Source organism: Rhodocaloribacter sp., assembly GCF_056451265.1.
In genome coordinates, this window is the sequence record NZ_JBWOPL010000038.1 from 1 (window position 1) to 57,671 (window position 57,671).

Consider the following 57,671-nt stretch of genomic DNA (forward strand, 5'->3'; position numbering starts at 1 on the left):
GGGAGTATTCATCGTCTCTCTGTGGGAAGTGCGCCGTTCCGACGCGGGTTGGGCCATGGGCTGAAGACCAACGGCGTGCCGGAGGCCCTCCTTCTTTCAAACGACAAACGCTCCGGGATCGGATCAGAGCTGCATGGAGTCTATCGCGTATGAAGATAGGCGGCGCTTCCTGAAAACGCACCGATTCTCACAAAAACTGATGCGGCCGGGAACGTCCACGAACTCAAATCGGCTTACGTGACACGCCAATTTCTGAACCTCTCATCAACGTCGGAGCGTGGCAGGCGCGCGCCGTGGTCAAGCAATCCAAACGAAAAAACGCCCGCTCTCCGAAGAGTGCGAGCGTTTCGTAGGGTTGCCCTACCAGGATTCGAACCTGGAACCTCCTGATCCAGAGTCAGGCGCTCTGCCAATTGAGCTATAGGGCAAGCGTCGTATCGGGTTCAAATTACGGCCCGTTATAGCGTTTCGCAAACCGGTGGTTCCACCGCGCGCCTTCCGACCAGCGTATTAATCGAGTCTTAAACGTCTTCGAGTTCGGCCAGGGCATCGACCGTCTCGGGGGGAACGCCGCGCCACCGGGCAATCTGCTCGACGATCAGGCCGCGCACCCGGTCGCGCAGCGCTTCGGTGTCCTGCTCGGTCAGGCCCGCCGTCTCCACCGGGGGCAAGACCTTCAGCCGAATCGTCGTAGGCTCGCCGAAACGCCACGTATGCTTCGGGAGGGCGTCGAACGTGCCCTCGACGGCCAGCGGCAGCACGGGCACGCCCGCCTTGATGGCCAGGCGGAAAGCGCCGTCGTTGAAGCGATGCACCCGCCCGTCGCGCGAACGGGTGCCCTCGGGGAAGAACATCACCGAGCACTGGTTCTCGAGCACCTGCCGGGCCTTCACCAGCACCCGCGCCCGGCTCGTCTTCGAGCGTCGGTCCACGGGGATGTCGTCCGCCATGCGCATCATCCATCCCACCAGCGGCACCTTGAACAGCTCCGCCTTCGCCACCCACTTCATGTCCCACGGCAGGCGGCTGATCACCGGGATGTCCACGTTCGATTGATGGTTGCTCACCACCACGTACGGCCGGCGCGGGTCCTCGATCTTCACCCCCGAGACGCGCACGCGCCAGACCGGGTTGATCACCGTCATCGCCGCGCCGAGACGGCGAAACCAGCGGCCCGTGTGGTAATGCGCCGGATCCCGGTCGAAGAGGCGCACGAGCGCCAGCAAAGGAAGCCACAGAAGGATGAGCACGGAAATGGAAAACCATACCCAGATCGAGCGAAGGGTCGCCATCATAGCTGTTCGTTTCGAGACGTGAAGAAAGTCGTCCGGCTCCCCGTTTTTCGAAAAGGGGCCCGTTGCCGGGGAAGGAAACGTCTGATTCGGGGCCGGCGTTTCATGGCGTTCGCAAAATTGCCCGCTCGCGCCCCCCGGCTCATGGACCCCGTGCTCACCACCCTCCTCGTGCTCCTCATCCTGGCGACGGCGCTCGGGCTCCTTCAGGCCTACAAACGCGATCCGTGCCTGAGCGACTTCGACGACTTCCACGTGACGCTGGCCGAACAGGACGGCGACCTGTGCTGGGGCAACGCCGAGATCTATTCCTCCGGCATGGAGATCACGTACGTCGAGCCCGTGCGCGCGCCGGAAGGGCACCTGGAGTACTCCTTCATTTTTTACAAGGACCAGTACACGGCTCTCGATGCCCTGTACCGATATGCCGACGGGCTGACGGAGGAGCAGCGCGCCCGACGCGACGCCGTCATCGAGCGCACGGCGCATCCCGGACTGTTCCGAAAAATGGGGCGAAGACTCCGAAACTGGGTCGGCATGGTGCGGGACGCGTTGCTTCAGGCCGTGAGCATGGTGCTCGGTTTCGTCAAGACACGCGCGCCCGGCACGGCCGTCCTCGGCACACAGGAAGCCCAGATCAAGGCGCTTTCGAGCGAGGTCATCGGTCACGTGGGCAATGCGTTCGATCCCCTCCTCGAACGCCACCTCTTCTCGAAGGTCGTCCTCGAAGTGACGCGGCAGGGGAAGAAGTACAGCTATTGCGGGTGGCTGAAAAACTATTCGAGCCGTTTCATCGAGGTGGTGGATGCACAGGCCAACAGCACCGACACCCGCCTTCCCCTCCAGGAGTATACGGTGAACGATCCGCGCATGGCCGGGCTTTCGGTCTCGATCCGCCTGGAGGCGGGACGGCTGTGCATCGTCAACGAGAGCGCCCATGTGCTGTATGTCCGGAGCGTCGATGCCGGAGCATGGTCGCGACCGATGGGTTGCGTGCTCCCGCCCGGATACACCGCCGACCTCGTGCTCCCGCCGGAGGTCGACCCGGAGAGCGCCCGTGTCTGGATCGGCGCCATCGAACGGTTCGACCTGGTGGCCCCGCGCACGCACGCCATCGTGCGGCACGCTGCCGAACGCCCGAACCAGGGCGCGCTCTTTGCCCTGCCTTCCCGCTCGAAAGCGCCCGAGCCCGCATGACCCCGCCCTCCGACAGGCTTCCCGGAGACGCCGGACCTCCAAGGCTCCCCTTTCCCTGCGGAAACGAAACACCTTTAAAGATTTCGAATTTTGGACATAATCAAATATTTTTTCGAAGAGCCCGCTTCGCTGGAGGTGATGACCCCGGACCTCGATCCGGATGCGCGCCGGGCAGCCGAGCCGGTCTCGCTCGAAGCGTTCCTCCATGCGCCGAAGTTTTACCGGGGGTATCTGGCGGGCACGGACCTCCGCGCGGGTCGCACGGGTGCGACGGCCCTGGCCGATCCCTCCGCTTTCATCGCACCGCTTCTGCATGCCTTTCCGGCGGAGACATGGACGAGTGGGAGCACGGACGGCCGCGCCTTCACCCACACACGCCACGGTGTGCTCCGCGTGCTCCGCGACCCGTCCGGGACGGGCATCCTCGTCCGTGGCGACTGCCCCGACGCCGGGATGCTTCTCGACGCCTCCGGACCGGAGCACCGGCGGCGGTGGCCCGCGCTCCGGCGCGTGCTCCGGCGCTTCTCCCTCGCGCTCCTCCCCGAACCCGCCCCGCACGGCTTCGACTGGGCGCTCTTCTCCACCCACCCGATGCGGCAGTCCCTCACCGACGCCTTCCGGAGCTTCCCGCGCGCGGACGTACGCCGCTTCGTGATCTCGCACCGGGAAGCACGCTCCGAGGAGAAGTTCTATTTTGAGCGGTACGACCTCGCGAAGTACGAGGCGCACGAAGTCCGATGACCCCCGGCGATCCGATGGAAACGACCTCCGAGCACGAACGATGGATGCGGCGATGCCTCGAAGCGGCGCGACGCGGCGCGGGGCACGTCAGTCCGAACCCGATGGTGGGCGCGGCGCTCGTCGGGCCCGAAGGGACGCTCCTCGGCGAGGGGTGGCACCGCGCGTACGGCGAGCCGCACGCCGAGGTGAACGCCATCGCCGAAGCCGAGCGGCGGCACGGGGCGGAGGCGCTGCGCTCGGCCACGCTGTACGTCACCCTGGAACCGTGCAGCCACCACGGCAAGACGCCCCCCTGCGCCGACCTCATCCTCGCGAAAGGCATCCCGCGCGTGGTCGCGGGCATGACGGATCCGTTCCCGGCGGTGGCGGGGCGCGGCCTCGCCCGGCTCCGCGCGCACGGCGTCACGGTGATCGAGGGCGTGCTCGAAAAGGAATGTCGTCGGCTCAACGAAGCGTTCGTCCATCACGTGCGGACGGGCCGGCCGCTCGTCACGGTGAAGACGGCGCAGACGCTCGACGGGCGGATCGCCACGGTGACGGGCGACGCGCGGTGGGTCTCGGGCGAGGCGGCCCGGCGGCTCGTCCACCGGTGGCGGGCCGAGATGGACGCCGTGCTCGTCGGCAGCGGCACGGCGCGCGTCGACGATCCGGCCCTCACCGTGCGACACGTGGAAGGGCCCCAGCCGCTGCGCCTCGTGCTCGACCGCACGGGCGCGCTACCGGCCACGCTGAAGCTCTTCACCGATGCTTTCGCCGCGCACACGGTCGCCGTCGTCGGGCCGGAGGCGAGACCGACCTATGCCGACGCGCTCCGCGCGCGGGGCGGGCGGCTCCTCCGCATCCCCCTCTCCGGCGAAGGCCGCCTCGACCTCCACGCGCTCCTCGAACACCTCGGGCGCGAACCCGTGCGGGCGGGCGGACGGCCCGTACAGTCGCTCCTCGTCGAAGCCGGGCCGGGGCTCGCCGGCGCCCTCTTCCGCCGCGACCTCGTGGACCGCTTCGCCCTCTTCCTCGCGCCGAAACTGCTCGGCGACGGCGTGCCCGCGCTGTCCTCGCTCGGCCTCACACGCATGCATGAGGCGCTCACCTTCGCCGAGCACCGGTGGGAGATCGTGGGCGAGGACCTTCTCTTCCGGGGCTTCCGGCGCGCCCTCTGACGCGAAGGCGATCTTTTTGTGGCGACGAAAGGTACAACCTCATCCGCGTCCCCTTCACCGTTCCCCCCCGGCTCATGTTCACAGGCATCATCGAAACGCTCGGGCGCGTCGTTTCCGTGCGCGACCTCGGCGGCGGGCGGCGGCTGACCCTCGCGGCGTCGTTCGCGGACGAACTTCGCGTGGACCAGAGCGTCGCCGTCAACGGGGCCTGCCAGACCGTCGTGGCCGTGGGAGACGGCGCCTTCGACGTGGTGGCCGTCGAGGAGACGCTCCGGAAGACCACGCTCGGCGACCTCCGGCCCGGCGCGCGGGTCAACCTCGAACGGGCGATGCGGCCCGACATGCGCCTCGACGGGCATATCGTGCAGGGCCACGTCGACGCCACGGGCGTCGTCGTTTCGGTCGAACGCCTGGCCACGAGCACCCTCTACCGCATCCGCTTCGACGCCGCCTTCGCGCCGTACGTCATCCCCGTCGGCTCCATCGCGCTCGACGGGATCAGCCTCACCGTCGCCCGCCTCGAAGGCAACGAACTGACGGTCGCCGTCATCCCCCATACCACCGCCCTGACGAACGTGGACTCGTGGCAGCCCGGCGCCCGGGTGAACCTGGAGTTCGACCTGATCGGCAAATACGTCGTCCGCTGGCTCTCGCTCCGGGGCGCCCCCGGGCGCGACCCGTCGCAGCTCACGGAAGCATGGCTCCGGGAACAGGGGTATTGAGATCCGCGGCGCGCCGCACGACGGAACGATCGTTCTTCCGAACCATCGTTCTTCCGAACCATCGTTCTTCGTGTGGACTTGACCGGGGCGCTTGAACTTTGGGATTCGTCTGCGCGTTGATAAAGATTCCCACGGATTTGCTTTCGACCTTCCTTTTCGCATGAACCCGATCCCCGACCTCGACATCCTCGACGACCTCGACGCGCCGAAGCATACGGCCGAGACGGCGCCCGGGGCGCGCACGGTATACATCGAGACGTACGGCTGTCAGATGAACGTCTCGGACTCCGAGATCGTGGCCGCCGTGCTTCGCGCGCGCGGCTTCGGCCTCACGCACGACCCCGACTGCGCCGACGTGGTGTTGCTCAACACGTGCGCCATCCGCGAGAACGCCGAGCAGAAGGTGCGCCGTCGCCTCGACGTGTTCCGCGCCGCCAAGCGCAAGCGCCGGGCGGGCCTCACGCTGGGCGTCCTCGGCTGCATGGCCGAGCGTCTGCGGGCCAAACTGCTCGAAGAGGAGCAGCTCGTCGACCTGGTCGTCGGCCCGGACGCCTACCGCGACCTGCCCCGCCTGCTCGAGGCGGCCGAAGAGACCGGGCAGGCCGCCGTCAACGTGCACCTCTCGCGCGAGGAGACGTACGCCGACATCGCGCCGGTGCGCTACGACACGAACGGCGTCTCGGCCTTCGTCTCCATCATGCGCGGATGCGACAACATGTGCGCCTTCTGCGTCGTGCCGTTCACGCGCGGACGCGAGCGCAGCCGCCCGGCCGAGAGCATCCTCGCCGAGTGCGCCGGTCTCATCGAGGCGGGCTATAAAGAAGTGACCGTCCTCGGGCAAAACGTCAACTCCTACCGCTTCGAACACGACGGCGCCGTCGTCGATTTCCCCGAACTGCTCTACCGGATCAGCCGCCTCTCGCCGGAGCTTCGCATCCGGTACTCGACCAGCCATCCGAAGGACTGCTCGGACGAACTGCTCCACGTCCACCGCGAGCGGCCCAACGTGTGCAATTACATCCACCTCCCCGTTCAGCACGGCAACACGGAGGTGCTCCGACGCATGCGCCGCACGTACACGCGCGAGGAATACCTGGACCTCGTCGCGCGCGCCCGGACGATCTGCCCCGGCATCTCCTTCTCGACGGACGTCATCGCGGGCTTCTGCGGAGAGACCGAAGCCGAGCACCGGGACACCCTCTCGCTCCTGGAACAGGTGCGCTACGACCACGCGTACATGTTCATGTATTCCGAACGCCCGGATACGTACGCCGCACGGAAATACACCGACGACGTTCCCGAAACCGTGAAAAAGCGCCGTCTCCGCGAGATCATCGACCTTCAGTCGGGCATCGCGCTCGAAAACAACCGGGCCGAGATCGGGCAGGTGCACACGGTCCTCGTCGAAGGGCCGAGCCGACGGAGCGACGACCAACTCGCCGGGCGGACGGACACGAACAAGATGGTCGTCTTCTCGCGAAAAGCCTTCCGGAAAGGGCAGTACGTGGACGTGCGGATCACCGGATGCACGTCGGCGACCCTGATCGGCGAGCCGCTCGACGTGACGGAACCCGCCCTCGCCTGAGCCGTCCCTCACCCCCGACCCACCCCGTCTCGATGCTCGTCTACGAAGTCAACCTCCATGTGGATGCCGGGGCGGCCGACGCCTTCTCGAAGTGGCTGCGCGCGCACATCCGAGAGATGCTCGGCATCGAGGGCTTCGAGCGCGCCGTGTGGTATCGTGTGGAGACGCCCTCCCCCGGCATGCTGACGTGGTCCGTGCACTATCACGTGACCGACCGGGCGCACCTGGACGCCTACTTCGAGCGGCACGCCGCCGCCATGCGGGAAGACGGACGCCGACATTTCGGCGGAAAATTCACGGCCGACCGGCGTATTCTTGACGAAGTTGAAGCGTTTAAGCAGCGGTCCGGTAAATCGGACGGACGACCCACATGAGACGTATTCCGCAGTGCGTATGAGCCTTTCCGGAAAGCAATGGGCCGGGTTTGCGCGAAGTAACGCAGCTACATTTTTGATCCTATGAATGTGGCCGCATGCTTTAGCTTGCGCCGAACCGGCAACCATGCCCATTAATGCTGAAGAAGTGAAGAACGCCTTATTGACGCAATACGCAAGACGCAATACGAAAGCGTGCCGCCCGGCTTGACCGACCACACAGCTCTCGCTCCTCAGATCAGCAATCATGGACAGACAGGCCATTCAAGAGCGATTCGGGATCATCGGCACGTCGCCGCTCCTGCTGCGCGAACTCGACCGGGCGCGACAGATCGCCCGGACGGACATCACCGTGCTCATCGAGGGAGAGAGCGGCGTCGGGAAGGAGCTTTTCGCGCAGGCCATCCATGAGATGAGCCGCCGCCGCCACAAGCCGCTCGTGACGGTCAACTGCGGGGCGATCCCGGAAGGGTTGATCGAGTCGGAGCTCTTCGGCAACGAGAAGGGCGCCTATACGGGCGCGGTGGAACGGCGGATCGGCTATTTCGAACAGGCGGACGGCAGCACCATCTTCCTCGACGAGATCGGCGAGATGCCGCAGGCAGCGCAGGTGCGCCTGCTCCGCGTGCTCGAGACCGGCACGTTCAGCCGCGTCGGCTCGTCGAAAATCATCAAGGTGGACGTCCGCGTCATCGCCGCGACGAACAAGGATCTCGGCCGGGAGGTGCAGGCCGGACGGTTCCGCGAGGATCTGTATTACCGCCTCAGCACCGTCGTGCTCAAGATTCCGCCGCTGCGCGAGCGGCCCGAGGACATCCTCCCCATCTTCGAGCATTTCCTGCACCGGTTCGCGCAGAAGTACAACACTGCGCCCAAGCGCCTGAGCGAAGACGCGCGGCGGCTTCTGTTGCGGTATCGCTGGCCCGGCAACATCCGCGAGCTCCGGAACGTGGCCGAGCAGGCGGTGGTGCTCCATCGCGGCGACACGCTCACGGCGGACGACCTGCGCTCATACCTCCGGGGCGTGACCGCCTCCGGCGTCAATCAGGGGCTGGTGCCGGTCGGGCGCATGCGCTCCGAAAACGGCGTGGACTCCCGCGAGCGCGAGCTCATCTACCGGGCGCTGCTCGAACTCCGTCTGGAGATCCGCGAGATGAAAGAGCAACTCGGCGCGCTGACGGCCCGGCTCGGCGCAGCGATCCCGCAGGCGAACCGGCGCGAAGAGGACGGCGACCTCGTCATCGTGCACAAGACGGAGCCGGAAGCCTATGCGTCGCTCATCGAAGATGTGCCGTATGAGATCGAGACCGAGCCCGAGCGTCGCCCCCCCGTGACGAAAGCGGAGCCGGTGAAACCCGCCGAGGAGGAGCCCCTGCCGACGCTCGAAGACGCCGAGCGCCGGCTCATCGCCGAGGCGCTCCGCCGTTTCGACGGCAACCGGCGGCAGACCGCGCGCGCCCTCGGCATCAGCGAGCGCACCCTCTATCGCAAGCTCAAGGAGTACGAAGCGGAGTCCTGACGTTCCGCCTCCATCCCCGGCATGATCCATCCCCCCTCGCTCCGCCTCTCGCTCGCCGCCGCGCTTCTGCTCGGCGGCTGCGCCTATTACAGCTTCACCGGAGCCACCATCCCGGCGCACCTCCACACCATCGCCATCCCGCTCGCCGAAGACCACAGCGTCAGCACCGTCACCGGCCTTGACGATCGCCTCACACGCCTGCTCATCGACCGTTTCGTCGGGCAGACGCGCCTCTCGCTCGAAGAGGACCCCGAGCAGGCCGACGCCGTGCTCACCGCCACCATCGACCGCTACTCGAACGAGCCGACGGCCGTCGGCGGACAGGAACGCACCACGCGGAACCGCGTCACCATCTTCGTCACGGCCCGCTATGAGGACCGCGTCGAGAAGAAAGAGCTCTTCCGCCGGTCCTTTTCCGGTTTCGAGGAGTATGATCCGTTGACGGAGGGGCTCGCGGGCGAGGAGAGCGCCGCCGCCGCCGCCCTCGAAAAGATCGCCGACGACATTTTCACGGCAGCCACGTCGAACTGGTGATTCCTTCCGGACGCGCCGCTTCGTAACCTTCCGGTCCGGTCCCCTACCCAAGCCGTATGCCGCTCGCAACCCAGCTCATAGCCACGTTTTATGCCGTCGGGATGGCCGTGCTCCTGTTGTACGGCCTCAATCTGCTGTGGATGGCGCTCGTCCACGCGCGGCGGGAGGCGCTGCTTCCGGGCGCCCCCCCGAATCCGGACGAGGCGCCCGAGCCGGACGAGACGTGGCCGGTCGTGACCGTGCAGCTTCCCCTTTTCAACGAGGCCTTCGTCGCCGAGCGGCTCATCGACGCGTGCGCCCGGCTCGATTACCCCCGGCGGCGGCTTGAGATTCAGGTGCTCGACGACTCGACCGATCACACGACGGAGCTGACGGCCCGTCGCGTGGCGCACTGGCGCGCGCGCGGCATCGACATCGTGCATATCCACCGGAAGAAGCGGGACGGCTACAAGGCGGGCGCGCTCCAGAACGGCCTCCGTCTGGCCCGGGGCACGCTCATCGCCGTCTTCGACGCCGACTTCGTCCCGCCCTCCGACTTCCTCCGACGCACCGTCCCGGCCTTCGCCGATCCGCGCGTGGGGATGGCGCAGGCGCGGTGGGGCCACCTCAACGCCGGGCACTCGCTCTTGACCCGCATCCAGGCTTTCGGCCTCGACACCCACTTCGCCATCGAACAGCGCGTGCGGAGCCTGGCCGGATGCTTCATCAACTTCAACGGCACCGCCGGCATCTGGCGGCTGGCGTGCATCGAAGATGCGGGCGGCTGGCAAAGCGACACGCTCACCGAAGACCTCGACCTGAGCTATCGGGCACAGCTCAGAGGGTGGCGCTTCCGCTACCTCCCCGAGCTCGAAGCGCCGGGCGAGCTGCCCGTGGACATCAACGCCCTCCGCTCCCAGCAATTCCGATGGACGAAGGGAGCCGCTCAGACGACCCGGAAGATGCTCGGCCCGCTGTGGCGGTCGGCGCAGCCGTGGCGCGTCAAGCTCGAGGGCACGTTGCACCTGACGGCCCACATCGTCTTCCCCTTCGTGGTGCTCGTCGCCGCGCTCCACGCGCCTCTCATGCTCTTCAAAAACCTCGGAGAAGGCCCGGGCGAGCTGTATTTCGCCGTGATGGGCGTCGGGCTCACGGGCTTCGTCGGTTTCTTCCTCGCTCAGCTTTTCGCCCAGCGCGCCCTCTATCCGGACTGGCCGCGCAGGACGATGCTCTTCCCGCTGTTCATGGCCGCGAGCATGGGCATGGCCGTCAACAATACGCGGGCGATCTGGGAAGCCGTGCGCGGCAAGCGCTCCGCGTTCGTGCGCACGCCCAAGTACGACGTGCACGCACAGGGCAACCAGCGGGCCTGGTGGCGCACCCGGTATGCCGAGACGCGCATCCCCGGCATCGTATGGATCGAGATCATCCTGACGCTCTATTGCCTGGCCGGGCTCGGCGTCACGCTCGTCTACGGCGAGTGGGCGGCGGCCCCTTTTCAGGCGCTCTTCACCCTCGGCTTCGGGCTCGTCGCGGCCTTCAACGTGCGTCAATTCCGACAGGCCCGGCCGGCCCGTCGGACAATCGCGCAAAGATTTGCCTGAGCTACGCGGGATTGCGTACCTTGCGGCGCGACGGCCCGGCGGGACCCGGCACGCCTCACGAGGGGCTTCCGCCTGCGAGACCCGCGCATGCATGCCTCCCGCCCGTCGCCTGCGTTCTCACGCGCTTTCTCATCCACGGTATGCCGCTCCCCAACCTGCAACATATGCTTTCGCTCCTCGACAAGGGACGTGCCGAAGAAGCGCTGCCGCTTCTGGAGGAGCTCGTCACGTCGGTTCCGGCCTATGCCGCCGCACATGTGGCGCTCGCGCGTGCCTACGAGACCGAGCATCGGTGGGACGAAGCCTTCCATAGCTGGCAGAAAGCCCGCTTCCTCGTGCCGAACAGTCCCGCCGTGGCCGCGGGTCTCCGGCGCGCCGCCATCGCACGGGCGCACCCCGGGGCCGCTCCGACCGAAGCGCGGCGGCCCGCCGAACGCACCGGGGCCGTAGAAGCGCCCGTGGAGACGCCGGCGTGGACGAAAGTGGGCGAGGTGGTGCAACCCGAGCCGGACGAAGCCCCCCCCGACTTCGAGGACCTCGACCGCCTCATCGAGGAGCTGGAGTCGGCGCGCATCGTGCCCGACCCGGAGCCCCATGCCATCCCGCCGCCGGATCTGGAGAACGAGATCGACGACATGGTGTCCGAGACACTCGCGAAGATCTACGCCTCACAGAGCCAGTTTGAGGAAGCCGCCCGCGTCTACGAGAAGCTCGCCGCCCAGCAGCCGGAGCGCGCCACCGAGTTTCTTCACCTCGCCACCGAGATGCGACGAAAAGCATCGTGACGCGTCCACGGTGAGCCTATGACGCCTCCTCCCTTCGCGCGGCTCTTCGCGAAAGAGACCCGCCTCGTCGCCGGGCTCATGAGCGGCACCTCGCTCGACGGCGTGGATGCGGCGGTGGCGCGGCTCTCGGGGAGCGGGCCCGCCCTTCGCCTCGACGCGCTCGCCTTTGTGAGCCGGCCGTACCCGGAAGCGCTGCGCGCTGCGCTCCTCGCCAACTCCACGCCCGAGACCTCGTCCGTCCGCGCCCTCTCGCAACTCAACGCCCGCCTCGCCCACACGTACGCCGAAGCCGTGCGCGCCGCCGCCGCCGAAGCCGGCCTCGCCGTGGCCGACCTCGACCTCGTCGGTTCGCACGGACAGACGGTCCACCACGTGCCGAAGGCCGAGCCCTGCGCGGGCCGACCCACCACCTCCACCCTCCAGATCGGCGACCCTTCGGCGCTCGCCAACCTCCTCGGCCTCCCCGTCGTGGGCGACTTCCGCACGGCCGACGTGGCGCTCGGGGGGCAGGGCGCGCCCCTCGCGCCGTACTTCGACTACGCCCTCTTTTCCGACGACGCCGAGACGCGCGGGCTGCTCAACCTCGGCGGCATCGCCAACCTCACCGTCCTTCCCGCCGGAGCCCCGCCCGAGGACGTCTCCGCTTTCGACACGGGTCCGGCCAACATGGTGCTCGACGCCCTCGCCCGACGCCACCTCGGCGCGGCCTACGACGCCGACGGCGCACTCGCCGCGCGGGGACGGGTGCGCGAAAGGCTGCTCGCGGAGCTCCTCGCCCACCCGTTCTTCGCCCGGACGCCCCCCCGCTCCACCGGGCGCGAGGACTTCGGCGACGCCTTCGTCGCGGCGATGGAGGCCCGCGCCGCCGCCCTCGGCATCACCGACCCCGCCGACCTCATGGCGACCGCCGCGATGCTCACCGTCCGCTCGATCCACGACGCATATGCGCGCTTCGTCGCCCCGCGCCGGCGGCTCGACGCGCTCCTCGTCTCCGGCGGCGGCGTCCACAACGCCTTCCTCATGGCCCGCCTCGCGGAGGCTTTCGCGCCCGCGCCCGTCCGTTCCGTCGCCGCGTACGGCATCGACCCCGACGCGAAGGAGGCGCTCTGTTTCGCCGTGCTCGCGCACGAGACGGTCAACGGCGTGCCGACGAACCTCCCCTCCGTCACCGGCGCCGCCCGTCCGACGCTCCTGGGCAAGCTCTGCCTTCCGGGCTGAGGGTGCCGAAACTCACCGCTGTCTTCTCTCCCCCTGCCAAAATCGCCATCCCGAGCGAAGTCCGAAGGACGCAGTCGAAGGATCTATGCCTGACGCATTGCTATTTGATGGAACAGAGATCCCTCGACACGCTCGGGATGACGGCTGTTTTGAAGGTGGAATAAGGTGCAAAGTGTGGTATTTCAAGGCGAAATGGTCATATGTATGAAGCTATCGCTCCTCTCCTGCCCTCTTACACGGAACGTCAAATCGTGAAGAAATCGACCGTTCGGGAAGAACGATTCGCCGTCCGGTTCGTGTGAGAGATCCCGTTTTACCCATCGACCGCAAACCGCCCCGCGCCATGTCCGACACCTTCACACCCATTCACGAAGTCGGTGAGTTCGGCCTCATCGAACGGATGCGCGCCGTACTCGGCCCCCCCACGGATCCCGACGTCCGCCTCGGCATCGACGACGACGCGGCGGTGTACGGCATCGGCGAGGGGCGCATGCACGTCTTCACGACCGATGCGCTGATCGAGGGCGTCCACTTCGACCGCGCGTTCATGCCCATGCCGCACCTCGGCGTCAAGGCCGTCGCCATCAACGTGAGCGACGTCGTGGCGATGAACGCGCAGCCGCGCTTCGCCACCATCGCGCTCGGGCTGCCCGCCTCGATGTCGGTCGAACAGGTCGAGGGCTTTTACGCGGGCGTGCGGCAGGCGTGCGAGGCGTACGGCGTCACGCTCGTCGGCGGCGACACCACGACGGCGCGCTACCTGACGGTGGTCGTCTCGATGATCGGTGAGGCGCGGGAGGAGGCGCTCGTCTTCCGGCGCGGCGCGCGTCCCGGCGACCTGATGTGCGTCACGGGCGACCTCGGCGGGGCCTATGCGGGGCTGAAGATCCTCCTCGAACAGCGGCGGGTGCTCCGCGAGACCGAGGGCGACTACGAACCCGACCTCGACCCTTTCCGGTACGTCATCGCGCGGCAGCTCACGCCTACGGCCCGCCTGCAGACGATCCGCGACTGGGCCGGGCGCCGCGTCCGCCCGCACGCGCTCATCGACGTCTCGGACGGCCTGGCCTCCGAAGTGCATCACCTCTGCCGCCAGAGCGACTGCGGGGCGCTCGTCCGCACCGCCGCGCTCCCCATCCACCCCGAGACCCGCGCCGTCGCCGACGAGTTTCGCGAGGACGTGGACACGTACGCGCTCTTCGGCGGCGAGGACTACGAGCTCCTCTTTGCGCTCCCGGAAGAAGACCTCGACCGGCTCGACCCCGAAAGTTTCACCGTCGTCGGGCAGTTCACCGAGGCGAGCGAGGGCATCCGCGCGCAGACGCCCGAAGGCGGCGTCATCCCCCTCACGGCCGGGGGGTATCAGCATTTCAGCGACGGGGCGTGAGGCGTTCTGCGCTCGCCGTCAGTACGGGAAGGCGCAGACCCGGTCCGCCTCCCGCCACCGTTCGAGCAGGCTCCGGCGCTCCCGCTGACGGCGCATGAAGCCCGGCGCATCCGTCCCGATGGGCGAGCCGGGCGGCGCAGCGACGGCGGCGGGCCGTTCGTCCGTGCGATAGAGACGGAAGAGATACCGGTCGATCTCGTCGTAGAGGAGGCTCCGGTGGGAGACGGTCTCGTGGTCGCGGCGGGTGCCGGGGTTGTCTTCGAGCCACGCGTGCAGCTCGCGGAGGTGTTGCGTGACCCGGGCGCGCACGGCAGGGGCGAGGCGGGACTGCTCCGCCGTTTCGAGGAGGGCGTCCGTCCACACCCCCTGCACGATGCGCTGAAGTTCGGCGTCATACGGGTCTTCCGGGACCTTCTTTTCCCAGATCTCTTTCGAGACCCGGGTGAGGGTCTCGCTCAATCCCGGCCGTTCGTCGTCGAAGTCCTCCTGATAGGCGAGGCGCGCCAGACGTTCGGGCTGGAGGAGGAGGCCGAGCGTCATCGTCGCGGTCACCTCTGCGGGGGCATACGGGTCGAAGACGGGCGCCGTGCGGCTCGCGAAAAGCTCGCGGTGTGCGGGGAAGCCCGGGGGGCGGGGCGGGATCGCCCGGCGGATGCGTTCGGGCAGGCGGAGCGCCTCGGGCGTGAGCGTGGCGAGCATCGCGTTGAGCGCGGCGATCTGCCCGGCGGCCGGCACGACCTCCGGCAACGGCTGCGTGTCCCCGCGCAGCGCATAGCCGTACTGCACGCCGCCGACCATCTTCGCCACGGCTTCCGTCTGATACCGGTGGTGGAGATAGAGCGGCACGAGCGCTTCCTGAAGCGTGGCAAGCGGCCGTCCCTGGCGGATGGTCGAGAGACCGAACCGGTCGAGCGCGACCTTCCGCACCTCCATCTCGTGATCGAGCATGCGCACGGGGTCGTCGCCGTTGTCCCACAGATGCGCCAGCGGATGCGCCCCGCCGGGCGGACGCGCGTCGGCGTCGGTGATGTAGTACAGCCCCTCGGCGCGCGCCTCGTCGAGGATAGCCGCGAGGGCGGCGCGCTCGTCGGTCGTGTCGGGGAAGTCGGTGTAGCCGTACCGGATGGTTATTTTATCCCACGCGCCGATGCCGACGGCGTATGCGTCGTCGAGCGAGAGGTCGCCCTCCGGCGTGAGGGTGACGAGCGGGGCGGGATAGTCCATCACCGAGGCGCGGTCGTTGACCGAGGCGGCGAAGTTGTGCGCCAGGCCGAGCGTGTGGCCGACCTCGTGCGCGGAGAGCTGGCGGAGGCGGGCGAGCGCGGCGGCGAGCATCGGGTCATCCTCAGGGGAGAAGCCGTCCGCGTGGTCGCCGGAGAAGGGCGAGAGCAGCCCCTGGGCGATGAGGTAGTCCTGCCGCACGCGAAGCGAGCCGAGGAGCACGTGCCCCTTGATGATCTCGCCCGTGCGCGGGTCCGTCACCGACGAGCCGTAGCTCCATCCGCGCGTGGCCCGGTGCACCCAGTTGATGACGTTGTACCGGACGTCCATCGGGTCGGCGCTGTCGGGCAGGACCTCGACGTGGAAGGCCTCACGGAAGCCCGCCGCCGTAAACGCCTGGTTCCACCAACGGGCGCCGTCGAGGAGGGCCGAGCGCACCGGCTCCGGCGTGCCGGGATCGAGATAGTAGACGATGGGTTCGACGGGGTCGCACAACCCCTCGGCGTCGCGCGGGCCGGCGCACGCCAGCCGGTGCCGGTTGATGAAACGCTTCTCCCGATCCTCGCCGATGGGCGTGGCGTAGTCCATGTACGACATCCCGAAATAGCCCGAGCGCGGGTCGAAGACGCGCGGCTCATACCCCGGCGGCGGCAGCTTCACGAACGAATGCCGCTCGCGAAGCGTGACCGCGTACGGGTCGGCGGCCACGTCGCGTACGAAGCGGCCCGGGTTCTCCGTCGTGAACGTGAGGACGGCCTCCATCTCCGTGTTCTCGGGGAAAGCCTTGAGCACCGGCGGGTACGGGGCGCTCCGGGCCGCATCGAGGCGGAAGCTGCCCTGCCCCGTCCCCCTGAGCCTGCGCGCGGCCCCGTGCGCGTCCCGCACGACGAATGCCGTGGCGTCGACGAGCACGCGCCCATCCGTCTCGGCGGCGGCGGTGAAGCCCCACACCACGCTCGGCGCGAAGGCGTCCGCCACGGACCGACGCTCGGCGGCATTGTCCGTGTCCGCCCGAAAGCGCAGGTTCGGCTCGACGAGCAGCACCTTCGGCCCCATGCGCTCGAACCGCACCACACGCTCGCCGCCGAGCTGGTTGCGGTCCAGCCCGACGTCGTTCGATCCGAGCCCCCCGGGCAGCGAGACGACGTACAGGAACTCTTCTCCGAAGCGCGGGATTTCGAGCCAGACCGTGCCTGCCGCCGCGTCCCAGTAGATCGGGAAAAAGCCGTCCATTTTTTCGAGACCCTCCGTCTTCTCGGCAATCGAGGGCAGCTTTTGCGCCGCAACGGAGAGCGGGAGGAGGAGGCTGAGAAGGAGCGAGAGAAGGAACGGCCGAAAACGCATCATGACACCGTGGGGTTTGGGGTGAGCGAAGCACGCCGCCAAGATAGGGCGCGTGCGCGAGGGAGCCAAGCACCGCACCGGAGGCGGCGCATGCGGCCGGGAAGCGCAAGACGTCGCGAGCGTCAGGCGGGCGGGCCTCTTCGGCGCGCGGTTCAGCGGCGGGTCTCTTCCCCCGCGAGCGTTCCGGCACACATACGAGCGGCGACGGTTGATCCGGTCACGGAGAAGCGTTTCTGGCGGGGGCGGGTGCGTCCAGGAAGGCCTACCCCGATGATGAGCCCGGCGCCGATCCGTGACCGGGAACGGGATCGGTGGGGCGGGGGGGCCTCATGCGGCGACAAGAGCTTCACCGGTCTCGACATCGAAGAAATGCATCCTTTCGAGGAAAAAGCCCAGATATACTTCCGTTCCCGGGGCAGGAAGCGACTGCGGCGGCACGCGCGCGATCACCTGCACGTTTCCCTTCCGGGCATGGACGAATATCTCGTTGCCCATCGGCTCGAGCATCTCAAGGGAAAAGCGCTCCCCTGCAATCCGCCCCGGGGCAGGCTCTTCAACGACGACTGAAATATCTTCCGGCCGAATTCCCAGAACGACGCGGCGGCCAACGGAAGCGCACAGCGATGCACGATGCTCCTGCGCCAGAGGGAACGCGATCCCGTGGTCTACCGACCGGAAGGACAGCGTATCTCCCGCCGTAAGCGATAGCCGTCCCTCGATAAAGTTCATGCCCGGACTTCCGATAAATCCGGCGACGAAACGGTTGGTCGGGTGTGCATAGAGATGCATGGGAGGGGCAATTTGTTGCACCTGCCCGTCCTTGAGCACCACGATCCTGTCTCCCAGGGTCATGGCCTCCACCTGATCGTGGGTCACGTAGATCATGGTGGCCTCCAGTTGCCGGTGTAATCGGGCGATTTCGGTGCGCATCTGTTGCCGCAACTTGGCGTCCAGGTTCGAGAGCGGCTCGTCGAACAGAAAGACCTTCGGACGCCGCACGAGCGCCCGGCCAACGGCAACGCGCTGACGCTGACCGCCGGAGAGCTGTCCGGGCCTGCGATCCAGAATCTCGGTGATGGAGAGAATCTCGGCGGCTTCCGCTACCCGTTCCCGGATTTCCTCCCGGGGAAATTTACGCAACCTGAGCCCGAAGGCCATGTTTTCGAAAACCGTCATGTGTGGGTAGAGCGCATAGTTCTGAAAGACCATGGCGACATCGCGATCCTTGGGCTGCAGGTCATTCACGACGCGTCCGCCGATAGAGACCAGCCCCCCCGAGATCCCTTCGAGACCGGCGATCATGCGCAGAATGGAGCTTTTTCCGCAACCCGACGGACCAACGAGGACGAGCAATTCTCCATGGTCGACTTCCAGGCTGACGTCGCGCACGGCTACGGAACCGTCCTCATAAACCTTTCGAATCCGTTCCAGCTTCACCCGGGCCATCGTCCCCCCGCATATGGTTGTGAGCAATAATCTTCGGGTTAGGATGCGTCAACGCGCGGCGTCGATGCTCGTCATCAGGCGGCGGGCATTTTCGGTGAGGACCTCGAAGCGTCCTTCGGCGATGGCCTGCCGGTCGAGCAGAGCGCTCCCGACACCGACGGCGCAGGCGCCGGCCCGGAGCCATTCCCCCGCATTGTCGAGCGTAACCCCTCCGGTCGGCATCAGGCGGAGATGGGGCATGGGCGCCCGCACGGCCCGGAAGAACTCCCTCCCCACCACACCTGCGGGAAAGACCTTGACGACGTCGGCCCCGGCTTCGTGAGCCGTCTGGATCTCCGTCGGGGTGAAGGCCCCCGGCATCGCCGGAACCCCCGCCGCATGCGCCGCCGCAACGATCTCCGGCTTGAAGATGGGACTAACGACGAAACGTGCGCCGGCCGCCACCGCCTCGGCGGCGGCCTCAGGGGTGAGCACGGAGCCGACCCCGAGCAGGATCTCGTCGCCAAAGACCCGGGCCGCCTCACCAATCAGCCGGAGCGGCGCCGGCGCCGTCATGGTTATCTCGACGGCCCTGACGCCTCCGTCACGCAGAGCCGCCACAACCGGGCGAAGCACCTCTCCGTCGTCCAGCCGGATCACGGCCACGGCTCCCGCCCGCATGAACCTGCTCAACAACTCGTCTCGCATAGAACCCCATCAAAAAATCACGGGTTGCCCTCGGGGGCTGACATTAGTCCTCAAAAATATTAAATTCCCGGGTGGTTCACAATTGAAATATTATTTCAAATATAAAACAACCATGTCGTCATCCGAGGGGACCTCATACCTCGCCTTCGACCTGGGCGCTTCGAACGGCCGGGCGCTCCTCGGACGTCTGCACGACGGGGAGCTGTCGATGGAAGCGGTGCACCGCTTCGAGACGCCGCTCGTGGCGGAAGGGCAACGGCTCTACTGGGACATTGAAGCGCTTCAACGCCATCTCGAGGAAGGGCTTCGGCAGGCTCTGAAGGCCGCCCCCTCCCTGCGCAGCGTATCGGTCGACTCGTGGTCCGTCGACTACGTGCCCCTGGACGCTCACCTTCGCCCGCTCCGGCGCCCTTACAGTTACCGGGATCCCGTCCGTGCCCGCTCCATGAAGCGAGCCCTTGAACACGTTGCTCCGGAGAAGATCTATGCCGTCACGGGGATACAGTTTCTCCCGTTCAACACCCTCTACCAGGTCCTTGCAGACCGTGAGGAGGAGCCTGATCTCTTCGAGCGAACCGCCCTCCGGCTCCCCATCGCCGACTATTTCAACCACCGTTTCGGGGGCCGCGCCGTCACGGACTTCTCGATGGCAAGCTGTACCCAGTTGATGGATGCGCGAAAGCGGGTCTGGTCCGGGGCGTTGCTGGCCGCCTTCGACCTGCCGCACCGCGGATGGCCCGAGATCGTCCCCTGCGGCACACGGACGGGTCAGGTGACCGGGATGCCCGGCACGGCCGTGGTGACGGGGTGTTCTCACGACACGGCGTGCGCCGTCGCGGCAACTCCGGCACGCGACGAAGCAGGCGCCTGGGCCTACATCAGTTGCGGAACGTGGTCGTTGATGGGTGTCGAACGGAAAGAGCCCCTCCTTACCGAAGAAAGCCGCGAGGCCGGTTTCACCAATGAGGTTGGGCTGGACGGCGTCATCCGGTTCCTCAAAAATCTTACGGGGCTGTGGGTGCTCCAGGAATGCATGCGCGCCTGGAAAGAGGCCGGCCGGACCATTTCCTACGATGCGCTGCTTCGCGAAGCCGCCGGCGTTCCGCCCTCCGACGGGCTGATCGACCTGGAGGATCCTCGTTTCTTGGAACGTGGCGACATGCCCGGACGCATCGCCGACTGGCTCGGGGAGCATGACCGTTCCGTACCCGAAACGCCTCCCGCCCTGTGCCGGATGATCCTCGAAAGCCTTGCCGAGTGTTACCGGCGTACGCTGACGACGCTCGAAGGGCTGCTCGGTCGGCGCATCGACACGATCCACCTGGTTGGCGGCGGCTCCCGCAATCCCCTGCTTTGCCGGCTCACCGCCACGGCGTGCCGGCGGAAAGTGGTGGCCGGTCCCGCCGAAGCCACCGCCGCGGGCAACCTGTTGATACAGGCTCGCACCATGGACGACCTGCCCGAGGGACTTTCTATCCGGGACGTGGTGCGCGGCTCCTCCGACATGAGGATCTATTCCCCGCCTTCCTGACCTCCATCGAAGTCTGACCTGAATTCCCAAGCGACCCATGTTTGCCCTTGAACCTGTTGAAAACCTGTGGATCGACACCGTCGCCGCCCGACTCGATCCGCTGGATCGCCTCGTCTACCGATCCAACCTCCTGGGCGCCGACTGGCGTGTGACCAATACGGGAGGCGGCAATACTTCTTCCAAGCTCCTCGAGAAGGACCCGCTGACGGGCGAGCCGGTCGAGGTGCTGTGGGTGAAAGGGTCCGGCGGCGACCTTCGAACGGCCCGGCGCGAGCACTTCGCCTCGCTTTACATGGACCGGTTGCGAGCGTTGCAGGACCTCTATGCCGCATATCCGGAGCGCGGCCCCAAAACGCCGGCCGAGGATGCCATGGTGGAAAGGTACCCCCACACCACGTTCAACCTGAACCCGCGTGTGCCGAGCATCGACACCCCGCTGCACGCCTTCGTGCCCTACCGGCACGTCGACCATACGCACCCGGTGGCGTGCATTGCCCTGGCCACGGCCCGCGACGGGGAACGCCTCACGCGCGAAATCTACGGCGACGAGGTGATCTGGACCGACTGGCAGCGGCCCGGCTTTGAACTCGGGCTGACCTTGCAACGCATCTGCCGGGAGCACCCGCGAGCCAGGGGCGTGCTTCTGGGCGGGCACGGCCTGATCAACTGGGCCGATGACGACCGGGCGTGCTACCATCTGACGCTCGAGTTGATCAACCGTGCCGTAGCCTACCTGGCTCCCCATCTCAAGGAGCGTCCCCTGTTCGGCGATGTTCGTTATCCGGCGCTGCCGGAGCAGGCACGAGAGCACCTGTCGGATTCGCTCCTGCCCTGGTTGCGCGGCCGCCTTAGCCGAACTCGGCGCGTCCTCGCCACCGTCGAGGCCGGGGACGATGCGCTGGCTTTCGTGGGTTCCCATGATGCGCCGCGCCTCGCAGAAATGGGCGCGTCCTGCCCCGACCACTTCCTCCGCACCCGCATCAAGCCCCTCTATGTAGACTGGAACCCGGAGCAAGAGGACGAAGCAGCCCTGCGCGAAAAGATCGTGGACGGCCTGGCAACGTATCGGGAAGACTACCGCGCCTACTACGAGCGGCGCCGCCGTCCGGACTCCCCGCCCATGCGCGGAGCCGACCCCTCCGTGTTCCTCATCCCGGGGATCGGAATCGTGGCCTGGGGCAAAAGCAAGAGCGAGAGCCGGGTAACCGCCGAGTTTTTCCGGGCCGCCATCGGGGTAATGGCCGGCGCCGAGGCGGTCTCCGAATACACGGCGTTGCCCCGTCAAGAAGCCTTCGATATCGAGTACTGGCAACTGGAGGAGGCCAAGCTGCGCAGGATGCCCCCCGAGAAGGAGCTCTCACGCCGCATCTTCGCCGTCGTCGGCGGAGGGAGCGGCATCGGCCGGGCGCTCGTGCGGCGGCTCGTCAGAGACGGCGGCGTCGTGGCCGTCCTTGACCGGGACGAGGCCGCCGCCCGCGACGTGGCCGAAGAGCAGTTGCAACGCCTTGGTAAAGGCATCGGCGTGGCGGGCACGGGCATCAGCAATTGCGGCGACCTGATCGCCCTGCCGTGCGACGTCACCGATCGGGCCTCCATCGACCGGGCCCTGCGCCAGGTCATGCTGGCCTATGGAGGCCTCGACGGCGTGGCCGTCACCGCCGGCCTATATGCCACGCCGGACGCCGAAGGTCGCAACGACGTGGACGGCTGGATGCGCAGTTTCTCCGTTAACACGCTCGGCCCCTATCTCGTGGCGGAGGAGGCTTCCCGAAGATGGCGCGAGCAGCAGCTCGATGCCGCCCTCGTCATTGCTACGAGCGTCAACGGTATCGTGGCCAAGCGGGGCAGCCTGGCCTACGATGCCAGTAAAGCTGCCGCCAATCATCTGGTGCGCGAGTTGGCCATCGCCCTGGCGCCCCGGGTGCGGGTCAACGGCGTCGCTCCCGCCACCGTCGTCGAGGGCAGCCGCATGTTTCCCCGGGATCGCGTCATGGCGTCGCTGCTGAAATATGGACTACCCTTCGACGAAGCCGAAGACACGGACACGCTGCGCGGCCGCCTGTCCGCCTTCTATGCCGAGAGGACCCTGCTCCAAGAACCCATCACCCCGGACGACCAGGCCGAAGCCTTCTTCTGCCTGCTCAGCAACCGCCTGAGCAAGACCACCGGCCAGATCCTCACCGTCGACGGCGGCCTCATCGAAGCGTTTCAGCGTTGAGACCTCTCGACGGCGACGCTTGTCGCTCCAAACCTGAACGCACTACTCATGCGACGACGCACTTTTATCCGACGGATGGGATGGACGGCCGGCACGCTGGCGCTGGCTCCGCGCAGCCTCTCCTTCCCCGAAAACCACTACCTGAACGACGTTCCCGAGAACTCCTTCCGGCCTCTCCTCGATGCCCTCCGGAAAGAGCCTCCCTGCCGGGCCGACGTTCGTGTAGAACGGGGCGCCCCGCGCCTCTTCCTCCAGGGTGAGGAGACGGCGCCGCTCTTCGGCCTGAGCACCTCGCTACTCGCCACCGTGGACAACTTTCGGCAGATGGGCATTCGCTTGCTGCAACCGCACCTCGGCCTCGCTTCCGCCTGGACCGGCCCCGGCCGGTACGACTTCACCCGGCTCGAAGCCTACCTGATACGCCTCCTCTCCCGCCATCCCGACGCCTACTTTTTCCCGCGCCTCCAGCTTCAAACCCCGATTTGGTGGAAAGAGGCCCACCCGGAAGAAACCATCGTCTATGGGCTCGACTACGACGAACGCTCATACGACGTCATTCGAAAGAAAAACCTGCCTCTGGCCGAAGGAGACCATCATTTCACCAACTTCTACGGGGAAGCATGGGAGGCCTCCTACGCCTCGGAGGTCTGGAAGCGGGACACGTCGGACATGCTCCGGGCCTTCGTTCATTTCATCGAGGAAAGCCCGCTCGTAAGCCGCGTCATGGGCTACTTTTTCGTCCACGGGAGAACGGAGGAATGGAACGTGCCGGGAGCCGACTGGCTGCCGGATTACAGCGCTCCGATGGTCCGGGAAGCCGGTCCCATCCCTTCTCCCCGGGAACGCCTGTACACCTGCTACGGGCTCCTCCGCGATCCCGCCCGGGAGGCCGGGGTGATCGACTTCTACCGGAGGTTTCACCTGATCCGCGCCCGTCTGGTGGCCGACCTGGCGGCGGCCATCAAGGACGCCATGGACGGGCGTGTGCTCTGCGGCACCTTCTTCACCTATCTGATGGAAGTGCCCCGCATCCAGGAGAGCGGCCATCTGGTCCCGCGGCCGGTGCTCGAAAGCCCTCATATCGACGTCATTGCCTGTCCGTACACCTATCAGGCCACGAACGATCCGGAGGCCGAGCGCTGGGAGAGCGACCTCTATGATGGAGCCGGCAACCGGCTCGGGCGCGCCCGAGGGGTAGGCGGCGACGGCGCGTTCCGGGTGATGACGGCCTCCCTCCGGAAGCACGGCAAACTCTTCGTCTCCGAAATCGACCCCAGCACCTACCTGGACACCGGTCGGAGCTGGCCCGGCATCGGAGGGTCCGGGCACGAGACAGAGGAAGGCACCCGACACATCCTGCGGCGCGACCTGGGACGAGCCTTCGCCGAAGGCGTCGGAGGATGGCTCTATGACTTCGGCCCTCATTACGCCGTAAAAAAAGGCTGGTACGGCGCCCCCCCCATCATCAAGACCGTCCGGGAGATGGTCGACCTGTTCGAAGCGCGGCGGCAATGCGACCTGGCTTCGCCGGCCGAGATCGCCCTCATAGCCGACCCCGAGAGCTTCTTTGCTACGCAGCACTGGCTGGCTGCCCGCCCCTGGCCGGGACAGGGCATCCGATATTCCGATTTTTTCAACCACTGGTTTCTCAACGCGCAGGCGCGCACGACCAACCGCGTGGGCAGCCCGCTGGACCTCCTCTTCCGCTTTGACCTGACGAAAGAAGCGTTGCTTCGCTATCGACTGCTCCTGGTCCCCAATGCTTTTATGCTCTCCGCGAAGGAAATCGACGACCTCCGTGCGATGCTTGCAGGCAGCGGGGTTACCGTCGTGTGGTATTACGCTCCGGGACTGCTCGGACCGGAAGGAGCGGACCCTACCCGGATGAGTCGGCTGACGGGCTTCACCTTCCAGCCGCTCGACGATCCCGGCCCGCTGCTGATCGACGTCGAACGACCGGACGGCGCCTCTTCCCGCTTCGGGGTCATGAGTCCGGCTTATTACCACCCCCGGTTCGCCGTATGCGACGAGGACATCGAAGTCCTGGGGCGGTGGACCACGCCTCGACGTCCCGCTCTCGCCCGCAAATCCATGGACGGGTGGACCTCGGTCTATGCCGGCGCCGCGCCGCTCCCTGCCGAGCTCCTGCGGCGGCTGGCATCCGACGCCGGCGCCCGCCTCTGGACGGATCGCCCGGCCATTGTGGCGGCTACACGCGGCTCCGCCATGCTCGTGGCCACCGAGGCCGGCCTCCACACGCTCTCGCTCCCCGTGCCCATGCGTGCCGAAGGCGCCGGCCCCCTTCGAACCGTGCATACCTTTCCCCTCAATTTCGGGGAGGTGAGGCTCTTCTCTGCCGCGACCTGATTCCCGACTCCCGAACCCGCCCGTATCCTTGCCGAATGTCCGGCCGTTCTCCACTCCGAAGTTCTCCCGCCAGAAACGCGCCATGACTGATCTGCTGAGCCTCCAGGACCGTGAGCCTCCGATGGGGGATGTCGCCGGGCATCAACCCTTCGCCTTCTGCCGCGCCCTGTGGACCCCTCCTTTGCCCGGCGAGGACGGCGCGCCGGAGCGTCGCATCATCCATGCCCGCGTCCTGCCGTTTCACGGTCTCGCGCGCCTGCGCCGGCTCGGCCTCCGCCCGGCCCGGGGTTATCACAAGTGCGGGAGCCATGCCGCCATCGACCACGTGACGGCCTTCCGGATGCTTCTGTGGGACGGCCGGGCCTGGCGCCTCCACCGCCACGTCCGCGACGTAGCGCCCGCGCCGGACGGAGGGGTGGTGTGGTTCGAGCTGGGAAACATCGAGACGCGGGCGGCCCTGGTGGAGATCCGCCGGTGCGCCGTCGATGGCTGGTGGCCGTCGTGGAACCTGGCTTCGGGGGGCCTCTTGCTCGAAGGGGAATTGTCCGACCCCCTGGCTCCGTGCCGCGAAACGCTGCTCACGGTTGAGCCGATACGGCCGGCGACCGACGCCGTGGGGTTGCGGAGGTCCCTGGAGGACGGAGCCGTACGTTTCCGTTCGGAATACCTTGACGTGGGTTTCTGCCTGAGCCGAGCCGGGTTTTCCCACCTGGCCCTCGGACCGCGCGCCGGCAGGACGGACGTGCTTCGGCGCCGTCCCGGCCTCTTCTTCCAGGGCCCGCAACTTCACCCGGTAGGCGCTCCCCCGGTCGTACAGCCGGCGCTCCGCCATCAGGTGACGGGCGTCACCCGGGTCGAGGGCAACCGGGTCGTCTACGAACTGACGCTTGGCGCCGACGCACAGCAGTATCGCCTGAGCTGGGAGATCTGGCCGGACCGGCTTGTGCTCGAGGCCGAGCGCTACGGAGCGCGTCCCATGCGGGCCTGGCGGTCGAGTGCCTGGACCCTGGGACTCGACTGCACCGTCACCCCGGCTCACGCCCTGAGCGCGCTCAGGCAAACGGGAGAGACGGGCCTGCTCCTCCTGCCCGCCTGGCTCCACTTTCCCGGCCACGGCAGCTTCCGCCTCGAAAGCACCGGCGACGACGTCCTGCTTCGGAGCGACGCCTTTCGCCCGCTCGACCTGACCACGCTGGAACTGAAACTGGGTGAGGAGCCGCAACCCGAGGGCGACTATCTCCTGCGCCCGGGACGCTTCCGGACGCGCCTTACCTGGCAGGTCGATGCGCCCGTTCCCCGGCTGCGCGAGGACGCGCCCGCCGAGATCGTCCGTGCCTTGCAACGATGCACCCTCACCGCCTTCACGTTTCGCGCCGATACGGGCACGCTCAGCAACAACGGCGCCTCCATCCATTGCCCCATCTGCATGGACGGCTGGTCCGCCGTGGCACGGAGCGCGGGCCGGCTCCTTCCCCACCTCGAAGCAATGGACCTCGTTCGATACTCCCTCGAACGCTGGCTCGACGGCGGCCCCGGCTATACCAGCGGGTATCTCGGTTATGCGGACCATAGGGCCGAAGACGAGTATCTGATGACCGGCGCCGCCTGCCTGCTCGGCCTGGCCGACCTGCTCGAACACGCCGGCACGCCGGGCTGGGTCAACCGGCGCCACGAGTCCCTGCGGCAACAACTGGCGGCCATGCGCGCGCGCGACCTCGACGGCGACGGTCTCGTCGAAAGCCCCTATCGCACCGGAGTGAGCGGCTCCGGTCAGTGGAGCACCTGCTGGTTCGACGTCGTGTCTTATGGGTGGAAGGATGCCTTCACCAATGCGCTTCTCTATCCGGCGCTCGTGCGCCTTGCCGCCCTCTTCCCACGACTGGGGGCCCCCGAACTGGCCCGAGGCCTCGAGGACTGGGCCGCCCGCCTTCGGGCAAGCTATGTCCCGACCTTCTACAACGAAACCACAGGCTGGCTGGCCGGATGGCGATGCGCCGAGAACCGGCTGCACGATTTTGCCTTCCTCCCCCCCAACGGCGCTGCCGTCTGTGGCGGCCTGCTCGACAACGAACTGGCCCGTGACGTGATCGCGCGCCTCTGGACCGAGACGCAACGGATCGGCCTGCCCGACGCCTCGCTCGGCCTGCCGGGAAACCTCCGGCCCATCCCCGACGAAGATCTGGCCGATATCATGCAGGGCTATCCGTTCGGGTTCTATCAGAACGGCGGGCGCACCCATGCCCAGAGCCGTCACTTCGTCGGAGCACTCTACCGGGTGGGAATGAACCGGGAGGCCGACCTCCTCCTCCGACGCCTGTGTGCGGGCCTTGCCGATGGCGCCGTCTTTGGGGGATGTCGCAGCGGCGTCGACTGGCGATACTGGGACGACCGGCCCTGCGGATACGAAGGCTTGCTCACCGACCAGTTCGGCATTCTGGCGACGGCGATGGAGGTTTTTGCTCCCGTCTGAAACGGGATCACAGGCTCTGCGGCGGCTGATAGGCCCCGCCGCTCCGTTCCCTGGCCTTCGCCCGGCGGTACCCCGTCTCCCGGAACGCGGCGACCGGATCCAGCGCCGCCCCCCGGCGGCGTCGCGCCTCGGCCACCAGCGGTCCCGCATCCGTCCGGAAGGCCGACATCAGCGCCTGCTCGGCCATCAGCACATCACACCCGTTCTGCGCTGCCTCCAGTGCCGACCGATCGACCAGCAGGGCCTGCGCATAGGCCCGCTGGAGGTTGTCTACGGTCTGCAACAGGGCCTCGATCGGATCCTTCACGTTGTGGCTCTGGTCGATCATGTAGGCCGGCGCAAACCCGTCTATCCGCTCATCTCGCGCCGCATCTACCAGTTCGTTAAAGACGAGAAAAAGCTGGTACGGTTTGATGGATCCGGCCGTCAGATCGTCGTCGCCGTATTTGGCGTCGTTGAAGTGGAAGCCGCCGAGCTTGCCGGCCGTGATGAGCCGGGCCACGACGAGTTCGATGTTGGTGTTCGGAAGATGATGTCCCAGGTCGACCAGGCAGAAGGCCCGTTCGCCGAGCGCCTGCGCCAGCATCAACGAAGAGCCCCAGTCCTGCACGACCGTCGCGTAGAAGGCCGGCTCGTAGGGCTTGTGCTCGGTGAAGAGACGCCAGCCCGACGGCAAGTGATCGTAGATCTTCCGGAGACCGTCGAGGGTCCGCTCGAAGCTTCGGCGCAAATGCATCTGCCCCGGATAATTGCTCCCGTCGGCAAGCCAGATCGTGAGCGCTTCCGAGCCGAGCGCCCGCCCCACCTCGATGACGTGCAGGTGGTGCGCCACCGCCTGTTCCCGCACGGCGGCCTCAGGATGCGCGAGAGAACCGAACTTGTAGGAAAACGGCTGGCCGGGCTGATCCTGGAAGGTGTTCGAGTTGACGGCGTCGAAGCCCAGGCCAAGGGCGTCGGCATGGCGGCGAAGGGCAGCGGGGTCCTCAGGCTCATCCCAGGGGATGTGCAGGGAAACGCGGGGCGTGGCCCCGGTGAGCCGGTGGATGACGGCGATGTCCTCCATCTTCTCATAGATGTCCCGGGGCTCGCCGGATACGGGAAAACGGCCGAAGCGCGTCCCGCCCGCCCCCAGCGCCCAAGACGGCGCCGCCACCTCGAAGGCTCCCACCTGCGTGAGGATCGCTTCGGCGTCCAGCCCTCGGCGGTGAAGCTGCCCGGCCAGGGTCTCCAGATCCTGCTCATGATCGCCGGACCGGGTTGCGTTCATCTTTTCAATGGTCTCCTGAACAGACATGGTCGTATTGCCTGAAATGAAACAGCAGGGTTCATCGGCCGAGGAAGCGGTCGCGCCCGGCCACCAGGGCCGCGATCTTTCGATCGACGACGGAGCGTTTGAGCATCCAGAAGCCGCAGTCGGGATGGACCCAGCGGATGCGGTCCGATCCGGCGGCCTGCGCCGCCCGATCGATGCGGGCCGCCACCTCGTCGGCGGTCTCCACATGGTTGACCTTGACGTCGATGACGCCGACGCCGAGGGCGATCCGGTCGTCGATATGGGCAAGGGCCGCCAGGTCTTCCGCCGGCCGGTGGGCCAGCTCCAGCACCAGATGATCGCATTCGAGACTGTTGAGGAAGTCCGTCAATGCCTGCCAGCGGCCCTGCTGGATCGTCTGCCCGCCGTAGTTGCCGAAGCAAAAATGCACGGCCCGCTCGACCTCCACCCGCCGAAGCACCCGGTTGATGGCCTCGGCGGCCAGCGGCGCATATTCGGGGCTGCCCGGGATGTTGGCCTCGTCCACCTGTACGCAGGCGCATGGGAGGCCGGACACCTGCGCCGCCAGCACGTCGGCCAGCGCCAGCGTCAACGCCTCGAAGTCACCATAGTGACGGTCGAGCAGGGTGCGGGCCAGCATGAAAGGACTCGTCAGGGTAAACTTGAACGGCCCCCCGGCCACGGCGGCGGAACGGGCGCAGGCCTCGGACAGGTCGAGCGTGCCTTCGTGCAGGGCCTCACGCACCACCCCGGCGGGTTTCCGGCGAAAGGCCATCTCGGCACGGGCGCGAAACGCCGCCGCATCGGTGCGCCCCACGGCCGTCTCGATGCCTCCGATGCGGCGGACGAAATAGTCGATCATCCCGTTCGTGTCGGGATGGTCGGGATCGAAGCGATACAGTTCTCCGTCGGTTGGCAGGTCGATACCGGCCCGACGCTGCGTGCCGATGACCACGGCCGTGGCGTCGATGACCGTCTGCTCGCCCGGCCAGGCCTGCATCCATTCGAGGGGAGCATACGACCCCACGGTCGTCGTCAGGATCTCCGGCGCGCGGGGCAACGTCTGTCCGGGCAGGCGTGGGAAAGCGGTGTCTGGGGTCATGGTGCGTTCGTATGGGTTCGAAGATCAGGAAAAATCTCAGGCGGTGGCTTCCTCTTCCGCAAGGGCCTCGAGCACGAAGCGCCGGAAGGATTTCTGGAACGTGTTGGCGAGTGTGTCGCCGGGCGCCACGAGCACCCCCCATCCGCCCCGCGTGGGATTGATCGGCACCTCAAGCGGCACCTGGTTCTCGCACATGTAGCGATCCTCCTCCAGCACCTTCGTCGAGAAGGAAAGCTGTTCTTCCAGCCTGGGCCCCAGGAAGCCTTCCGGCTGGGCCATTGCCCAGAAGACGGTGCACGTCTCGCGGGTGTTTGGACTGGGGATGTGCACGAGCATCCGCTCGTCCCCATCCTCGAAAGTCTGCCGGATGGTGGTGAAGTTGGGCAGGTAGCAGCGCTGGCGGCGAAAGTGGGCACGCTGGAGCTTCGAGGGGGTGACGCCGGGCGCTCGCAGGGCCGGGAACGGGGCCTCCATCCGGAAGCCGTCCGCCAGCCGGGTGATCTTCAGCTCGGGCAGGACCGTGTCTGCGGCGGCTCCGAGCGTGGTCCGGTGTGCAAAGGCGAAGTGGGTCATGTCCAGGTAGTTTTCGATCTCGCGCCGGAAGCCACACCGGAACGGCATGGGTTCGGCCACCAGGTACTGCCAGCCGCCGTTTCCTTCGAACTCGGGAACGTCGGGCAGCGGGGCAGCCTCCTCGTCGTCGAGGCGGACCCAGATGATACCGTAGCGTTCCTGCACGGCGAAGGTGTCCAGCGAGGCCCGGTCGAGGAGGTGTCGGGGCGGGTCGGGCAACGAGGGCACGCCAGTGCAGCGTCCATCCCGTGCGAAGCGCCAGCCGTGGTAGGCACAGACCAGCTCGCCGCGCTCCATGTAGGCACAGCTCAGGCGCATCCCCTTGTGGGGGCAGGCGTCGCGGGTGGCCAGCAGGCCGTCTTCGAACCGGGCCACGGCCAGCTCCTCGTCGAGCAGGGTGTAGCGCAGCGCCCGGCCCACCGGAAGGTCGCGCGACAGCCCTACCGGCTGCCACGTCTTGCGCATCGCCCGAAACGGCAGGTCTTCGCTCAACTGCATGGCGGATCAAAGGTTAAGTGGTTGAACGGTGGCTTTCACGGTCGGCAGGGGTCACAGCCGCTCCAGATGCAACCCGCCATCGACCATGACGACCTGTCCGGTCGAATACGGCAGGTCGCCCCGGACGAGCATGGCCACGGCGCGGCCGACATCTCCGGGTTCTCCCCAACGCGGCTGCACCAGCAGCCCCTCGGCGATGAGGCGGTCGTATTTCTCCCGTACGGCGGCGGTCATGTCACTCCGGATGATGCCGGGGCGCACTTCGTAGACGGGAATGCCGTAGGGGCCCAGCCGCACCGCCCACAGACGCGTCGCCATGGCCAGGCCCGCCTTCGAGACGCAGTACTCGCCCCGTTCCACCGAGATCGCCGTGGCCGAGACGGAGCCGATGTTGACGACGACGCCGCGGTAGGCAGGGTCGGCCTTGCGCTGCACGATCATCCACCGGGCGACGGCCTGCGTAAGGAAATAGGGTCCCTTGAGGTTCACATCCAGGACGCGGTCGAAGCTATCCTCGGTAGCCTCGAGCAGGTCGCGCCGATCCACCGGAGCGACGCCGGCGTTGTTGACCAACACGTGCAACCGCCCAAGGGCACGGGCGGCTGCGACGACGGCCTCCCGCCCCGTCCTCGTCCCCACGTCGGCCGAGACGTATGCGACCGCGCCCCCCATGGCCCGCAACCGCTCGAGCGGCTCGGCGACCGCCCCTTCGGGACGCCGACCGCACAGGAGCAGGTCGCAGCCCTCCCGGGCCAGTGCTTCGGCGATCCCCAGGCCAATGCCGGAGGCTCCGCCGGTGATCAGGGCAAGTCGTTTCATGCAATTCTCATCTCAGACAGGGGAAAGAGACACGACGTTTTACGGGGCCAGAGGGGGTATATCGACCCAGGCGCGTCGCTGCCATGAAGCCAGGCCCAGTTCGGCCAGTTGCACCCCCCGGGCCCCGGCCAACAGGTCGTAGGGGAACGGTTCGTCCTTCACCACATGACGGAGAAAGAGCTCCCACTGCGCCTTGAAGGCGTTGTCGTACGTCCGCTGATCGGGCACCTCCAGCCATCCGTCGAAGAAGTCGATCGGCTGCGGCACGTCCGGATTCCAGGCGGGTCGGGGCGTATTGCCGTAGGCCTGCGTCCAGCACCGGCGCAGGCCCGCCACCGCCGAGCCCTTCGTGCCGTCGACCTGGATCGTGAGGAGGTCGTCGCGCCGAACGCGGACACACCATGAACTGTTGAAATGGGCGACGATGCCGCCTTCCAGTTCGAACGTGGCATAGGCGCTGTCGTCGGCCGTGACGGGATAGGGGCGGCCCTGCTCGTCCCATCGTTGCGGCAGGTGGGTGGCCCCCAGGCACGAGACGGCCCGCACGGGGCCGAAGAGATCCTCGAGCACGTAGCGCCAGTGGCAGAGCATGTCCAGGATGATGCCTCCGCCCTCCTCCTTCCGGTAGTTCCAGGACGGCCGCTGGGCCGGAACGGCGTCGCCCTCAAAGACCCAGTAGCCGAATTCGCCCCGCACGGAAAGGATGCGCCCAAAGAATCCGGTGTCGCGAAGCATACGGAGCTTCATGAGACCGGGCAGCCATAGCTTGTCCTGCACCACGCCATGCTTGATGCCTGCATCCCGGGCAGCCTCGTAGAGGGCCAGCGCTTCGGCGGTGGTCAAGGCCGTCGGTTTCTCGCAGTAAACATGCTTGCCGAGCCCGATGGCCTTGCGCACCCCTTCGACCCGCCGGTTCGTGGTCTGGGCATCGAAATAGACGGGATAGGCGGGGTCCTCCAGCGCCGCCTCGACATCCGTCGTCCATTTCTCGAGACCGGAGATCTCGGCCAGCCGCGCCAGCTTGACCGGGTTGCGCCCCACCAGAATCGGATCGGGAAGGATAACCTCTTCGTCGTTCAGACGGACGCCCCCCTGATCGCGAATGGCTTTGACGGACCGAAGGAGATGCTGGTTCGTGCCCATCCGCCCGGTAACCCCGTTCATCACGATGCCCACCCGGTGCATGACGGCAGCCCCCTCCGGGGACGCCTGCCGGGGCGTATGCGTTTCAGGCCTGTCGTTTTTTTGCCGTGCCATGACGTTTCCCCTCAGGTATGGGCAAGATACGCGCGTTTGATTTTTTCCAGGAATTCGTGCTGGTCCTCCTGCCAGTAGGTCTTCGAGAAGATCTCGACTTCATAATGACCCTCGAAGCCCGCCTCCTCCATCCATCCACGGATCCGGCGAAGCGGAATGCACCCCTCTCCCATCAGGCCGCGATCGAGGAGCAGGTGTGTGGTCGGCGTTTTCCAATCACAGATGTGGAAGGCGAAGAGCCGGTTGTTCCGACCACTGCGGGCGATCTCCTTTCGGAGCTCGGGGTCCCACCAGAGGTGATAGACGTCCACGACGACGCCGAGGCCCGGTGTGTCGAGCGTCTCGGCCAGGTCGTTGGCCTGCCGGAGGGTGTTGATGGCCGAGCGGCTGTCGGCATAGACCGGGTGCAGGGCCTCGATGCCCAGCCGCACCCCGGCTGCCTCGGCATAAGGCACGATGTGCTCCAGCCCCTGCCGGATCTGCGCCCGCGACGTCTCGAGAGGCTGCCCCGGCACGGCTCCGCAGACGAGCACCACCAGCGGCGCCCCCAGCGTGGCGGCTTCCTCGATGATCCGGACGTTCTCCGCAATGGCCGCACGGCGGGCAGCCGACGAAACCCCCGCAAAGAAGCCGCCCCGAACATAGGATACGATCTCCAGACCATGATCTTCCAGGATGCGGCGCGCCGCTGCCGGCCCGTGCCCGGCTACGGACTCGCGCCAGACGGTGATGGCGGGGACACCGGCCCGTTCATAGGCTGAAGCCGCCTCGGGCAGGTTCCACGGACTCGTGGTTTCGGTATGAATACAGAGCCGGGACAGATCGCTCAGAGGCGGCGGCAACCGTTCCCGTACCTCGGCGCCGGTCCGCTCGTCGAACGGGGCCGACGGCATCGATCGGGATCTTGGCATAGGCTATCCGAAAAAGGTGTAATAGGATTCTCCCCGCGCCAGTCGTTGCACGTAGAGGGCCAGTTCACGGAGGTGGTAATCTCCCCACATCGTGGCCTCGCAACAGGCTACCTGACGGCCGGGCGGCACGTGATCCCACCGGTTGGGCCAGTGATAGACGGCATGCAGCAACAGACCATGATGTGCGTCGTCCCTGCTCAGATAGGGGACCTCGAGCAACGTGGCCAGCACCCGAAGGCCGGCGGCCCGATAGCGCGCGCCGTCCGCCCCGTGACCGTCGAGGTAATGCCCCAGACGCAACAGCCCCTGCGCGGCGACGGCCGCTGCCGAACTGTCCACCGGCTCGTACGGATTGAAGGGATCCGCCGGGCGGCTCCGGTAGTCCCCCAGGTGGATCAGTCCCGGCGCGCCCGTGTCCCAGTACGGCACCCCACAGGCGGGCGTCTCTTCGATGTAGAAATCACACGTGACGCAGGCCGCGCGCCGCAACAGAGCGACGAGACCCTCCCATCCCTCCGGGGGAGCCGGCTCCTCGTCCGGCAGCGTATCGAGGAACTCGAGTTGCTCGGCGAACCCCAGCATGATCCACGAAAGCCCGCGCGTCCACGTGGTGTAAGGCGCGTATCCCTGCTGGGTGCTCGGACACCGGTAACTGCCGTCCTTCAGGTTGAAGATGCTCTCGTGGGCGACGCGCCCCGGCACGTCATAGCCGTCCCGCCCCTCGCCATAATAGACGTTGAAGCGAGCCGTCGTGCGCAGGTGACGCACCATCCGCTCCAGAAGAGAGATGCGAGCGTCCTGCTCCCCCATCAGAACATGGCCCAGCCGGTGCGCCAGCGCCAGTGCCCGCATTGAACGGATCGTGTCCGCGAAGAGCGAATGCGGCCCATTAAAGGAATAGACATACCCGTATCCCTCCGCCAACTCCGTCCAACGGGCAGCCTGCACGGCTCCGGAAGCTTTGAGCGCCAGTTCGTAAAAAGCCCGTTCCCAGGAAGATTCCGGGATGCGTCCCTCATTCATCAGGCGGCGCAAGGCCCCGTAAGTGCTCACGTTGTTGAAGCCGTGATCGTGCACGCCCGTATGCGTGACGTGTGAGGCCATGTGAGCCAGCGTCTTCCGCCGCCCCAGTTCCAGAAAAGATCGATCTCCCGTGGCATCGAACTGCAGAAGCGCAGACCCGAACCGAAACCCCTGCGTCCAGTCGGTCCAGCCCCGGGCCATGTAACGTCCCTCCACGGTGAAAACGGGCGCCCCCCGGGCCGACTTGAAGTCGCTTTCAATGGCCAGGATCTTCGCCGCCGAAACCTCCCACATCCTCTCGATGGCCGGCAAAAGAGCCTCAGGGGACAATGTGTGTTTGAGATTGATCACGAAAAATCGGATTGGCAAATGAGATCGGGAAAGTAGGCAATCATACCGAGAAAACTCCCCGTTGCCCGCGGCATCGGGTGTTCCCGGGTCGGCGCGAGCTACAGCAACCGGAGAAACTTTGTCCCCCGCAGCGGCTCCCCGCTGCGACTGGTGATCGTCGGAGAGAGCGGGTGTTCCATCTTGTCGTCTGCGGCATAGGTGATCCCCTCAGGAATATAAATCGTGACAATGGCCCGGCGGGTATGGGCGGTCGTGTTGGGACGGGTATAGTGGAACGTGAGGCCATGATGCCAGGTGCAGTCGCCCGCCCGGAGTTCGACGGGCACGGGGTTCCACTTCGCGCGCAGGGACTCGGGGATCATGTCGATGAGGCCGGGTCCCTCACCGGCGAAAGAGACCGGGGCAAACTCTCCCCAGCGATGCGAGCCGGGGATGAACTGCATGGCTCCCCGGTCGATGGTAACGTCGTCGAGAGCCATCCAGCAGGAGATCATGCCGGGTTCTTTCGAGGGCCAGTAGGGCTGATCCTGGTGCCAGGGAGAAGGAGCGCTGGGGCCGGGCGGTTTGACGAGCGCCTGATCGTGAAAAAGATGAATCGAGGGGCTGCCGGTCAGACGGGCGGCCATGCGGGCCAGACGCGGGCTGGTCGAATAGGCATGAAAGACGTCGTCGTGCTCCCACAGATTGAGCATCTGGAGGATTTTGTTGCCCTCGCCGGCCAAGTCGCGGCTGAACGCCTGCTTTGCCGCCGTCGCCCGCTCCAGCGCGCCCCGCAAGGCTTCGACCTCCTCCCTGGAGAGCACGCCGTCGAAACGCACATATCCGTTTTCTCGGAAGAAGGCGACCTGCTCGTCGGTCACTTCGTAGGGTCGTCGAAAAAGAGCCGTATCGGTGTCGGTATTCATGGCAAACCGGGGTATGGATGAAACATCAGCGTGGATAGACGAAGGTGAGGTCAAAGATGAGGCTCCCTGCAAGTCCCTGAAGGGTCCAACGGCGTCCGAGGTCGTCCGAGGCGAAGAGCCCTTCTTCGAGGGTGGCCGCGAGGATCCGGCCGGGCGTGGCGGCATCGAAGACCACCTCATAGAAATCATCGGTGGGGAGCGTGCGGCCGCGGCGGGACCAGGTGCGCCCGCCGTCCGTCGAGACGAGCACCCCGGTGTCCCACCCGGCGGCCGCCATGCGTCGGCCGTCGTGCGGATCGATGGCGACGCCGTGGATACTGTGGTCGGCCCATTCGGCGGGGCCGGGCTGCCAGGTGCGCCCGCCGTCCGTCGAGCGATAGAGGCCGTGCCGGTACGTGCCGGCGAGCCAGACCTCCGGCTCGGAGCGGCTCTGCTGCAGGTCGAGCACCTCGATCCCGGGCAGGCCGACGCGAAGCCACAGGCGCCCGCCATCGGTCGAGACGTAAATACCGTCATCGGTGCCGGCCAGCACGCGGTACGCCGTCGTGCGGTCCGCCTCGATGGTTTCGGTGTAGGTCTTGCCCCCAGGAATGCCGTTGTTGGCCTCCTGCCAGCGCTCTCCCCCGTCCTCCGAGCGCCAGATGCCGTAGGCGGTGCCGGCATAGACGAAGCCGTCGGCATGCGCATCGACGGACACGTCTTGCACCTCCGTGACACGCCAGTCCGTGGTGATGCGCCAGTTCCGTCCTCCGTCGAAGGAACGAAGGACCCCGTTCCCGGCAGCGACGAAGAGCGTCTCGGGCCGAGCCGGATCATAACTCAGGGCATTGACGCGCGGATTGTTGGGGCCCAGATGCACCCACTGCCCGTCCGGCGCGCGCCGAAGGAGACCGCTCTCGGCCAGGGCCCCCCCGACGACGTAGCCTTTCGAGAGGATGTATCCGGCATAAAGGACCGGATCGGCGGCAGTGGACTGAGCCGCCGCCCGCTCCGGCGACACGACGGAGAGGAAGACCAGGCCGAGGACAGCAGGGAGCGCTCGCATCATTGCATACCGGAAGCTTGCCGGTTCTCGGTGGAATCATCCACCCATTCCCGAATCGTGAGTGTGTTGAAATCGAGCAGGCGGTGCATGGGACCGTAACGCAACTCGAGACGACGACTGCCCTTCTCGGCCCGGAGGAAAGGACCGTCGAAGAGGGGCCATCGGTCGTAGTCTACCGGTTCTCCGTCGAGGCGGGGCGTCCGACCGTAGGTAAACGTCAGCGTGGCCCCGCGCAGCGTGGTAAAGCGCACCGACGGCCGCGGCTCGGTCCGAACCGTTAGCGGCAAAGCCCGCACGGCCTCCCGGAACGCCTCCATCGACGCGTAGGCCCGCGCGGGCGCCACCTGCACCACAAGGCCGTTCTTCAGATGAGGGCTCACGAGCCGACGGTGCTTTCGATGCGCATCCCAGACGTCGGACTGCTCTTCCCAGCGGAAGGGCGCCAGCGGATACACGGCGATGAGCGCGTCTCCTCCCCGTGCGAATATCCAGCCGGAACGATCCTCCTTCAGGTCCCGAAGATCTCCTGAGAAGAAGGCGTTGACGTGCGGGAAACGCGTGCCGGGCGGAATGTCGTAGAGCGCGATCAGCGCATCTTCATGCTGGAAGACCTGCTCATAGGGCGATCCGCCGGTGAGCTTGTCCGGGGAGTCGTACGCTTTCTTGGAGCGGACGACGATCTCGGTGATGAACTCCTGCAATTCCGCGAAATACATACCCAGTTCTACGGGAGACGAGTACGGATGAAGTGAGAAAAGGGTATTGCGCGCTTCGCGGGGATCGTCCACCCGCCAGACCAGGCTCCAGGTCTGTTGCTGGATGGGCTGGAGCAACCCGCCCTGCGTCGAGCCGAGGACATATTCGGGCCGCATATAGGTATATTTGTAAACGGGCGCATTGCGCACCCGGCTGTAGCGTATGCGATGGCGGGTGCGTTTTCGCTCCCGGTGTACGTAGGGCTTGCTGCGGTCGGTAGCGATGAAATGCAGGATGGCCGGGGGGACATAGCCGCTCAGAGCCAGAATCAGGGTTTCGCCGGTGGGCTGGAACGGGACGTTGCCGAAGAGCAACCATGAGGTCGGAGCGCCGCCCGGGGCCTTGAACGGGCGGATCACTTCACGCTCATAGATTCGGCTGTGCGCTCCACCCGGTAGCCCCCCCAGACTCTCGGCGGCGAAATCGGCCAGCAGGTAGTCCAGCATCATGCGGGCACGCCGGCGCATGGCCGGGTCCTGAGCGTAGGCATAGAGCAACGCCATCGGTGCGAGATAGACGCGGAGGTAGTGCGGCGAGTCATACTCTCCCTGCCCAATGCTTGTCGTCAGGTCCATCCACGAGATCAGATACGAGCGAGCCTCCTCCATATTTTCCTGCGAACTCTTTCCCGTGAACCAGGTCGTGTCCGGTTCCCCCGGGTACATCTGCGCTGCAAGGTAGAGGGAGGTATAATAAAGGGCCCAGTGGTTCTCGGTGTCGCCCCGGTAGGGCGTATAGCTACGCCACAGCTCGCGCATCTTGCGGCGGGTCGTTTCGGGAAAGGTTCCACGGTCATTGTACATGACCATGACGAAGGGATACATCCAGAACATATCTCCGCGCGGGTGGGCCATGAGCGAGTCCATCCGGCGGGTGCACCAGGTCCCGCAGGCGCCCCGGTAGAGGCGGGCCGCCAGGTCGAAGTAGCCGCCCCGGCCCGGATCGTCGTCCGGGATACGGGTGGCGAAGTATTCGATGAGCGAGTCGCGGCGGGCCTCGTAGGCGCGGGCGAGATCGCCCGGCGTCGCAGTCTGGCGAGCCTGAACGGCCAAGCCTGGGCTGAAGACCAGCAAGAGCAACACCGAAAGAAGCAGTCGCGCCATCATCAGAGGGTCAAGAAGGGTTATTGCGTGCATGAGAAGGACAGGCCGGCACTTCGACGGTAGCGCGGCGCGCCAGAGCGACCTCTATGGCCTCAACGACGGCCAGCGCCTGCAAGCCGGTATGGCCGTCGCTCTCGGGAGACGACCGGCTGCGGATCACGCGGGCGAAGGCCGCCATCTGCTCGACGTACGCAGCATAGGGGTCCGCACTCGCGTCGAGCGTCTCGACGACGGCCCCGCGCCGGTCGGTGACGCTAAGCGTATGCGGCGTGCCGGTCAGGCTTCCTTCGGTGGCGGCCAGGCGCCAGGTAAAACGAACGGGGGTGCAATAGTTGGTCACCAGCACGGCGCTCGCCCCCCCGACCAGGCCCATCAGCACCGCCACGTGATCGACGACCGGAGGCGTGGTCGTCACCGAAGCGGCACGGGGCTGAACGGTCTCCACCCGACCGATCAGATAGTGAAGCAGGTCGATCCCGTGAATGCCGAGTTGCATCATGGGCAGCAGCGAGCCGGCTTCCGGTTGCAGCCGCCACGAGCCGGCGGGCAACTCCCGGGCCGTGTCGGAAGAGAAGTGCATCTCTGCCGAGACGATGCGGCCCAGGGTCCCCCCCGCCACGAGCGCCCTCGCCCGGCGCGCCGGGCGGCTCCAGCGCATATGGTGCCCGACCATCAGAATGCGATCTCTCGTCTCTGCCGCCCGCACCATCGCCCGTCCGTCGGCAACGGTGTTGGCCAGGGGCTTTTCGACGAAGACGTCCATGCCGGCCTCCAGGGCCGCCTCCGCCTGCGCGCGGTGCAGATGATTGGGCGTCACGAGCGTGACGGCCTCGACGTCGCCCCGCTCGAGCAACGACTGGAACGAAGGCGCCGCCCCGCATCCGAAGCGCTCCGCAGCAGCCCGGGCCTCCGACGCATCCGGATCGTATACGCCGACGACCCGGAACGCGGGCGCCGCCGCAACGGCCCGTTGAATCGTCCGGCCATGTCCTCCCAGGCCGACCATGGCCAGCCGCACCGGGTTTTCGAACGTTGGGAAGGTCCCAGTCATGATATTTTCTCCCGGGAAAGGGCGGCGTCGATCAAGCGCCGCAGGTTGGTCAGACTGCGCCTCGAACAGTCTTTCAGGGGCGCGCAATGCGTCTCGATGGTCAGATGGGGCAGGTCCGTCTCATGAACGAGCCAGGGCACGATCTCCTCCCAGGGGGTCACGCCCTCCCCTACGGGCAGCCACGGCGCCTCGGGGCGATCCGGATAATAATCCTTGACGTGTACGTTGGCCAGCAGCGGCCGTATGCCGAGGAAGTCGTCGCGCGTGGGTCGGCGCCCGCCCCAGTGCAGGTTCGCCGGATCCCAGTTGAGGCGGAGTGCCGGATGCCCGATCTCACGGAGCATGGCGGCGGCGTCCGCCGGAACGTCGATCCAGTGCCGCGGCTCGTTTTCGAGCGCCACGACGAGGCCGGCTTCGACGGCCTGCGCGGCAGCCTGCTCGAGCCGCCGCATCACCCGCGTGCGGTCGGTCGGCGGCTCGCCTTCATAGCGGGCGAAGCCGAAAAGAATAAGCACCGGCGCCTTGAGTCGCCCGGCCAGCGCGATGGCCCGGGGCAGCGTGTCCTCCAGTTCGCGGCGCAGACGCGCCTCGTCGGCCACCGCTCCCTTGAACAGTCCGGGCGAGACGGCGGTGAAGCGCGCTCCTGCCGCCGCCGCCTGCTCGGCGATCCGCACCTCGTCCCGGGTAAAGGCCGGGAAACGCCCTGCGCCGCCCTCGCGCAGTTCGAATCGCCGGAGGCCCCAGCCCATAGCCGTCTCCAGGGCCTCCGCCAGATCCGGCGCCACCTCATCGGTAATGATCCCGATATCCGGCATTCGCGTGTTCATGGGGCCACCTCAGCTTCGCGTCGCCGCCGGTTCGGAGCCAGCACGGCATTCATGTCCCGCTCGGCCAGGCGCAACATCTCTTCCGCGCCGAGACGTCCGTAGGCGAACTGCTCGATGTACGCGCCCAGGATATCGAGGGCCCGGCCCACACGCGGAAAGCCGCCGGGGTTGCGGGCCGGCTGTTCCAGAAAAACGCGCCACCGGGCGTCGCCGGTGTACTCGGGCCTGAAGGCCACCGACCGGGTGGCCGGCGTCACGCTCCCGCCGGCCGCATAGCGCACATACACCGAATCTTGCATCAGGAACCGGGCGAACGCCCACGCCTCCTTCTTGTGAACCGACGCCCTGCCGACGGCGAACAGGTAGGCGCCCCCCGAGCTGAGCGAGGTATCCCTGCGAGGAATCGCCGCCACCCCGAAATCGAGATCCGGGTAGTTCTTCTCCAGCCAGCCGATGACGTGCGGCTCGCGGAGAAACATAGAGACCCGTCCCTGCCCGAATCCCTGCTGATCTCCTTCCAGGGACACGTCGTCGATACGGCGGCGAAAAAGAACCTCGGCATAGAAGTCCAGCGCCGCCCGACCGGCCTCGCTGTTGATCAGCGTGCGAACGCCGTCCTTGTCGAAAGCCTCCCCGCCCGCCGAGAACAGGAACGTCAGCCACTTCTCGGCCGTGCCCCCCTTGAAACCGGTCTTGCGCAACGACAAACCGGCACGTATGGGCGTCCCATCGGGACGACGGACCGTGAGGCGGTCGGCATAATCGAGCAGTTCGTCCCACGTGCGGGGCGGACGATCGGGATCCAGCCCGGCCGCCCGGAAGTGATCACGGTTATAATAGAGGGCCGTCCACACGACGTCGCTGACGATCCCGTAGCACGTCCCATCGAAGCGGGAAGCGGTGCGCGCCATCTCGTTGACGCTGTTCGTGTCGACCATTGCCACGATCTCAGGCGGCGCGGGGTCCAGCAGCCCGAGCCGCGCCAACTCGGCCGCCACGTTCGTGTTGACGTGGAAAAGATCCGGCGCCTTTCCGCCTGCGAAGCGCAGCCGCAGTTTGATCTCGAAATCCTTCAGGGAACTGCCCGGGAACTGCTCGATCAGAATGTCCACATCCGGATGAGCGGCCTCGTAGACCTGCTCTGCCCAGTGATAGAAAGCCACCTGCGAGGTGCTGATGAGCAGCACGAACACGCGCACGGGAAGGCGCCCGTCCGGCTGCCGCTCCGCCGGCGCATCGTCGCACCCCGCGCCGGACAGGAGCCAGCACGCCAGCAGCATGGCCCGAACGGCGACGTTCCGAAACGCGGCGCCGCGGCCGAGGACGCCCCCTCCGGGCCCGGCGATGTCCCCTCCGATCCGACTCATCCTTTCACCCCCGTCATGGTTATCCCCTGAATGAACTGCCGCTGCATGAGCAGGAAAAAGGCGATGATGGGCGCTGCCGCCACCGTCGCCGCCGCCATCATCTTTACATAGTCCGGGTTGTTGATGTCCGAGAAACTCAGGATGCCCACTTCGACGGGCTTGAGGGTCTCGGTGTTGATCACGATGAGCGGCCAGAGGAAATCGCTCCATGACCACATAAACAGGAAGATGGCATAGGCGGCCAGCGCCGGGCGAATGAGCGGAAGCACAATGCTGAAATAGATGCGCAACGGCCCGCACCCGTCGATCCGGGCCGCGTCCAGAAGCGCATCCGGAATCTCCTTGATCGTCTGGCGAAAGAGGAAAATGCCAAAAGGCTCCATCAAGCCAACCACGACGACGGCCCAGTACGTGTCCACCCATCCGAAGCGAACCATCATCTCATAGAGCGTCAGCATCTTGATCTGGAAAGGCACCATCATGGTGAGCATGACCGCGCCAAAGAGCATGTCCCGCCCGGCAAACTTCATCTTGGCAAAGAGAAAGCCGGCCAACGAGCAGAAGAAGAGCGCCGGCAGCATGCGCAAACCGGTGTAGATCGCGCTGTTCAGGAAGTACCGGAGCATGGGCCGCTCGGTAAAAACAGCCTTATAGTTTTCCCAGGTGAGCGGGTGCGGCAAGAGCGCCCGGAGAACGGCCGAGAAACGGTGCGGGGTGTTGAAGAAAGCCTCTGCATCAGAGGGGGTTTTGAGCGAGGTGAGCATCATCCAGAGAAGAGGCCCGACCATGAGGACGGCCCCGAAGATCAGGAGGGCGTGCACCGCCACCAGCCTCGGTGAAAGGCGGCGGAAGTACGGGCGGGCGGAGGCGGGCCGCGCATCGGGAGGGGACGGTATGGACCGGGAGGTCTGCATCGATCGGTTCATCGCCGGGCGGAGACGGCACGGACGGCTTCGACCAGGCGGTCGCATTCGTCTTCCTGGTTGAAGATGTGGGTGGAGACGCGGAGAGCATCCAACCCCCGTTCGCTGACGATGCGGCAACGCAGGCCGTGTTCGCCAAGTAGATAGCGATAGAGCTCCCGGTACGGGAGCTTTTCCACACGAAACGTGATCATGGCCGCGGCCAGGCTATCCTTGCCGGGGGTGAGGATCGTCACACCCGAGAGCGCGTGCAGGCGCTCCCGTAGATAGGCCGCCAGCGCGCGCGCCCGGACGGCCACCTGCCTCATCCCGATCGTCTCCAAAAAGTTCACCGCTTCGCCGAGCCCCGCCACGAGCGACGCGTTGCGCGTGCCCACCTCGTACCGGCGCGCGGAGGGATGGTAGCCGAACCGCTCCGGTAGGTGCACGTCGCCATCATCCCCATAGGCCCCCGTCTCCGTGGGGCGCACCTCGTCGAGTCGGTCCTTTCGCACGTAGAGCACGCCCGTTCCGTGAGGCCCTCCCATCCACTTGTGTCCGCTCGCGGCATACGAGTCACAATCGATCGCATGCAGGTTCACCGGGATCATACCGGCGGACTGAGCCCCGTCGATGTGGAACCACAGGCCCCGGTCCCGCGCCAGGCGGGCCATTGCCTCCACCGGAAAGCGGATGCCCGTCGGCGCCGTGACGTGGCTGACCTGAAGCACCCGGGTGCGCTCGTTGATCAGAGCGGCGATCCGCTCCAGGTTGCCCTCTTCACTCGTCGGATCAGGTTCGAAGATCCGGACCCGGATCCCGTCCTCCTTCTGCCGGACCATCCAGGGAAAAGAGCCGCCGGGATGCGCATGGGACTCGAAGATGACCTCGTCGCCGGCCCGCAGATCCAGGCCTGAGGCGACGACCGAGTTCCCCTCGGTAGCATTGCGCGTGAAGGCGACCTCCTCCGGATCCGCGCCCAGGAAAGCCGCCACCCCCGGACGCGTCTCTTCGATCAGGTGGTGCCCCGTCTCCGAGAGCGTCTGCAGCGAGCGGGTCGTGTGAACGACGGCGTCGAGGACGGCAAAAGGAGCCGGTCCCAGCCCGCCGGTGTTCAGGTAGACCCGCTCGTACGACAGCGGGTATTGCCGACGCACCAGACGCCAGTAGTCCGGATCTCCGGGATCGGGCAGTGGCGGGGGCGGTTCCCACCGGGGCGCGATCGCTCCGAAGAGTCCGGCTCCCAGCGCCGCCCGCCCGAGATTCGTCACAAACCGTCTGCGTGTTGGTCTATACATTGTTTCCCCTGCTCATGCCAACGTACGTTCCGTGCTTTCATCGCTTCCTGTCTATCCGCATCTGGAGGTACGTCATAGCGCCGATGAGCACCAGAAGCACCGCCGCAGCAGCAGAAGCATATCCCATTTCGTCGTACTGGATCCCCTGTTCATAAATATGATAAACGATGGTTCGGGTCGCGTTGACCGGCCCCCCCTGCGTCATGGCCAGCACGATGGTGAACACCTGGAAAGACCGGATGACCGCCGTGATGCCCACAAGCACCACGATGGACCGGAGCGACGGCAGCGTGACAAAACGGAACGCCTGCCATGGCGTGGCCCCTTCCAGCCGGGCGACCTCATAGTATTCCGACGGGATGCTCTGCAGAGCCGCCGCGAAGAGAATCATGTCGAAACCCAGATTCTTCCACACCGTCAGGGCCATCAAAGAAGGCAGAGCCAGTTCCGCATCGAGCAACCAGCCCTGCGGCGATAGGCCGACCAACGTCAGAAGGAAGTTGATCAGGCCGTTGGAGGCATAGAGCCACCGCCAGACCATTGCAGTGACCATGAGCGAGGTGACGACCGGCATGAAGTAGAGCGTCCGGTATACCTTCGCCCAGCGACCGCTACTCTCAACCAGCACCGCCAGAAACAACGCCAGCGCTACTCCGACCGCTACACACCCCGCCACGAATATGAGCGTGTTGCCCAGTGCCGAAAGAAACAGAGGGTCCCGAAACTGACGCAGGTAGTTCTCAAGCCCGACAAAGGGCGTGTTCCGGCGTAAAAGCCCGTAGTCGAAGAAGCTGATAACCAGGCTCTTGAGAATCGGGTAGTACTGGAACATGAGAAAGAACAGGATCGTGGGCAGGAGCAGGAGACGGGCTGCCTGTTCTTCCGACGTGATCCTGATGCGCCCGGTGAAGCTAAGCGCCCTCATATCTCACCTCCACGTGCTCCTTACCTTTGACGCTCCCCTCCACACACACGTAGCGGCTTGCCTCCACCCGCTCCTCTTTGAACGGCGCCTCCCGCCCGCCCCACAGCACCCTCCTCGGGCGCGTGCCGGAGGGCAGGAGCAAACGCAGCGCCACATCCGAGCCTTCGGCTTCGAGATCCAGACGCACGATGCGCCGATCCGGGTCATGATCGAAGCCATAACTGAAACGCCCTCTCCCCGCAGGATAACCGACCCGCATCCGGGCAAGGCGTTCGCCCGCGGCCACCCATCGGGGCGACAGACGCACCTGCCGAAACGAATGCCCCTGATCGACGATGCCGGCCAGCCCTTCGACAAACGCATACAGCATGGCCGACGAACCCCAACCGTCGGTAGGCATGGCTTCGGGACTTGTGCTCGTCTCGACAGAGGAAGGGGCGCCGTCGGGGAAATACCACAGATACGAGGCCTGCTGCGCCCCTATCATGTCCCGGTACTGTTCCAGTATCGCGGTTCCATAGGCTTCGAAGCCATGCTCAAAGGAGGCCCGGGCCAGTTCGCCGCCCACCAGGGGCATGATGCCGCCGTTGCAGTAGGCCCCCGGCGCCAGTTGATCGTCCCCGAAAATACCGGCGGGAAACGGCGGGTCGATACTGAACCACTCGGCGAAAGCACCGCTCGAGGCCCGGCGCCTCCGGTACTCCCGCAAGATCGCCGTGGCCATGTCGTGGTCGGCCAGCCCCCGGTTGATTGCCATCGGGTTGCTCAGACTCAGTTGCTCACGCTCGTCGACACCGAGATCCGGAGTCGGGGTGAGCCTGAAAAAATGGGTATAGAAGCGACCATTGAACAGCAATGCGTTGGCCCGCTTGCGCAAACCTTCGGCTCGTTCCCGCCAGACTGCCGCCCGTTCTTCTTCGCCCACGTGTTCGCACAACCGGGCCAGCAGGCGGGACGCTTCGAAGAAGCCGCTGTTGTCGCCGTGCATGATCCCCCAGAACGTCTCATCCGTAATCTGGAAATTGAGCCAGGGATGACGGCCCGCCGTGTAGTCGAAATCCCACGTGTCGATGGTATAGGGACGCTTGACCAGGCCATGCCGCGCATCCCAGCGCCAGGGGTGGGTCAACGTATAGGTCAACGCGCGTTCGAGGGCCGGCAGCTTCCGGTCGATCCAGTCATCGTCGCCCGTGGCCTGCCAGGCCAGGTAGGCGGCCTTTACGAAGCGGTATTCCACGTCCGCTTCAACCGGCACGCGCACCCACGTCTCCCAGTTCTCCCGTCCGCCGACGGGCTGCATGGTTACGAAGTCAAAGATGCGGCCGTTGCCGGCCTGTTGCCGGGCAAAACAATCGACGGCGCTCTGCACCTCTTCAGAGAAATATCTCCCTCCGCGCAGCATGTCCGAATGATCCCGTATCCACAGCGCGGGCGAGTCGGGGCTGCGGTATCCACGCACCATTTCCCCATCAACCGTCATCGTGACGACGTCGGCGTCCAGGAATGCGGCGATCTGCTCGCAGAAAGGGCCCCATCGGCCCGAAGACGTTTCGACATTCAACAAGAATACGACACGGATTAGTTGAGCGTCCCGGCGCTTCGACCGGGAAGAGTACGAACGCTTCGACCGGGAAGAGTACGAACGCCTTGAAAGGTAAGAGTACGGAAAACCAGAAACGTTATCACGTCATCACATCCCGATCCGCAAGGTGAAGCGGTGCACGTTGTCGAGCAGGTCCATCTGCGTGAACGCATAGTCAAAACCCAGGGCATAGTCCCCGAGGGCATACTGCAGGCCGGCGCCGAGCGAGATGCCCTCGATGGAGGTTTTGATCGGATCGCGCGTGCTGGTGCCGTCGTCTTTGGCCCCGGCGTAATTAAACCGGTAACCTGCCCGCAGGAACAGCAGATCGTAGAAAGACAACTCGGCCCCGCCGTAGACCAGTTGCTGGGAATCCAGGGGCTTGGTCGTGTCAATGGCCAACATCAGCCGCATCTGTTCCCGGTTCACCGGGTAAATCGTCGAGCCGATGGAGAAAACCAGCGGCAACGGGTTATCCTGGTTAAAGAAGGACATGTCGGTGCCCAGGTTGCTCAGGCGCGCAGCGATCTGCCATCCCGCCACCCCGACCCGGTAGACCGAGCCGAAGTCGAACGCCAGAGCCGACGCCCCGACCCCGTCGATGCTCTCATTGATGTACTTGACGGTGGCGCCCAGGCTCAGCCTGTCGAGCACGTACCGGGCATAGGAAACGCTGACGGCCAGGTCGGTGTAGTCGAACGAGGGGGAAGTCTCCGTGTCGGTGACGAGCCCCTGGAGGATGGGATCGGTGTACCCGTTCTGCCGGTTGGCCGGTATGTCCGCGAGGCCGAAATACTGTACGCCGAAGGTGACGGTGCCGTAGGCGGTGCGATACCCGGCGGCCAGGGCGCCGGCTTCGATGTCGGCGATCCAATCTACGTAGGAGAAACTGACGCTGCCGCGGCGGTTCTCGGTAAGGGCCGTCCCGGCAGGATTCCAGAAGATCTGCCCCGCGTCCCCGGCCAGAGCGGTCACGGCGGAACCGAGGGCAACTTCGCGCGCCCCGATCCCCACCTCGAGGAATGCAGCGCCGGTGCGTCCGGCCTTGCGTTGCGCCTCGGCGGGCCACACGACCAGAACGGTTAGCAACATGCTCAGAAAGAGAATTCGTTTCATGACAGACCTCATGAGTCTCAGCGTAAAGGCAGGGTCTTATCGAAGGATGGCGATATGACCGACGGCTTCGCGGTTGCCGTTATCGTAGGAAACATGGTAGATGTAGAGACCACTGGCGACCTCCACCCCGTCTTTGGAGAACAGGTCCCAGGTGAACTTGCCGTCGGTCGCCCCTTCCACGTTCGCCTGAAAGATGATCTGCCCGGAGACGTCCAGGATCGTCAGGGTATACGCTTCGGGCAGGTTCAGGAAATCGATGCTGTGGCTCGACGGGTTGTCCCGTTCATCGTTGAGGCCGGTGATTTTGTAGGGGTTGGGCGTCACCGTGATAAGCTGAGCCACCCGGTCCACCGGGGCCACCGGAGGCGTCACCGTAAACGGCGCTCCGATGTTTTTGTAGTTCTGCGTGCCGGGCAACGGGTAGTCCGCCGCCCGGATGGCGAACGGATAGGTGTCGATCCAGGGGGTAGAGAGGCCGATCACCCCATCGGGCGTCTCCCGGCTGTTGCGACCGTTCCGGTTAAAGTTGGAGGATTCGATGTGCGAGGCGGAGACAGGCCCTCGCGGTCCGGTGAAACTGCCCTCTTTGTAGGCCGAGACGTAGTACCAGTACGTAAAGCCGGTGATGGCCTCCGTGTCCTCATAGCTGTAGTCATACCCCCCCACGGGATCGTTATACTGGGACACTTCGCTGACCGGAATCTTCGCGATGAGTTGATACGGTCCCCATTCGGCAGGCTGGTAAAAGTTTTGCGTCTCTCCGACGAACTCGGCGAAGGCGTCGAAGTAGGGGTTGCCGGCATCTGCGAACTGTTTGATGCTGCCGCCGGGTTCGTGGAGGTGCTGGTAATTATCAATGAGCGCAAAACCGTTGGCTCCCTCCTGCTGGCTCGGAAACCAGCTCTCACGCTGGAACTGGGCCGCCCGCCAGATTTTGTACCCGTCGACGTCGGGATCGATGCCGGAGACATCGGTCCAGCGAATGCGGGAAGACCCTTCGGTCGTGCTCTCCAGACGCACCTCGGGAGCCGGCGGCACGGGCAGATCCGCGCGCACGTCCCAACCGCGCTCCCACGCCCAGCGCGCAGCCTTCGCCGCATCGGCGACGCCCTCCCAGCGGAAGCCGCCCGCCATGACGAAGGCGATCGTCATGGATTCTCCCACCTCCAGGGCAAAGGGGCCCATTCCGTGGTTGACGTTCTGACCGAAGGTATACTCCTGCGTGAACCCCGTCCCGCCGTAAAAATTCCCCGATGCCGCTTCCGGGTTGAGCCGGTCCTCCCAGACGGGTTGCTCGATTGCCGTCGGGCCGACGTCCACGCTGGCATACTTGTAGTCGCCGTTCGGGCGCACCCCCGGCGCAGCCTGACCAAAGGTGGTCACGTCGCCCGGCGTGCCTCCGGTGAAGAGATTCGGGTTCGGCGCCAGGTTTTTGTTGTCGAAGGTGGTGCGCTTGCCGTAATCTTCGTACCAGGTGGCCGTGGCCGAATAGAAGGCCAGGTCGGAGCGGTTCAGGCTGAACAGGCTCGGGTCCTGGTTGGTGACGGAGGTATACCATCCGGCCTCATTACCCACCCCGACGGGATGGGTGCCGAAGAGCGTGAGCTTATCCGGCGCTCCGGCAAGAGCGCCCGGGTTGTCGTCGATGGCCCCCTGCCTGGCGCCCAGCCACATCACCGCGTTCCAGACGTCGGTGTAACCTTCCAGGACCCGACCGTCGTTGACCCCGATCAGTCGGGCGCCGGGCGCCGGCGTGGTGCGCCCGTCGGTGCGTGAGGGCGGCACGTTGGCAAACCATACGTACATGGGCGGATCGTCCTGCTCCGCCGGAACGACGTAGCCCAACGTGCGCCCGGCGCCGAAGCGGTTGGAGCGCCCGGACGTCTGCGTGATCCGCACCGAGATGGAAGGGATCATCCAGGCGGCGGCCGCCACCGCATCAATGGCGTGCCCGGTCAGTTCCGGCGTGCCGTCCCCGTTGGCATCCACGACCCCCGTATTCGTCATCGAGATTTCCAGCACGACGAAGTCGTTCAGGTTCTGCTCGTTGATGGTATACTGGTGGGCGCGGACCTTGAAATCGATGCCGGCGGTGGTGGGCCACGCAGCTTCGTAGACCAGATGGGTTCGCGTCTCGTCGGTGAAGCGAGCCTCGCGCTTGTAATCGCGGGCAGGATCTCCGGCCCCCGGCACGTTGGGCGTGTAGTAAGCAAAGAGGAAGCGGTCATCCGGGGTCGCCTCGTCCGCCCGCAGGATGGGCGTAGGCCAGCCGTCCGCTTCGAAGACGGGGAAGACGAGACGGGTGCCGTCCCGCCAGTTGCTCGTCAGGTCATACCCGCCGGGCCAGATGCCGTTGGGTTCGAGCCAGTTGCCGCCGTTGGGCCCGAGGGTAAGCCAGTGAAGCGCCCCGGCATCACGGTTGGGATCCTCGACGCCGTTCTCCGTGAGCGTGTTCATGGGTTTGACGGTGTTCCAGAAGTCCCCGGCCACCATGTAGCCGTCGCCCTCCGTGGTAGGCAGAACACTCGTCCTGAAGAGCGGCGAAGGCACATCGCGTTTCTGAGCCTGCGCCGGAGCCGCCATCCCCCACATACCGGCCAGGCAGAGGCCCAGCAAGCCGGCCAGGCGCTGAATTCGTCTCATACGTTGCATGGTCATATTTCTTGCCTGTTGAAAAGAGCACGAGTGAGAGGATGCCGCTAGAAGCGCAACCGGGAGCCGAAGTACACCGTCCGGGCCGGCCCGTAAAGCGCCACGCCGTCATCCCGGATGAGCCGGGAACCGGGAACCCCTGTTTCCTGGAAGACTACCGGCCCGGTCGGGGTGTTGTCTTCGTACGCCACCACGTTCTGCCGGTCGGTCAGGTTGGTCACGTCGAGGAAGACATCCAGGCCGAGCCGGCCGGTGAAGCGAAACTGCTTCTCCACCCGCACATCGAGGCGATAGTTGGTCGGTGCGGTGAGCAACTCGCGGTCACGCGGGTCGGCGCCGATGGCCTTCGGGTATTGGAAGCCGCTCTCCAGCGTGCCGAAGAGACCAAGCGAAAAGTCAGCCGGAAGACCGGCCACCGAACGAAGCACGAACCGGTGACGCCGGTCGAAACCGCCGGTGATCGTCGAGCCGCCCTGCACATTGAGGGCGAAGTGCTGAAAGTCCTTCGCGTCGTCGAAGGGGAGCTGAGTCTCCCCCGTCTCCGGGTCAAAACGAAAATCGCGGAGGTTCTGTCCGGTGACGCGGGACTGCTCCACCGAAGAGAACGTATAGGAAGCCGTCAAGCCCAGCGTCACGTCCTCCCGGAGTTGAAGCGGCGCCCGTCGCAGCACCAGCTCGATCCCCCGCGCATCCGCATATCCGGTGTTGGTGATGTACGTGTACCGGTCGAACCCCTGAATCGCAGGCGCTCCCTCCGGCGTGAAGTTAAAGGCGGTATAGGTGACCGTGCCGTAATTGTCGATGCTGCGGGCATAAGCGTTCACATCGAGCCCCCATCCCGGCGTAAACTCCCATTGCACCCCCAGTTCATAGTTGTTCGACGTGATCGGATCCATCTCCGGATTGACCAGACTGAAGAACCGGCTGGTCGTATGAATGCCGCCGTAATTCTGATAGAGGGTGTTGAAGGGCACGAGTTGCTGGGAACGCGAGTACGAGAAATACATCGAAGCCGTCTCTCCGATCGGGTGCGAAACGCCGACGCTCGGATTGAACAAGACGTCCACCGGCACCGCCTCCCCACGCCGGACGAAATTGCGCGCCACCGTCTTGCCCCGGAAGTCCACCGTATCCCGGGCAAACGGGTAAAAGTAGTTCTCAATCTTTTCCATATCCCGGTTGGCGAAGGTCAGGCGGGCGCCCACGTTAATGATTAGACCGGCATACTCCATCCGGTCGGCAACATACAGAGAAAGCTCCCAGGGCTTGCGCGTCCAGTAGTCGATCCGGAACGGTTCCTCGGCGTCGTTGAGGATGGCGCCCGGGCCGGGCAACCCCTCGATGTGCATATAATCGAAGGTGCGCTGTTTGAACTCGGCGCCGGACTGCAGGAAATGGTTGAAGGTGACCTGGTTCGCATAGTCCACCTTGAACGCATTCGTGACGCTCTCCTGATCCTCAAAGAAAGGCGCCGGACGCGCGAGCCGGTAACGGGTGCCATTGGGCAGGTTAATGCCCGTCTCGCTGAAGTTGTCCGTGACGATGTCGAGGAACATCTTCGGGTTATTGGCCTCGTCCCGAGTGGCGCTGGTGCTGATGTATTTTTCAACCACGGCCGGATCGGTAAAGTCCAGAAAATCGCCGTCTTCACCGATTTCCTGGAAACCGTTGCCGTTGTCGTCGACGTAGCCGTAACGCGCCCGGTTGTAGGTGCGATACCCCTGCACGGTCAGGTATGAGGTGGGCGAGATCACGTGGCGCAGGCGAAGCGAACCCACGTAGCTACCGCCGTCCTGCTGGGAAACCCCTTCCAGATAGAAGCGCCAGAACTCCATATAGTCGGTATTATTCCAACCACCCCAGAGTCCCTTGTCCTCAACCAGCCCCACGGCAGTGATGCTCGTTTTATTGGAGAGCCGGTAGGTCGTCTTGAGTTGCCCGTTGATCCGCTTACGGAAATGATTGGGCAGAAAACCGTTCGTCTGGTAGAATTGCCCGGTCGTCCTGAAGGACCAGCGATCCGTGATCGATCCCCCCAGGCTGAAACGGACATCGTACTCGGGCCGATCGCCTACCTGGTATTTTCCCGGCGTCCAGGTGTAGAGCGCCTTCTTGAGCGGGTCCTCGACGAGGCTTTTTTCGGCCTGATAGACGTCCCCATCATGATAGAAGTCGAGCGAGTCCGGCCCCGGACGCGGGATCGAAGGGGACACGCGCGCCGAAAAGGATCCCCGAATGGGCCCTCGGGTTTCGGCCAGGGTAACGGCCACCACTCCGCCGGAGCCCGAGGCATACTGCGCTTCGGTCGCCCCGGTATTGACCGTCACCTCCTCAACCCCCTCGGGATTGATCGAAAGGATGCTGGGGCTGGTGCGATCGGCCTTGTTGGCGTTGCTGTAGATGGAACCGGTGTAGCGGGTCCCGGAGGAGAGGGTGTAAAAGGCGTCGGAGACGTCAACCCCCTCGACGAGCGTGCGCGTCTCAAAACGCCGACTCCCCCGGATGAACCCGTCATATGCGTTAGCCGTGCGTGAGATCACGTCTTCGAGACGGGTCACCGGCAGCCGGGCCATCTCCTCGCCGGTCACCATGGCCCGGGAATTCGTCTGATTCTGGTCCACGACGGGACGCTCCGCCTCAACAACGACCTCCTCTCCCTGAACGACTTCCTCGGAAAGCGTCACATCCAGGGTGAGGGTCCGGTTCGACGTGATGCGTACGTTCTCGAATACGCGCGTCGCATAACCGATGGAGGAGAAACGCACCGTGTAGGACCCGGGCGCAATACCGATCAGTACATAACGCCCATCGACGCCCGTTGCGGTGCCCTGACCGGTCTCGAGCAACAAGACCGTGGCTCCGGGAATCGGATCGCCGCCGGCCGCATCAGTCACACGACCGGCCAGTTTGCCGCTCTGCGCATACGCCACCGTGGGGAGCGTACCCAGGAGCAGGCACGTCAAGAGGCGCCGGAGGCATTTCCAGGCGAGTGTTCCTTTCATAAGAAAGCCTCTACTCGTTTTGTGGATGCGGATAGGTTTTCTATGGATAAGGGGATATGAGCCCGCCTTGAACGCGACGCCCTCTCTTTTTTATTTAAGGGGAGGTTTCCTCTCACGCCGGCATCGATTCTCTGCCGCCGAGTTCCCGGGACATATTCCGCGCTGCCCGGCGCACGGACTTCCCGACCCGCACGATCCGGCCATCATCCGTCACCTGGGAAGAAAGGATCGCAACCGTCAGGGCGGCGCACGGCCGCTGGCTGTGATCCCACACCGGCGCCGACACACAGAGCAACTCCTTGTTGTATTCGCCATCGACGACCGCATACTGACGGCGGCGAACGTCTTGCAGGCGATGCATAAACAGATCACGATCCGTGAGGGTGGCTTCGTTGTAGGTCTCCATGCCGTGCCGGTCCAGAATCTCCTCGACCTCCTCCTGCGGCAACCAGGCCAAAAGCGCCACCCCGGTAGCCGTACAGTGCGCCGGCACCCGGGACTCCAACTTCCGGACTACGGCCACCGACTTCGGACTGTCCATCCGACGCAAATAGACCACCTCGCCATCCTCCAGTTTGCTCAGGAACACCGTCTCGCCACACTCGAGCGCCAGCGCCTGCATGTAGCGCGTCGCGATCCGGAAAAGGTCGCTCTGCTCGGCAAACTTGTTGCCCAGTTCAAACAGGTAGGACCCCAGCCGGTACGTCTGGCTTTCCGGGTCCAGGGTCACACAATGATGTTTGCGCAGCGTCACGAGAATGCGAAAAAGGGTGCTCTTGGGAATCCCGGTCTCGCGGGCCATGTCGGCCAGGACCATGCCCCGGGGTTCGCGCCCCAGCAGGCCCAACACCTGCACGGCACGCTCCACAGACGGGATGAGATAGCGATTTTCTGTTTCAAATGTGGAATGGTGTTTCATTTTGTGTATGATTTAGATATTTTATGGGAAGATGTCAAGGGCGATCGGAGAGATTCCTTTTCACAATCTCTCAAATCGCCCCGTTTCGGGTGTTTTGGAGGGATTGCAGTAAGTTAAATTTACAAACGCCGTTTCAAATAAAAAACAAACGACACGAGAATGCTCCTTGCCTCCCCGCTCTCTCCGGCGCCGCCCGCCTTTCCCCGGGAGGCGCACCCGGCCGTCGCCACGGCCGCCGAGGCCCTGAGCCGACGCCTCGGCCTGCCCCCGGCCTGCCCCCGCGACACCCCCGGCCCGGGCCTCAACATAGACGTGGCGGACGGTCCGTGGAAGCTCGCTCCATCTCCCGCTCCTCAGGCATCCGACTGGATGTGGGCCCGTCTCGACGAGGAAGAGGGCGCCCTCACGGCTTCCTCCCCCGCCCTGCTCTACGCGCTGGTGCACCTCCTGGCCGACGGCCTGCTTGCCCGGCCCGGAGCGACCCTCTCCGAAGGCATTCTGATCGAGCCGACCTTCCCTTTCCAGCGCCCCCTCTTCGACACCGTGCTGACCCAGGTGGCCCGCACCTCGCGGGGCTTCGACCCGGAGGCGTACGTCGAGCGCCTGGCTCGAAACGGCTTCACCCACCTCGAAGTCAATGGGCTGGCCTTCCACGTCCCGTTCGAGTTCGGCGTACCGACCGAGTTCTACAGCCCCTTCTACACGTACTGTCCGGGTCTCCACCACTTCGTCGACAGCCCGCTGACGCGGGGGCTTTACCCGCCCGCCTACCTGCAGGCCAACCTGAACCGACTCCGCAGGCTGGCGGCCCTGGGGCAGGCGTACGGCCTCCGGCCCGGGTTGCTCTGCTTCGAGCCGCGCAGCCTGCCCGAGCACTTCTTCCAGCGCCATCCGACCCTGCGGGGCGCCCGCATCGACCATCCGTTCCGCTCGCACCTGCCCCGCTACACCCTGGCGCAGGATCATCCCGTCGTCCGGGATCACTATCGCCATCTGATGCGCAGCCTGATGGAGGCCGTGCCGGCGCTGGACTACCTCTCCATCTGGACCAACGACAGCGGCGCCGGCTTCGAACACACGGCTTCGCTGTACGTGGGCCGCAACGGCGGCCCCTACCTGATCCGGGAGTGGCGCAACCACGACCAGATCGCCAGGGCCGCCGCGGAAAGCGCGCTCCGCTGGCTGCGCCTCATGCGCGACACGGCCGCCGAAATCAATCCCGACTTCGAAGTGCTGCTCCGGATCGAGCCCTTCAAGGTGGAGCACGCCCACCTGCTCGCCGACATGGGCGACGGCCTCGGTCTGGAAGCCCCCTCGCTGCTCGTGCGCGGCTACGATCTCCCTTATCATCACCCGAACTACCCGGAACAGCAGGGACTGGCCGGCTCCCTCTTTCACACCACCTTCGACCCGCGGGAGAAGGAGCTGCTGGCCGAACACCGGGCCCGCGGCATCGAGCCGAAGATGACCTACTCGGTCAGTTCCTCCTTTAACATGGAGCCCCTGCTGGGCATCCCGCATCCCCGGCTGCTCCACCGGAAGCTGACGGCGCTGCGCGAGACGGGCTTCAGGGCCGTCAGCGCCTTCGGCGGCCTGCTGCATCTCGAAAAAACCCCCTTCTGGCCCCACCCCGGCATCATCCGCGCGGCACAGTTCACACCCGAACAACCCGCCGACACCGTGCTGGCGAACCTGGCCGAGCGGTGGGCCGGACCAGCCGACGCCGGGGCACTCGTCGCCGCCTGGGACGCCGTAGAAGAGGCCGTTCAATACTTCCCGGTCGTGCCGCTCTACAGCCACTTCGGCTTTGTCTGGCTGCGCACGTGGGTGCGCCCGCTCGTCCCCAACCTGGAGGCCATTCCGTCCGAGGAGCGGCGCTATTACGAAGACTTCATGGTCAGCACAGCCAACAACCCGAACATCAACGACCTGGGGCGGGACGTGCTCTTCGAGCTCATCAGTGAGGAGAGCGGCCGGCGCATGGCCGAACAGTTCGACCGGAACGCCCTGCCTCGCCTGGCCGCCGCCCTGGATCGGCTGGATGCGTACGTTTCGGCCGCCGCGACGCCCGAGGCTCGCGCCGTGTTCATCGACCTTCGGGACCGCGTTCGAGCGCTACAATGCTGGGCGACGACCCAGCGCAACACCTGTGCCTGGGTGGCCGGCGTCTACGGATACCGCCGCGCCGACACCGAAGAGGAACGCCAAAGACACCGGGACTATCTTCAGAGCATGATCGATCTCGAATACGACAGCACCCGGCGCCTGCTCGACCTGTGGGAACACAGCGACACCGAATTCATGCTGGTTTCCGACGTCGGCGAGACCAGCTTTGTCTATGGCGAAAATTTCGGGGAACTGCTGCGGCGCAAGCTCGCCCTCACCGAAGCGTATCGGCATCACGAGCCGTACATTGACGAAACGTTGATCTGGCGGCTGCCCTGACCACGATTCCGGATCTACCGATGACCACATCCTCTCCTTCCAACGGTCCTCCGTGGGGGCTCTTTGAGCGCCTTCGTCCCGACCGGATCGAGGCGATCCGGGCAACCCGGCCGGTGGCATACGTGCCCTGGGGGGCGCTGGAATGGCACAGCTACCATGCTCCAATAGGACTGGACGGGCTGATGGCGCACGGGCTGGCTTCGGCGCTGGCCCGCGCCTGCGGCGGCGTCGTCCTCCCGCCCGTCTATGCCGGCGCCGATACCATCAAGCCGTTCAAAGGCTTCCGTCACACGCTCGAGCACGCGCCGGAGACCATCGAGCGGCTCTGCAGCGAATACCTTGCCCAGCTCGACGACGAAGGCTTCCGTGTGCTCGTGGTCGTCAGCGGGCACAGCGCCGACGGACACCTCGGCGCGCTCCGGGCCGCCGTTGACGCGTTTACGGCGCGGGCGGGCCCACGGGCACTCCTGGTGGCGGCCTTCGACCCGGTGCGCGACGTGTACCCGCCCGACCACGCCGCTCACGGCGAGACCTCCCTCCAGCTCCTGTTCACCCCCGACCTCGTCGACCTGGGCCGGATCCCCGACGGTC

At 65.8% G+C, this 57,671-nt stretch carries 43 protein-coding genes and 1 tRNA gene (1 of these 44 running past the window's edge); 18 read left to right on the plus strand and 26 right to left on the minus strand.

The window, feature by feature from the left end; genetic code table 11:
- Positions 1-355: 355 nt before the first annotated feature.
- Positions 356-428: transfer RNA gene (locus tag AC1HIY_RS06505), tRNA-Gln, on the minus strand.
- 93 nt (positions 429-521) lie between these two features.
- Entirely contained in the window at positions 522-1,295 is a 774-nt protein-coding gene (locus tag AC1HIY_RS06510) for a lysophospholipid acyltransferase family protein (protein WP_479575909.1), read from the minus strand.
- Between the two features lie 102 nt (positions 1,296-1,397).
- Here AC1HIY_RS06510 and AC1HIY_RS06515 point away from each other — a divergent pair, with 102 nt between their 5' ends.
- From AC1HIY_RS06515 to thiL, 12 genes are all read left to right on the plus strand, one after another.
- Entirely contained in the window at positions 1,398-2,489 is a 1,092-nt protein-coding gene (locus AC1HIY_RS06515; protein ID WP_479575910.1) for a hypothetical protein, read from the plus strand.
- 90 nt (positions 2,490-2,579) lie between these two features.
- A complete protein-coding gene (locus AC1HIY_RS06520) occupies positions 2,580-3,230 on the plus strand; it encodes a hypothetical protein (protein ID WP_479575911.1) in 651 nt (216 codons plus the stop codon).
- 14 nt (positions 3,231-3,244) lie between these two features.
- Positions 3,245-4,387 carry a bifunctional diaminohydroxyphosphoribosylaminopyrimidine deaminase/5-amino-6-(5-phosphoribosylamino)uracil reductase RibD gene (gene ribD, locus AC1HIY_RS06525; RefSeq protein WP_479575912.1) on the plus strand — a complete coding sequence of 381 codons (1,143 nt, stop codon included), beginning with the start codon at positions 3,245-3,247 and terminating at the stop codon, positions 4,385-4,387.
- Between the two features lie 74 nt (positions 4,388-4,461).
- On the plus strand, positions 4,462-5,109 hold the full coding sequence (locus AC1HIY_RS06530) for a riboflavin synthase (protein ID WP_479575913.1): 648 nt from the start codon (positions 4,462-4,464) through the stop codon (positions 5,107-5,109).
- A 160-nt stretch (positions 5,110-5,269) separates the two neighbouring features.
- The gene (gene miaB / locus AC1HIY_RS06535) at positions 5,270-6,694 is read left to right on the plus strand and encodes a tRNA (N6-isopentenyl adenosine(37)-C2)-methylthiotransferase MiaB (RefSeq protein ID WP_479575914.1); all 1,425 of its coding nucleotides are present in this window, start codon (positions 5,270-5,272) and stop codon (positions 6,692-6,694) included.
- A gap of 32 nt (positions 6,695-6,726) precedes the next feature.
- Positions 6,727-7,068 carry a DUF4286 family protein gene (locus AC1HIY_RS06540; protein ID WP_479575915.1) on the plus strand — a complete coding sequence of 114 codons (342 nt, stop codon included), beginning with the start codon at positions 6,727-6,729 and terminating at the stop codon, positions 7,066-7,068.
- A gap of 247 nt (positions 7,069-7,315) precedes the next feature.
- Positions 7,316-8,587 carry a sigma-54 interaction domain-containing protein gene (locus tag AC1HIY_RS06545; RefSeq protein ID WP_479575916.1) on the plus strand — a complete coding sequence of 424 codons (1,272 nt, stop codon included), beginning with the start codon at positions 7,316-7,318 and terminating at the stop codon, positions 8,585-8,587.
- A gap of 21 nt (positions 8,588-8,608) precedes the next feature.
- The gene (locus AC1HIY_RS06550; protein ID WP_479575917.1) at positions 8,609-9,121 is read left to right on the plus strand and encodes an LptE family protein; all 513 of its coding nucleotides are present in this window, start codon (positions 8,609-8,611) and stop codon (positions 9,119-9,121) included.
- 56 nt (positions 9,122-9,177) lie between these two features.
- Entirely contained in the window at positions 9,178-10,704 is a 1,527-nt protein-coding gene (locus AC1HIY_RS06555; protein ID WP_479575918.1) for a cellulose synthase family protein, read from the plus strand.
- Positions 10,705-10,868: 164 nt separating this feature from the next.
- Positions 10,869-11,489, plus strand: coding sequence for a tetratricopeptide repeat protein (locus AC1HIY_RS06560; RefSeq protein WP_479575919.1), 621 nt, complete (start codon positions 10,869-10,871; stop codon positions 11,487-11,489).
- Between the two features lie 18 nt (positions 11,490-11,507).
- A complete protein-coding gene (locus AC1HIY_RS06565; RefSeq protein WP_479575920.1) occupies positions 11,508-12,707 on the plus strand; it encodes an anhydro-N-acetylmuramic acid kinase in 1,200 nt (399 codons plus the stop codon).
- A gap of 343 nt (positions 12,708-13,050) precedes the next feature.
- Positions 13,051-14,094 carry a thiamine-phosphate kinase gene (gene thiL, locus AC1HIY_RS06570; RefSeq protein ID WP_479575921.1) on the plus strand — a complete coding sequence of 348 codons (1,044 nt, stop codon included), beginning with the start codon at positions 13,051-13,053 and terminating at the stop codon, positions 14,092-14,094.
- A gap of 18 nt (positions 14,095-14,112) precedes the next feature.
- Here thiL and AC1HIY_RS06575 read toward each other — a convergent pair whose 3' ends face one another.
- The 3 genes from AC1HIY_RS06575 to AC1HIY_RS06585 form a co-directional block, all read right to left on the minus strand.
- The gene (locus AC1HIY_RS06575; protein WP_479575922.1) at positions 14,113-16,662 is read right to left on the minus strand and encodes a zinc-dependent metalloprotease; all 2,550 of its coding nucleotides are present in this window, start codon (positions 16,660-16,662) and stop codon (positions 14,113-14,115) included.
- Between the two features lie 324 nt (positions 16,663-16,986).
- Positions 16,987-18,105 carry an ABC transporter ATP-binding protein gene (locus AC1HIY_RS06580; RefSeq protein ID WP_479575923.1) on the minus strand — a complete coding sequence of 373 codons (1,119 nt, stop codon included), beginning with the start codon at positions 18,103-18,105 and terminating at the stop codon, positions 16,987-16,989.
- A gap of 48 nt (positions 18,106-18,153) precedes the next feature.
- Complete coding sequence (locus tag AC1HIY_RS06585) at positions 18,154-18,765, minus strand: bifunctional 4-hydroxy-2-oxoglutarate aldolase/2-dehydro-3-deoxy-phosphogluconate aldolase (RefSeq protein WP_479575924.1); 612 nt, start codon at positions 18,763-18,765, stop codon at positions 18,154-18,156.
- A 139-nt stretch (positions 18,766-18,904) separates the two neighbouring features.
- On the opposite strand from AC1HIY_RS06585, the gene AC1HIY_RS06590 reads away from it, so the two are divergent.
- The 4 genes from AC1HIY_RS06590 (at position 18,905) to AC1HIY_RS06605 (ending at position 27,378) form a co-directional block, all read left to right on the plus strand.
- Positions 18,905-20,323, plus strand: a complete 1,419-nt coding sequence (locus tag AC1HIY_RS06590; RefSeq protein WP_479575925.1) for a rhamnulokinase — start codon at positions 18,905-18,907, stop codon at positions 20,321-20,323.
- Positions 20,324-20,360: 37 nt separating this feature from the next.
- A complete protein-coding gene (locus tag AC1HIY_RS06595; RefSeq protein WP_479575926.1) occupies positions 20,361-22,541 on the plus strand; it encodes a bifunctional rhamnulose-1-phosphate aldolase/short-chain dehydrogenase in 2,181 nt (726 codons plus the stop codon).
- A 48-nt stretch (positions 22,542-22,589) separates the two neighbouring features.
- Complete coding sequence (locus AC1HIY_RS06600; protein WP_479575927.1) at positions 22,590-24,908, plus strand: type 1 glutamine amidotransferase family protein; 2,319 nt, start codon at positions 22,590-22,592, stop codon at positions 24,906-24,908.
- Between the two features lie 82 nt (positions 24,909-24,990).
- Complete coding sequence (locus AC1HIY_RS06605) at positions 24,991-27,378, plus strand: glucosidase family protein (RefSeq protein WP_479575928.1); 2,388 nt, start codon at positions 24,991-24,993, stop codon at positions 27,376-27,378.
- A 7-nt stretch (positions 27,379-27,385) separates the two neighbouring features.
- Here the strand turns inward: AC1HIY_RS06605 and AC1HIY_RS06610 are convergent, their stop codons facing one another.
- The 21 genes from AC1HIY_RS06610 to AC1HIY_RS06710 all read right to left on the minus strand — a co-directional run bounded on the left by AC1HIY_RS06610 (position 27,386) and on the right by AC1HIY_RS06710 (position 54,635).
- Complete coding sequence (locus tag AC1HIY_RS06610) at positions 27,386-28,672, minus strand: sugar isomerase (protein WP_479575929.1); 1,287 nt, start codon at positions 28,670-28,672, stop codon at positions 27,386-27,388.
- Between the two features lie 31 nt (positions 28,673-28,703).
- Positions 28,704-29,753, minus strand: a complete 1,050-nt coding sequence (locus AC1HIY_RS06615) for a cobalamin-independent methionine synthase II family protein (RefSeq protein ID WP_479575930.1) — start codon at positions 29,751-29,753, stop codon at positions 28,704-28,706.
- Between the two features lie 36 nt (positions 29,754-29,789).
- On the minus strand, positions 29,790-30,824 hold the full coding sequence (locus AC1HIY_RS06620; RefSeq protein WP_479575931.1) for a Rieske 2Fe-2S domain-containing protein: 1,035 nt from the start codon (positions 30,822-30,824) through the stop codon (positions 29,790-29,792).
- A 51-nt stretch (positions 30,825-30,875) separates the two neighbouring features.
- Positions 30,876-31,643 carry a 3-ketoacyl-ACP reductase gene (locus tag AC1HIY_RS06625; RefSeq protein ID WP_479575932.1) on the minus strand — a complete coding sequence of 256 codons (768 nt, stop codon included), beginning with the start codon at positions 31,641-31,643 and terminating at the stop codon, positions 30,876-30,878.
- 39 nt (positions 31,644-31,682) lie between these two features.
- Positions 31,683-32,828 (minus strand): Gfo/Idh/MocA family protein, encoded by a 1,146-nt coding sequence (locus AC1HIY_RS06630; RefSeq protein WP_479575953.1) that lies wholly within the window; start codon positions 32,826-32,828, stop codon positions 31,683-31,685.
- Between the two features lie 83 nt (positions 32,829-32,911).
- Entirely contained in the window at positions 32,912-33,793 is an 882-nt protein-coding gene (locus AC1HIY_RS06635) for a sugar phosphate isomerase/epimerase family protein (protein WP_479575933.1), read from the minus strand.
- A gap of 21 nt (positions 33,794-33,814) precedes the next feature.
- Positions 33,815-35,185, minus strand: a complete 1,371-nt coding sequence (locus AC1HIY_RS06640; RefSeq protein WP_479575934.1) for a glycosyl hydrolase — start codon at positions 35,183-35,185, stop codon at positions 33,815-33,817.
- A 98-nt stretch (positions 35,186-35,283) separates the two neighbouring features.
- Positions 35,284-36,090 (minus strand): phytanoyl-CoA dioxygenase family protein, encoded by an 807-nt coding sequence (locus tag AC1HIY_RS06645; RefSeq protein ID WP_479575935.1) that lies wholly within the window; start codon positions 36,088-36,090, stop codon positions 35,284-35,286.
- Positions 36,091-36,115: 25 nt separating this feature from the next.
- On the minus strand, positions 36,116-37,138 hold the full coding sequence (locus AC1HIY_RS06650) for a WD40/YVTN/BNR-like repeat-containing protein (protein WP_479575936.1): 1,023 nt from the start codon (positions 37,136-37,138) through the stop codon (positions 36,116-36,118).
- Positions 37,135-38,994: a hypothetical protein gene (locus tag AC1HIY_RS06655; protein WP_479575937.1), complete on the minus strand. Its 1,860-nt coding sequence runs from the start codon at positions 38,992-38,994 to the stop codon at positions 37,135-37,137. The genes AC1HIY_RS06650 and AC1HIY_RS06655 overlap by 4 nt, the downstream gene beginning before the upstream one ends.
- Before the next feature lie 10 nt (positions 38,995-39,004).
- A complete protein-coding gene (locus tag AC1HIY_RS06660) occupies positions 39,005-40,045 on the minus strand; it encodes a Gfo/Idh/MocA family protein (RefSeq protein WP_479575938.1) in 1,041 nt (346 codons plus the stop codon).
- Entirely contained in the window at positions 40,042-40,872 is an 831-nt protein-coding gene (locus tag AC1HIY_RS06665) for a sugar phosphate isomerase/epimerase family protein (RefSeq protein ID WP_479575939.1), read from the minus strand. The genes AC1HIY_RS06660 and AC1HIY_RS06665 overlap by 4 nt, the downstream gene beginning before the upstream one ends.
- Complete coding sequence (locus AC1HIY_RS06670) at positions 40,869-42,239, minus strand: extracellular solute-binding protein (RefSeq protein ID WP_479575940.1); 1,371 nt, start codon at positions 42,237-42,239, stop codon at positions 40,869-40,871. Before AC1HIY_RS06670 ends, AC1HIY_RS06665 begins: the two co-directional genes overlap by 4 nt.
- The gene (locus AC1HIY_RS06675) at positions 42,236-43,153 is read right to left on the minus strand and encodes a carbohydrate ABC transporter permease (protein ID WP_479575941.1); all 918 of its coding nucleotides are present in this window, start codon (positions 43,151-43,153) and stop codon (positions 42,236-42,238) included. The genes AC1HIY_RS06670 and AC1HIY_RS06675 overlap by 4 nt, the downstream gene beginning before the upstream one ends.
- Positions 43,154-43,161: 8 nt before the next feature.
- Positions 43,162-44,412 carry an aminotransferase class V-fold PLP-dependent enzyme gene (locus tag AC1HIY_RS06680; RefSeq protein ID WP_479575942.1) on the minus strand — a complete coding sequence of 417 codons (1,251 nt, stop codon included), beginning with the start codon at positions 44,410-44,412 and terminating at the stop codon, positions 43,162-43,164.
- 64 nt (positions 44,413-44,476) lie between these two features.
- Positions 44,477-45,364, minus strand: a complete 888-nt coding sequence (locus AC1HIY_RS06685; RefSeq protein ID WP_479575943.1) for a carbohydrate ABC transporter permease — start codon at positions 45,362-45,364, stop codon at positions 44,477-44,479.
- Entirely contained in the window at positions 45,351-46,928 is a 1,578-nt protein-coding gene (locus AC1HIY_RS06690) for a glucosidase family protein (protein WP_479575944.1), read from the minus strand. The genes AC1HIY_RS06685 and AC1HIY_RS06690 overlap by 14 nt, the downstream gene beginning before the upstream one ends.
- 126 nt (positions 46,929-47,054) lie before the next feature.
- Positions 47,055-48,062 (minus strand): PorV/PorQ family protein, encoded by a 1,008-nt coding sequence (locus AC1HIY_RS06695; protein WP_479575945.1) that lies wholly within the window; start codon positions 48,060-48,062, stop codon positions 47,055-47,057.
- A 36-nt stretch (positions 48,063-48,098) separates the two neighbouring features.
- On the minus strand, positions 48,099-50,705 hold the full coding sequence (locus AC1HIY_RS06700) for a T9SS type A sorting domain-containing protein (protein WP_479575946.1): 2,607 nt from the start codon (positions 50,703-50,705) through the stop codon (positions 48,099-48,101).
- Between the two features lie 56 nt (positions 50,706-50,761).
- On the minus strand, positions 50,762-53,716 hold the full coding sequence (locus tag AC1HIY_RS06705) for a TonB-dependent receptor domain-containing protein (protein WP_479575947.1): 2,955 nt from the start codon (positions 53,714-53,716) through the stop codon (positions 50,762-50,764).
- Between the two features lie 112 nt (positions 53,717-53,828).
- Positions 53,829-54,635, minus strand: a complete 807-nt coding sequence (locus AC1HIY_RS06710) for an IclR family transcriptional regulator (RefSeq protein ID WP_479575948.1) — start codon at positions 54,633-54,635, stop codon at positions 53,829-53,831.
- 159 nt (positions 54,636-54,794) lie between these two features.
- Here AC1HIY_RS06710 and AC1HIY_RS06715 point away from each other — a divergent pair, with 159 nt between their 5' ends.
- Both AC1HIY_RS06715 and AC1HIY_RS06720 read left to right on the plus strand, forming a co-directional pair.
- Positions 54,795-57,080, plus strand: coding sequence for a hypothetical protein (locus AC1HIY_RS06715; RefSeq protein ID WP_479575949.1), 2,286 nt, complete (start codon positions 54,795-54,797; stop codon positions 57,078-57,080).
- Positions 57,081-57,100: 20 nt separating this feature from the next.
- Positions 57,101-57,671: the 5' portion of a creatininase family protein gene (locus AC1HIY_RS06720; protein WP_479575950.1), read on the plus strand. 143 nt of this gene lie beyond the right edge of the window; the window shows 571 of its 714 coding nt (coding positions 1-571); its start codon is at positions 57,101-57,103; its stop codon lies off the right edge, out of view.

What these genes read in the sequence shown, in the direction of transcription:
- ribD (WP_479575912.1), top strand. Translation starts at nt 3,245, where the DNA reads ATGGAAACGACCTCCGAGCACGAACGATGGATGCGGCGATGCCTCGAA.
- AC1HIY_RS06635 (WP_479575933.1), bottom strand. Translation starts at nt 33,793, where the DNA reads ATGCCGTCGGCCCCGTTCGACGAGCGGACCGGCGCCGAGGTACGGGAA.
- AC1HIY_RS06700 (WP_479575946.1), bottom strand. Translation starts at nt 50,705, where the DNA reads ATGAGACGAATTCAGCGCCTGGCCGGCTTGCTGGGCCTCTGCCTGGCC.
- AC1HIY_RS06580 (WP_479575923.1), bottom strand. Translation starts at nt 18,105, where the DNA reads ATGGCCCGGGTGAAGCTGGAACGGATTCGAAAGGTTTATGAGGACGGT.
- AC1HIY_RS06515 (WP_479575910.1), top strand. Translation starts at nt 1,398, where the DNA reads ATGGCGTTCGCAAAATTGCCCGCTCGCGCCCCCCGGCTCATGGACCCC.
- AC1HIY_RS06715 (WP_479575949.1), top strand. Translation starts at nt 54,795, where the DNA reads ATGCTCCTTGCCTCCCCGCTCTCTCCGGCGCCGCCCGCCTTTCCCCGG.
- AC1HIY_RS06530 (WP_479575913.1), top strand. Translation starts at nt 4,462, where the DNA reads ATGTTCACAGGCATCATCGAAACGCTCGGGCGCGTCGTTTCCGTGCGC.
- AC1HIY_RS06670 (WP_479575940.1), bottom strand. Translation starts at nt 42,239, where the DNA reads ATGAGTCGGATCGGAGGGGACATCGCCGGGCCCGGAGGGGGCGTCCTC.
- AC1HIY_RS06575 (WP_479575922.1), bottom strand. Translation starts at nt 16,662, where the DNA reads ATGATGCGTTTTCGGCCGTTCCTTCTCTCGCTCCTTCTCAGCCTCCTC.
- AC1HIY_RS06510 (WP_479575909.1), bottom strand. Translation starts at nt 1,295, where the DNA reads ATGATGGCGACCCTTCGCTCGATCTGGGTATGGTTTTCCATTTCCGTG.
- AC1HIY_RS06620 (WP_479575931.1), bottom strand. Translation starts at nt 30,824, where the DNA reads ATGCAGTTGAGCGAAGACCTGCCGTTTCGGGCGATGCGCAAGACGTGG.
- AC1HIY_RS06565 (WP_479575920.1), top strand. Translation starts at nt 11,508, where the DNA reads ATGACGCCTCCTCCCTTCGCGCGGCTCTTCGCGAAAGAGACCCGCCTC.
- AC1HIY_RS06695 (WP_479575945.1), bottom strand. Translation starts at nt 48,062, where the DNA reads ATGAAACGAATTCTCTTTCTGAGCATGTTGCTAACCGTTCTGGTCGTG.
- AC1HIY_RS06545 (WP_479575916.1), top strand. Translation starts at nt 7,316, where the DNA reads ATGGACAGACAGGCCATTCAAGAGCGATTCGGGATCATCGGCACGTCG.
- AC1HIY_RS06660 (WP_479575938.1), bottom strand. Translation starts at nt 40,045, where the DNA reads ATGACTGGGACCTTCCCAACGTTCGAAAACCCGGTGCGGCTGGCCATG.
- AC1HIY_RS06675 (WP_479575941.1), bottom strand. Translation starts at nt 43,153, where the DNA reads ATGCAGACCTCCCGGTCCATACCGTCCCCTCCCGATGCGCGGCCCGCC.
- miaB (WP_479575914.1), top strand. Translation starts at nt 5,270, where the DNA reads ATGAACCCGATCCCCGACCTCGACATCCTCGACGACCTCGACGCGCCG.
- AC1HIY_RS06655 (WP_479575937.1), bottom strand. Translation starts at nt 38,994, where the DNA reads ATGGCGCGACTGCTTCTTTCGGTGTTGCTCTTGCTGGTCTTCAGCCCA.
- AC1HIY_RS06615 (WP_479575930.1), bottom strand. Translation starts at nt 29,753, where the DNA reads ATGACCCCAGACACCGCTTTCCCACGCCTGCCCGGACAGACGTTGCCC.
- AC1HIY_RS06610 (WP_479575929.1), bottom strand. Translation starts at nt 28,672, where the DNA reads ATGTCTGTTCAGGAGACCATTGAAAAGATGAACGCAACCCGGTCCGGC.
- AC1HIY_RS06705 (WP_479575947.1), bottom strand. Translation starts at nt 53,716, where the DNA reads ATGAAAGGAACACTCGCCTGGAAATGCCTCCGGCGCCTCTTGACGTGC.
- AC1HIY_RS06590 (WP_479575925.1), top strand. Translation starts at nt 18,905, where the DNA reads ATGTCGTCATCCGAGGGGACCTCATACCTCGCCTTCGACCTGGGCGCT.
- AC1HIY_RS06625 (WP_479575932.1), bottom strand. Translation starts at nt 31,643, where the DNA reads ATGAAACGACTTGCCCTGATCACCGGCGGAGCCTCCGGCATTGGCCTG.
- AC1HIY_RS06585 (WP_479575924.1), bottom strand. Translation starts at nt 18,765, where the DNA reads ATGCGGGCGGGAGCCGTGGCCGTGATCCGGCTGGACGACGGAGAGGTG.
- AC1HIY_RS06555 (WP_479575918.1), top strand. Translation starts at nt 9,178, where the DNA reads ATGCCGCTCGCAACCCAGCTCATAGCCACGTTTTATGCCGTCGGGATG.
- AC1HIY_RS06600 (WP_479575927.1), top strand. Translation starts at nt 22,590, where the DNA reads ATGCGACGACGCACTTTTATCCGACGGATGGGATGGACGGCCGGCACG.
- AC1HIY_RS06540 (WP_479575915.1), top strand. Translation starts at nt 6,727, where the DNA reads ATGCTCGTCTACGAAGTCAACCTCCATGTGGATGCCGGGGCGGCCGAC.
- AC1HIY_RS06630 (WP_479575953.1), bottom strand. Translation starts at nt 32,828, where the DNA reads ATGCACCGGGTGGGCATCGTGATGAACGGGGTTACCGGGCGGATGGGC.
- thiL (WP_479575921.1), top strand. Translation starts at nt 13,051, where the DNA reads ATGTCCGACACCTTCACACCCATTCACGAAGTCGGTGAGTTCGGCCTC.
- AC1HIY_RS06560 (WP_479575919.1), top strand. Translation starts at nt 10,869, where the DNA reads ATGCTTTCGCTCCTCGACAAGGGACGTGCCGAAGAAGCGCTGCCGCTT.
- AC1HIY_RS06605 (WP_479575928.1), top strand. Translation starts at nt 24,991, where the DNA reads ATGACTGATCTGCTGAGCCTCCAGGACCGTGAGCCTCCGATGGGGGAT.
- AC1HIY_RS06595 (WP_479575926.1), top strand. Translation starts at nt 20,361, where the DNA reads ATGTTTGCCCTTGAACCTGTTGAAAACCTGTGGATCGACACCGTCGCC.
- AC1HIY_RS06650 (WP_479575936.1), bottom strand. Translation starts at nt 37,138, where the DNA reads ATGATGCGAGCGCTCCCTGCTGTCCTCGGCCTGGTCTTCCTCTCCGTC.
- AC1HIY_RS06665 (WP_479575939.1), bottom strand. Translation starts at nt 40,872, where the DNA reads ATGAACACGCGAATGCCGGATATCGGGATCATTACCGATGAGGTGGCG.
- AC1HIY_RS06685 (WP_479575943.1), bottom strand. Translation starts at nt 45,364, where the DNA reads ATGAGGGCGCTTAGCTTCACCGGGCGCATCAGGATCACGTCGGAAGAA.
- AC1HIY_RS06550 (WP_479575917.1), top strand. Translation starts at nt 8,609, where the DNA reads ATGATCCATCCCCCCTCGCTCCGCCTCTCGCTCGCCGCCGCGCTTCTG.
- AC1HIY_RS06645 (WP_479575935.1), bottom strand. Translation starts at nt 36,090, where the DNA reads ATGAATACCGACACCGATACGGCTCTTTTTCGACGACCCTACGAAGTG.
- AC1HIY_RS06710 (WP_479575948.1), bottom strand. Translation starts at nt 54,635, where the DNA reads ATGAAACACCATTCCACATTTGAAACAGAAAATCGCTATCTCATCCCG.